Annotated in this window: 63 protein-coding genes, 1 riboswitch and 1 other annotated feature (2 of these 65 cut by a window edge); of the genes, 19 read left to right on the plus strand and 44 right to left on the minus strand. The window is 38.3% G+C overall.

Features of this window, described 5'->3' with window-relative positions; translation table 11 throughout:
* Nucleotides 1–324 carry the 5' portion of a DUF948 domain-containing protein gene (locus ACIQAA_RS04170; protein WP_402615351.1) on the minus strand. It extends 138 nt beyond the left edge of the window, so the window shows 324 of its 462 coding nt (coding positions 1–324); it begins with the start codon at nucleotides 322–324; its stop codon lies off the left edge, out of view.
* A 213-nt stretch (nucleotides 325–537) separates the two neighbouring features.
* Here ACIQAA_RS04170 and ACIQAA_RS04175 point away from each other — a divergent pair, with 213 nt between their 5' ends.
* Nucleotides 538–1653: an aminopeptidase gene (locus tag ACIQAA_RS04175; RefSeq protein WP_402615354.1), complete on the plus strand. Its 1116-nt coding sequence runs from the start codon at nucleotides 538–540 to the stop codon at nucleotides 1651–1653.
* A gap of 39 nt (nucleotides 1654–1692) precedes the next feature.
* Here ACIQAA_RS04175 and murC read toward each other — a convergent pair whose 3' ends face one another.
* The 7 genes from murC to ACIQAA_RS04210 form a co-directional block, all read right to left on the minus strand.
* Nucleotides 1693–2994 carry a UDP-N-acetylmuramate--L-alanine ligase gene (gene murC / locus ACIQAA_RS04180; protein WP_402615357.1) on the minus strand — a complete coding sequence of 434 codons (1302 nt, stop codon included), beginning with the start codon at nucleotides 2992–2994 and terminating at the stop codon, nucleotides 1693–1695.
* 223 nt (nucleotides 2995–3217) lie between these two features.
* Nucleotides 3218–5608 carry a DNA translocase FtsK gene (locus ACIQAA_RS04185; RefSeq protein ID WP_402615359.1) on the minus strand — a complete coding sequence of 797 codons (2391 nt, stop codon included), beginning with the start codon at nucleotides 5606–5608 and terminating at the stop codon, nucleotides 3218–3220.
* 93 nt (nucleotides 5609–5701) lie between these two features.
* Complete coding sequence (locus ACIQAA_RS04190) at nucleotides 5702–6520, minus strand: DUF1444 domain-containing protein (protein ID WP_402615361.1); 819 nt, start codon at nucleotides 6518–6520, stop codon at nucleotides 5702–5704.
* Between the two features lie 78 nt (nucleotides 6521–6598).
* Nucleotides 6599–6913: a thioredoxin family protein gene (locus ACIQAA_RS04195; protein ID WP_402615364.1), complete on the minus strand. Its 315-nt coding sequence runs from the start codon at nucleotides 6911–6913 to the stop codon at nucleotides 6599–6601.
* 18 nt (nucleotides 6914–6931) lie between these two features.
* Nucleotides 6932–7447 carry a hypothetical protein gene (locus tag ACIQAA_RS04200; RefSeq protein WP_402615366.1) on the minus strand — a complete coding sequence of 172 codons (516 nt, stop codon included), beginning with the start codon at nucleotides 7445–7447 and terminating at the stop codon, nucleotides 6932–6934.
* Nucleotides 7448–7566: 119 nt separating this feature from the next.
* The gene (locus ACIQAA_RS04205; protein ID WP_402615368.1) at nucleotides 7567–8091 is read right to left on the minus strand and encodes a DUF84 family protein; all 525 of its coding nucleotides are present in this window, start codon (nucleotides 8089–8091) and stop codon (nucleotides 7567–7569) included.
* Between the two features lie 57 nt (nucleotides 8092–8148).
* On the minus strand, nucleotides 8149–9222 hold the full coding sequence (locus tag ACIQAA_RS04210; protein ID WP_402615371.1) for a M42 family metallopeptidase: 1074 nt from the start codon (nucleotides 9220–9222) through the stop codon (nucleotides 8149–8151).
* A 146-nt stretch (nucleotides 9223–9368) separates the two neighbouring features.
* On the opposite strand from ACIQAA_RS04210, the gene ACIQAA_RS04215 reads away from it, so the two are divergent.
* Entirely contained in the window at nucleotides 9369–9695 is a 327-nt protein-coding gene (locus ACIQAA_RS04215; protein WP_402615373.1) for a PepSY domain-containing protein, read from the plus strand.
* Nucleotides 9696–9744: 49 nt separating this feature from the next.
* On the opposite strand, the gene ACIQAA_RS04220 is transcribed toward ACIQAA_RS04215, so the two are convergent.
* Together ACIQAA_RS04220 and trmB are read right to left on the minus strand one after the other, a co-directional pair.
* The gene (locus tag ACIQAA_RS04220) at nucleotides 9745–10584 is read right to left on the minus strand and encodes a YtnP family quorum-quenching lactonase (RefSeq protein WP_402615375.1); all 840 of its coding nucleotides are present in this window, start codon (nucleotides 10582–10584) and stop codon (nucleotides 9745–9747) included.
* A 77-nt stretch (nucleotides 10585–10661) separates the two neighbouring features.
* Nucleotides 10662–11303, minus strand: coding sequence for a tRNA (guanosine(46)-N7)-methyltransferase TrmB (gene trmB / locus ACIQAA_RS04225; RefSeq protein ID WP_402615378.1), 642 nt, complete (start codon nucleotides 11301–11303; stop codon nucleotides 10662–10664).
* A 133-nt stretch (nucleotides 11304–11436) separates the two neighbouring features.
* Here trmB and ACIQAA_RS04230 point away from each other — a divergent pair, with 133 nt between their 5' ends.
* Entirely contained in the window at nucleotides 11437–11715 is a 279-nt protein-coding gene (locus ACIQAA_RS04230; RefSeq protein ID WP_402615381.1) for a YtzH-like family protein, read from the plus strand.
* Here ACIQAA_RS04230 and ACIQAA_RS04235 read toward each other — a convergent pair whose 3' ends face one another.
* The 6 genes from ACIQAA_RS04235 to pepV all read right to left on the minus strand — a co-directional run bounded on the left by ACIQAA_RS04235 (nucleotide 11716) and on the right by pepV (nucleotide 18793).
* Nucleotides 11716–12489, minus strand: coding sequence for a phosphotransferase (locus tag ACIQAA_RS04235; RefSeq protein WP_402615384.1), 774 nt, complete (start codon nucleotides 12487–12489; stop codon nucleotides 11716–11718).
* A 174-nt stretch (nucleotides 12490–12663) separates the two neighbouring features.
* A complete protein-coding gene (gene pulA / locus ACIQAA_RS04240) occupies nucleotides 12664–14811 on the minus strand; it encodes a type I pullulanase (RefSeq protein WP_402615386.1) in 2148 nt (715 codons plus the stop codon).
* On the minus strand, nucleotides 14798–15781 hold the full coding sequence (locus ACIQAA_RS04245; RefSeq protein WP_402615389.1) for a diacylglycerol/lipid kinase family protein: 984 nt from the start codon (nucleotides 15779–15781) through the stop codon (nucleotides 14798–14800). The genes pulA and ACIQAA_RS04245 overlap by 14 nt, the downstream gene beginning before the upstream one ends.
* Before the next feature lie 29 nt (nucleotides 15782–15810).
* Nucleotides 15811–16377: an RNA 2',3'-cyclic phosphodiesterase gene (gene thpR / locus ACIQAA_RS04250; protein ID WP_402615392.1), complete on the minus strand. Its 567-nt coding sequence runs from the start codon at nucleotides 16375–16377 to the stop codon at nucleotides 15811–15813.
* A gap of 111 nt (nucleotides 16378–16488) precedes the next feature.
* Nucleotides 16489–17358 (minus strand): D-amino-acid transaminase, encoded by an 870-nt coding sequence (gene dat, locus ACIQAA_RS04255; RefSeq protein WP_402615395.1) that lies wholly within the window; start codon nucleotides 17356–17358, stop codon nucleotides 16489–16491.
* Between the two features lie 25 nt (nucleotides 17359–17383).
* Nucleotides 17384–18793 (minus strand): dipeptidase PepV, encoded by a 1410-nt coding sequence (gene pepV, locus ACIQAA_RS04260; protein ID WP_402615397.1) that lies wholly within the window; start codon nucleotides 18791–18793, stop codon nucleotides 17384–17386.
* Between the two features lie 422 nt (nucleotides 18794–19215).
* Between pepV and ACIQAA_RS04265 the strand changes: the two genes are divergently transcribed.
* Together ACIQAA_RS04265 and ACIQAA_RS04270 are read left to right on the plus strand one after the other, a co-directional pair.
* Nucleotides 19216–19437, plus strand: coding sequence for a DeoR family transcriptional regulator (locus ACIQAA_RS04265; RefSeq protein WP_402615399.1), 222 nt, complete (start codon nucleotides 19216–19218; stop codon nucleotides 19435–19437).
* 174 nt (nucleotides 19438–19611) lie between these two features.
* A complete protein-coding gene (locus tag ACIQAA_RS04270; protein ID WP_402615402.1) occupies nucleotides 19612–20946 on the plus strand; it encodes an amino acid permease in 1335 nt (444 codons plus the stop codon).
* Between the two features lie 34 nt (nucleotides 20947–20980).
* Here ACIQAA_RS04270 and ACIQAA_RS04275 read toward each other — a convergent pair whose 3' ends face one another.
* Genes ACIQAA_RS04275 through speD form a run of 3 tightly spaced genes read right to left on the minus strand, consistent with a single transcriptional unit; the run spans nucleotide 20981 to nucleotide 22658 of the window.
* Nucleotides 20981–21706: an AAA family ATPase gene (locus tag ACIQAA_RS04275; RefSeq protein ID WP_402615404.1), complete on the minus strand. Its 726-nt coding sequence runs from the start codon at nucleotides 21704–21706 to the stop codon at nucleotides 20981–20983.
* 9 nt (nucleotides 21707–21715) lie between these two features.
* Nucleotides 21716–21871: a hypothetical protein gene (locus ACIQAA_RS04280; RefSeq protein ID WP_402615407.1), complete on the minus strand. Its 156-nt coding sequence runs from the start codon at nucleotides 21869–21871 to the stop codon at nucleotides 21716–21718.
* Nucleotides 21849–22658, minus strand: coding sequence for an adenosylmethionine decarboxylase (speD, locus tag ACIQAA_RS04285; RefSeq protein WP_402615410.1), 810 nt, complete (start codon nucleotides 22656–22658; stop codon nucleotides 21849–21851). Before speD ends, ACIQAA_RS04280 begins: the two co-directional genes overlap by 23 nt.
* Nucleotides 22659–22847: 189 nt before the next feature.
* On the opposite strand from speD, the gene ACIQAA_RS04290 reads away from it, so the two are divergent.
* Nucleotides 22848–23294 (plus strand): Dps family protein, encoded by a 447-nt coding sequence (locus tag ACIQAA_RS04290; protein ID WP_402615412.1) that lies wholly within the window; start codon nucleotides 22848–22850, stop codon nucleotides 23292–23294.
* A gap of 29 nt (nucleotides 23295–23323) precedes the next feature.
* Here ACIQAA_RS04290 and ACIQAA_RS04295 read toward each other — a convergent pair whose 3' ends face one another.
* Both ACIQAA_RS04295 and ACIQAA_RS04300 read right to left on the minus strand, forming a co-directional pair.
* A complete protein-coding gene (locus tag ACIQAA_RS04295; RefSeq protein ID WP_402615415.1) occupies nucleotides 23324–24043 on the minus strand; it encodes a pseudouridine synthase in 720 nt (239 codons plus the stop codon).
* A 27-nt stretch (nucleotides 24044–24070) separates the two neighbouring features.
* Complete coding sequence (locus ACIQAA_RS04300) at nucleotides 24071–25693, minus strand: putative polysaccharide biosynthesis protein (RefSeq protein WP_402615418.1); 1623 nt, start codon at nucleotides 25691–25693, stop codon at nucleotides 24071–24073.
* Between the two features lie 197 nt (nucleotides 25694–25890).
* Here ACIQAA_RS04300 and ACIQAA_RS04305 point away from each other — a divergent pair, with 197 nt between their 5' ends.
* Nucleotides 25891–27168, plus strand: a complete 1278-nt coding sequence (locus tag ACIQAA_RS04305) for a BaiN/RdsA family NAD(P)/FAD-dependent oxidoreductase (protein WP_402615615.1) — start codon at nucleotides 25891–25893, stop codon at nucleotides 27166–27168.
* A gap of 9 nt (nucleotides 27169–27177) precedes the next feature.
* Here ACIQAA_RS04305 and ACIQAA_RS04310 read toward each other — a convergent pair whose 3' ends face one another.
* From ACIQAA_RS04310 to ACIQAA_RS04355, 10 genes are all read right to left on the minus strand, one after another.
* A complete protein-coding gene (locus ACIQAA_RS04310; protein WP_402615421.1) occupies nucleotides 27178–27363 on the minus strand; it encodes a sporulation protein Cse60 in 186 nt (61 codons plus the stop codon).
* 97 nt (nucleotides 27364–27460) lie between these two features.
* Nucleotides 27461–27766, minus strand: a complete 306-nt coding sequence (locus tag ACIQAA_RS04315; RefSeq protein WP_307194155.1) for a rhodanese-like domain-containing protein — start codon at nucleotides 27764–27766, stop codon at nucleotides 27461–27463.
* A 51-nt stretch (nucleotides 27767–27817) separates the two neighbouring features.
* The gene (leuS, locus tag ACIQAA_RS04320) at nucleotides 27818–30235 is read right to left on the minus strand and encodes a leucine--tRNA ligase (protein WP_402615423.1); all 2418 of its coding nucleotides are present in this window, start codon (nucleotides 30233–30235) and stop codon (nucleotides 27818–27820) included.
* Nucleotides 30236–30281: 46 nt separating this feature from the next.
* Nucleotides 30282–30507: a binding site (T-box leader), on the minus strand.
* 135 nt (nucleotides 30508–30642) lie between these two features.
* Entirely contained in the window at nucleotides 30643–31830 is a 1188-nt protein-coding gene (locus tag ACIQAA_RS04325) for an MDR family MFS transporter (protein ID WP_402615425.1), read from the minus strand.
* A 208-nt stretch (nucleotides 31831–32038) separates the two neighbouring features.
* Nucleotides 32039–32263 (minus strand): hypothetical protein, encoded by a 225-nt coding sequence (locus tag ACIQAA_RS04330; protein WP_402615428.1) that lies wholly within the window; start codon nucleotides 32261–32263, stop codon nucleotides 32039–32041.
* 230 nt (nucleotides 32264–32493) lie between these two features.
* The gene (locus ACIQAA_RS04335; protein WP_402615430.1) at nucleotides 32494–33954 is read right to left on the minus strand and encodes an ammonia-forming cytochrome c nitrite reductase subunit c552; all 1461 of its coding nucleotides are present in this window, start codon (nucleotides 33952–33954) and stop codon (nucleotides 32494–32496) included.
* Nucleotides 33955–33956: 2 nt separating this feature from the next.
* Entirely contained in the window at nucleotides 33957–34481 is a 525-nt protein-coding gene (locus ACIQAA_RS04340) for a NapC/NirT family cytochrome c (RefSeq protein WP_402615432.1), read from the minus strand.
* Nucleotides 34482–34574: 93 nt separating this feature from the next.
* Nucleotides 34575–35405: a hypothetical protein gene (locus tag ACIQAA_RS04345; protein ID WP_402615434.1), complete on the minus strand. Its 831-nt coding sequence runs from the start codon at nucleotides 35403–35405 to the stop codon at nucleotides 34575–34577.
* Between the two features lie 255 nt (nucleotides 35406–35660).
* Nucleotides 35661–35840 carry a hypothetical protein gene (locus ACIQAA_RS04350; RefSeq protein WP_063252150.1) on the minus strand — a complete coding sequence of 60 codons (180 nt, stop codon included), beginning with the start codon at nucleotides 35838–35840 and terminating at the stop codon, nucleotides 35661–35663.
* On the minus strand, nucleotides 35837–36124 hold the full coding sequence (locus ACIQAA_RS04355; RefSeq protein ID WP_402615438.1) for a YtzC family protein: 288 nt from the start codon (nucleotides 36122–36124) through the stop codon (nucleotides 35837–35839). The genes ACIQAA_RS04350 and ACIQAA_RS04355 overlap by 4 nt, the downstream gene beginning before the upstream one ends.
* Before the next feature lie 184 nt (nucleotides 36125–36308).
* On the opposite strand from ACIQAA_RS04355, the gene mnmL reads away from it, so the two are divergent.
* Together mnmL and mnmM are read left to right on the plus strand one after the other, a co-directional pair.
* Nucleotides 36309–37271, plus strand: a complete 963-nt coding sequence (mnmL, locus tag ACIQAA_RS04360; RefSeq protein WP_402615441.1) for a tRNA modification radical SAM protein MnmL/YtqA — start codon at nucleotides 36309–36311, stop codon at nucleotides 37269–37271.
* A gap of 2 nt (nucleotides 37272–37273) precedes the next feature.
* Nucleotides 37274–37846: a tRNA 5-(aminomethyl)-2-thiouridylate-methyltransferase MnmM gene (gene mnmM / locus ACIQAA_RS04365; RefSeq protein WP_402615443.1), complete on the plus strand. Its 573-nt coding sequence runs from the start codon at nucleotides 37274–37276 to the stop codon at nucleotides 37844–37846.
* Nucleotides 37847–37877: 31 nt separating this feature from the next.
* Here the strand turns inward: mnmM and ACIQAA_RS04370 are convergent, their stop codons facing one another.
* Both ACIQAA_RS04370 and ACIQAA_RS04375 read right to left on the minus strand, forming a co-directional pair.
* Nucleotides 37878–38954, minus strand: a complete 1077-nt coding sequence (locus ACIQAA_RS04370; RefSeq protein WP_402615446.1) for a tetraprenyl-beta-curcumene synthase family protein — start codon at nucleotides 38952–38954, stop codon at nucleotides 37878–37880.
* 18 nt (nucleotides 38955–38972) lie between these two features.
* Nucleotides 38973–39776 (minus strand): alpha/beta hydrolase, encoded by an 804-nt coding sequence (locus tag ACIQAA_RS04375; RefSeq protein ID WP_402615449.1) that lies wholly within the window; start codon nucleotides 39774–39776, stop codon nucleotides 38973–38975.
* Between the two features lie 80 nt (nucleotides 39777–39856).
* Between ACIQAA_RS04375 and ACIQAA_RS04380 the strand changes: the two genes are divergently transcribed.
* Nucleotides 39857–40369 (plus strand): gamma carbonic anhydrase, encoded by a 513-nt coding sequence (locus tag ACIQAA_RS04380; protein WP_402615452.1) that lies wholly within the window; start codon nucleotides 39857–39859, stop codon nucleotides 40367–40369.
* A 205-nt stretch (nucleotides 40370–40574) separates the two neighbouring features.
* Here the strand turns inward: ACIQAA_RS04380 and asnB are convergent, their stop codons facing one another.
* Nucleotides 40575–42467 (minus strand): asparagine synthase (glutamine-hydrolyzing), encoded by a 1893-nt coding sequence (asnB, locus tag ACIQAA_RS04385; RefSeq protein WP_402615455.1) that lies wholly within the window; start codon nucleotides 42465–42467, stop codon nucleotides 40575–40577.
* 208 nt (nucleotides 42468–42675) lie between these two features.
* Complete coding sequence (gene metK / locus ACIQAA_RS04390; RefSeq protein WP_402615458.1) at nucleotides 42676–43875, minus strand: methionine adenosyltransferase; 1200 nt, start codon at nucleotides 43873–43875, stop codon at nucleotides 42676–42678.
* 202 nt (nucleotides 43876–44077) lie between these two features.
* A riboswitch (SAM riboswitch) is annotated at nucleotides 44078–44216 on the minus strand.
* A gap of 217 nt (nucleotides 44217–44433) precedes the next feature.
* Here metK and pckA point away from each other — a divergent pair.
* A complete protein-coding gene (pckA, locus tag ACIQAA_RS04395; RefSeq protein ID WP_402615461.1) occupies nucleotides 44434–46020 on the plus strand; it encodes a phosphoenolpyruvate carboxykinase (ATP) in 1587 nt (528 codons plus the stop codon).
* Between the two features lie 39 nt (nucleotides 46021–46059).
* On the opposite strand, the gene ACIQAA_RS04400 is transcribed toward pckA, so the two are convergent.
* Nucleotides 46060–46302: a DUF2584 domain-containing protein gene (locus tag ACIQAA_RS04400; RefSeq protein WP_402615464.1), complete on the minus strand. Its 243-nt coding sequence runs from the start codon at nucleotides 46300–46302 to the stop codon at nucleotides 46060–46062.
* Nucleotides 46303–46343: 41 nt separating this feature from the next.
* Nucleotides 46344–47135, minus strand: coding sequence for an alpha/beta hydrolase family protein (locus tag ACIQAA_RS04405; protein WP_402615467.1), 792 nt, complete (start codon nucleotides 47133–47135; stop codon nucleotides 46344–46346).
* Nucleotides 47136–47259: 124 nt separating this feature from the next.
* Between ACIQAA_RS04405 and ACIQAA_RS04410 the strand changes: the two genes are divergently transcribed.
* From ACIQAA_RS04410 to ACIQAA_RS04420, 3 genes are read left to right on the plus strand one after another with little or no spacing between them, the layout of a single operon-like run.
* A complete protein-coding gene (locus ACIQAA_RS04410; protein WP_402615470.1) occupies nucleotides 47260–48276 on the plus strand; it encodes an ABC transporter substrate-binding protein in 1017 nt (338 codons plus the stop codon).
* A gap of 21 nt (nucleotides 48277–48297) precedes the next feature.
* Entirely contained in the window at nucleotides 48298–49074 is a 777-nt protein-coding gene (locus ACIQAA_RS04415; RefSeq protein ID WP_402615473.1) for an ABC transporter ATP-binding protein, read from the plus strand.
* Nucleotides 49055–49861, plus strand: a complete 807-nt coding sequence (locus ACIQAA_RS04420) for an ABC transporter permease (RefSeq protein ID WP_402615476.1) — start codon at nucleotides 49055–49057, stop codon at nucleotides 49859–49861. Before ACIQAA_RS04415 ends, ACIQAA_RS04420 begins: the two co-directional genes overlap by 20 nt.
* 20 nt (nucleotides 49862–49881) lie before the next feature.
* On the opposite strand, the gene ytkD is transcribed toward ACIQAA_RS04420, so the two are convergent.
* Together ytkD and ACIQAA_RS04430 are read right to left on the minus strand one after the other, a co-directional pair.
* Nucleotides 49882–50361 carry an RNA deprotection pyrophosphohydrolase gene (ytkD, locus tag ACIQAA_RS04425; protein ID WP_402615479.1) on the minus strand — a complete coding sequence of 160 codons (480 nt, stop codon included), beginning with the start codon at nucleotides 50359–50361 and terminating at the stop codon, nucleotides 49882–49884.
* A gap of 84 nt (nucleotides 50362–50445) precedes the next feature.
* The gene (locus tag ACIQAA_RS04430; RefSeq protein WP_402615482.1) at nucleotides 50446–50769 is read right to left on the minus strand and encodes a hydrolase; all 324 of its coding nucleotides are present in this window, start codon (nucleotides 50767–50769) and stop codon (nucleotides 50446–50448) included.
* Between the two features lie 236 nt (nucleotides 50770–51005).
* On the opposite strand from ACIQAA_RS04430, the gene ACIQAA_RS04435 reads away from it, so the two are divergent.
* Entirely contained in the window at nucleotides 51006–51263 is a 258-nt protein-coding gene (locus ACIQAA_RS04435) for a DUF6154 family protein (protein WP_179160128.1), read from the plus strand.
* Nucleotides 51264–51370: 107 nt separating this feature from the next.
* A complete protein-coding gene (ytzI, locus tag ACIQAA_RS04440; protein WP_402615485.1) occupies nucleotides 51371–51535 on the plus strand; it encodes a YtzI protein in 165 nt (54 codons plus the stop codon).
* Nucleotides 51536–51641: 106 nt separating this feature from the next.
* Here the strand turns inward: ytzI and ACIQAA_RS04445 are convergent, their stop codons facing one another.
* Entirely contained in the window at nucleotides 51642–52115 is a 474-nt protein-coding gene (locus ACIQAA_RS04445) for an S-ribosylhomocysteine lyase (protein WP_402615488.1), read from the minus strand.
* 319 nt (nucleotides 52116–52434) lie between these two features.
* Between ACIQAA_RS04445 and yidD the strand changes: the two genes are divergently transcribed.
* On the plus strand, nucleotides 52435–52662 hold the full coding sequence (gene yidD, locus ACIQAA_RS04450; RefSeq protein ID WP_402615491.1) for a membrane protein insertion efficiency factor YidD: 228 nt from the start codon (nucleotides 52435–52437) through the stop codon (nucleotides 52660–52662).
* On the opposite strand, the gene ACIQAA_RS04455 is transcribed toward yidD, so the two are convergent.
* A complete protein-coding gene (locus tag ACIQAA_RS04455) occupies nucleotides 52659–53231 on the minus strand; it encodes a beta-class carbonic anhydrase (protein ID WP_402615494.1) in 573 nt (190 codons plus the stop codon). The two genes, yidD and ACIQAA_RS04455, sit on opposite strands and share 4 nt — an antisense overlap.
* 212 nt (nucleotides 53232–53443) lie before the next feature.
* Here ACIQAA_RS04455 and ACIQAA_RS04460 point away from each other — a divergent pair, with 212 nt between their 5' ends.
* The gene (locus ACIQAA_RS04460; RefSeq protein WP_402615497.1) at nucleotides 53444–54382 is read left to right on the plus strand and encodes a metal ABC transporter solute-binding protein, Zn/Mn family; all 939 of its coding nucleotides are present in this window, start codon (nucleotides 53444–53446) and stop codon (nucleotides 54380–54382) included.
* A gap of 91 nt (nucleotides 54383–54473) precedes the next feature.
* The gene (locus ACIQAA_RS04465) at nucleotides 54474–54632 is read left to right on the plus strand and encodes a DUF1540 domain-containing protein (protein WP_307194128.1); all 159 of its coding nucleotides are present in this window, start codon (nucleotides 54474–54476) and stop codon (nucleotides 54630–54632) included.
* A 32-nt stretch (nucleotides 54633–54664) separates the two neighbouring features.
* Here the strand turns inward: ACIQAA_RS04465 and menC are convergent, their stop codons facing one another.
* The 3 genes from menC to menB form a co-directional block, all read right to left on the minus strand.
* A complete protein-coding gene (gene menC, locus ACIQAA_RS04470) occupies nucleotides 54665–55780 on the minus strand; it encodes an o-succinylbenzoate synthase (RefSeq protein WP_402615501.1) in 1116 nt (371 codons plus the stop codon).
* A complete protein-coding gene (locus tag ACIQAA_RS04475) occupies nucleotides 55777–57261 on the minus strand; it encodes an o-succinylbenzoate--CoA ligase (protein ID WP_402615504.1) in 1485 nt (494 codons plus the stop codon). Before ACIQAA_RS04475 ends, menC begins: the two co-directional genes overlap by 4 nt.
* A gap of 118 nt (nucleotides 57262–57379) precedes the next feature.
* A protein-coding gene (gene menB / locus ACIQAA_RS04480) for a 1,4-dihydroxy-2-naphthoyl-CoA synthase (protein WP_221824617.1) crosses the window boundary here: on the minus strand, nucleotides 57380–57671 show its 3' portion. Its footprint extends 527 nt past the window's final position; only the last 292 of its 819 coding nucleotides appear in the window; its start codon lies off the right edge, out of view; it ends in the stop codon at nucleotides 57380–57382.

Here is a 57671-nt window from a genome sequence, read left to right on the forward strand (position 1 = left end):
TACTTGTATATCGAAAGATTCAGTTAACGTTTTTAAGGTGCCATTGAATTTATTTACCGTCGTCCCAACATTTTTTACCGCAGAGACAACACTATTTAAATTCTGTGATTTCTCTTGAATATCATCGGCCAGTGCATTGGTTTTATGTAAGAGTTCAGTCGTTTCTTTTGTGACTCCATCTAATTGTCTTTCTAATCCCGTTAAAGTGGTGGAAACGCTTGAAAGAGTCTCTTGAAGAGATTTAAGCGTTTTGGCAACGTAGATGACTAGTACTAAAAATGCAATCGCAATTAAAGCGACACTTAAGTATAAAATAATTTCCATTTGTTTTTACCTCCGGTTTTATATCCTTATGTATTACCTATCTTAGGCAGTGTTAAACGTAAATAGGTATCTTATACTACTTCAATATGATTGTCTCATTTTCCTGCAATGGATTACAATACGTTTTGCTCTAATGTTGAATATTTCTCAATCTATGAAGAAATCGGTTACAATAGAGTATGTATTTACATACTTTTTTTTGGAGGGTTAACCATGAAGGATCCACGTATTGAAAAACTAGCAAAAAATCTAATCAACTACTCGGTAGAATTGCAAAAAGGTGAAAAGGTATTAATCGAAAACTTTGGCCTGCAGCGCGAGCTTGTTACGGCACTTGTTAAGGAAGCTTATTTAGCTGGCGGATATCCATTTGTACTTTTAAAGGACCAACAAGTAGACCGTGCGTTATTACTTGGTGCCCAGGAAGAGCAATTTAATATGATTGCAGACTTTGAGGCAAATGTTATGAGCAAAATGGATGCATACATAGGACTGCGCTCTGGTGATAACATCAACGAGCAGGCAGATGTGCCAGACGATAAGATTAAAATTCATGGCAGTACGATCGGTAAAAAGGTTCATCGCGATATCCGTGTACCGAAAACAAAATGGGTTGTCCTCCGCTACCCGACATCAAATATGGCTCAGCTGGCAAGTATGAGCACAGAGGCATTTGAGGACTTCTATTTCGATGTTTGTAATTTGGATTATGGAAAAATGGATAAAGCCATGGATAGTCTTGTGGAATTGATGAACCAGACAGATAAAGTTCGTCTCACAGGACCTGGAACAGACCTTACCTTCTCTATAAAAGATATCCCTGCCATAAAGTGTGCAGGTCACGCAAATATTCCTGATGGAGAGGTATATAGTGCACCCGTACGTGATTCAGTAAATGGAGTAATCACCTATAATACCCCATCTCCTTACCAAGGTTTCACCTTTGAAAATGTTAAGTTAACATTTAAAGATGGCAAAATCGTAGAGGCTGTTGCCAACGATACTGAGCGAATCAACAAAATATTTGATACAGATGAAGGTGCACGTTATGTCGGAGAATTTGCTATTGGCGTTAACCCATATATCTTAAACCCAATGCAGGATATTTTATTCGATGAGAAAATCGCAGGCAGCTTCCACTTTACACCAGGTCAATGCTATGATGAAGCCTTTAACGGAAACCATTCAAATATTCACTGGGATATGGTTAACATTCAGCGTCCTGAATATGGCGGTGGCGAAATCTATTTTGATGATGTGTTAATCCGTAAAGACGGTCTTTTCGTTATTCCGGAACTAGAAGGTCTTAATCCCGAGAATTTAAAATAAAAACAAAGGATGTCAGCTGGACTGACATCCTTTCTCTTTTTATAAGGTTAACTGGTTTTCGTAGGATTCTTGGAATTTTTGGATATCTCCTGCACCCATAAAGATTATAACGCTATTTTTATGTTTTTCAAGCAGGGAGGTAGTTTCTTCCGATAAAATTTCTGCACCTTCAATTTTTGTTTGAAGATCCTTTATCGTAAGCTTTCCATGATTTTCTCTGGCAGAACCAAAAATTTCACACAAATACGTTTTATCTGCAAGTCTCAGGCTTTTTGCAAAATCCTCTAGAAAAGCCTGCGTCCTCGAAAACGTATGAGGCTGAAATACGGCTACTATTTCTCGATCTGGATATTTTTGATTAGCAGCATCGATGGTAGCTTTAATTTCCGTTGGGTGATGGGCATAATCGTCAATCAGTATTTGTGAGCCAATTCTTTTTTCAGAAAATCTTCTTTTCACACCCTGGAAGGTCTCCAATTGTTCCTTAACAATCGAAACATCAATTTCCTCGTAGTGGCATACCCCAATAACGGAAAGCGCATTTAATACACTATGCTCACCGAACGTTGGAATCGTGAATGTATCATAAAATGTATTCCGAATAAAAACATCAAATGTTGTACCAGTAGTACTTTTTACAAGATTTTTGGCTTGGTAGTCATTTTCCTCACCAAATCCATAAAACAATACAGGTACTTTTGCCTGAATTTTTTGAAGTTGTTCATCATCCCCGTATGCGAATATCCCCTTCTTAACTTGGACGGCCATTTCTTGAAATGCTGAAAAAACATCATCAATATTGGCAAAATAGTCTGGATGATCAAAATCTATATTTGTCATGATCGCATAATCTGGAAAATAGGACAAAAAGTGTCTTCGGTATTCACATGCTTCAAAAACAAAATATTTCGAGCCTTCTTCGCCCTTACCAGTACCGTCACCAATTAAAAACGAAGTCGGCTTTGCACCCTTGATAACATGGGCAAGCAGACCTGTTGTGGACGTTTTACCGTGTGCACCGGTTACAGCCACACTAGTGAAATTTTGCATAAAGTCGCCTAAAAATCGGTGGTAACGAATAATCGGCAGCCCGAGCTTCATAGCCTCTTGAATTTCCTCATGAGTATCAGGAAATGCATTTCCAGCAATAATAGTCATCCCCGGTTTAATGTTTTCCTTTTGAAAGGGGAGAATCTTTATTCCTGATTTTTCAAGGGCCAGTTGAGTAAAAAAGTGCTTTTCGACATCGGAGCCTTGTACATCGAAATTCATATCATGGAGAACTTGCGCTAATGCACTCATTCCTGACCCCTTTATACCTACAAAATGGTAAATAGTCATATAAAGAACCTCCAACCAACGTCTATCTGTAAAACAGTATATGACATCTATCTTGAAATGCTAATTTTTAGTACTAAAGCGCATTGGCGCTTTAACTTGCTAATATACGAAAATAAATGAATGATTCACATTTAAGTATTATATCATTGTTCATCAATAAAAACTATTTGATACTTCATTAACAGTATATTTTTTGTTTTTTCTTAACAAAGAATACTTAAGATTAGTTCATTGTACCAGTATCTTGCAAGGACTCCAAGTCTGCCAGCGTAATCAAGACTTCGCGTGGCTTACTGCCGTTAGCACTGGTAATAAACCCATTAGATTCAAGCATATCCATTAATCTTGCTGCACGGTTATAGCCGATTTTAAATCTTCTTTGCAGGCTGGATGTAGATGCCAGCCCTTGTTCGATAATAAATTCACATGATTCGTAAAAGAGTTCATCCTCTTCTTCGGTTACCTGTGCCTTTTTTAACAGTTCCTCTTGTTCAAACAAGTATTCAGGCTCACGCTGATCTCTCACGTGCCCGACCACAAGATCAATTTCTTCATCTGAAACAAAGGTTCCTTGCAGACGTACAGGCTTTGATGAACCATTCTCTAAGAATAGCATATCTCCACGGCCGAGTAATTTTTCGGCACCGCTTATATCAATAATGGTGCGGGAATCCACCTGTGAAGATACGGAAAAGGCAATCCGTGTTGGAATGTTGGCTTTAATTAATCCCGTTATTACATCCACAGACGGTCTTTGAGTAGCCACAATTAAATGAATTCCACAAGCTCTTGCTTTTTGAGCAATCCTGCAAATTGCTTCTTCTACATCTGCAGGTGACATCATCATTAAATCTGCTAGCTCATCGATAATGATCACAATAAACGGCAATTTATCAGAGTATTGTTTATGCTGGATAGCAAGCTCATTAAATCGATTTATGTCGCGGACTCCTGAATGCGCAAATAACTCATAACGTCTCTCCATTTCCTCTACAGCCCATTTCAAAGAAGCGGTAGCTGCCTTTACATCCGTTATGACTGGACTTACTAAATGTGGAATTCGATTATAAGGAGCAAGCTCTACCATTTTAGGGTCAATCAATAAAAGCTTTAAATCTTCTGGACTTGCTTTAAATAATAAACTTACCAGGATTGTATTTATACACACACTCTTACCAGAACCTGTTGCACCAGCTATTAACCCATGAGGCATTTTCTTTAAATCTGTAACAATCGGTTTTCCGGAAATATCGAGACCTAGTATTGCTGTTAACGGAGATGCTGATTCACGAAATACTGAACTCTGAACAATTTCATTAATGAACACGGGACGTGATTTTTGGTTTGGCACCTCAATGCCTATCGTATGTTTACCTGGAATAGGTGCTTCAATTCGTATATCTCTGGCAGCAAGACTTAATTTAATATCATCACTTAAATTGGTAATTTTGTTTACCTTTACACCTGGCTCAGGCTGGACTTCAAAACGAGTCACAGCTGGTCCTTGTGTTACATTTACAACACTCGCACCTACATTAAAATTCTGCAGTGTTTGGTTTAATAGTTCTTCTTGGTACAGTAACCATTCTGTATCATCTTCTACAATAACAGGAGGTTTTAACAAGTTCATCTTAGGAAACTCATAGGAACTTGAATCTAATTTTACTATCGATTCCGCATTTTCGATGTTACTGGCAGTCACCGATTCAACTTTGAGCTCAGGTTGAATGGCTGCCGGTTTATTAGCGATCACTTCCTCTTTTGGAAGGTCTGCTTGAATTTCTTCTTTTGATTCGAGATTGTCTGTCTTTATCTTTGCTTCAGTTGTTTCATCCTTACCCGTTTCTTTTTCCTCAGGCATAGTTCTTCTGCTTTTTCTTTCTTCCCATTTTAACTTATCCTGCTTTAGCATCATCACATTGAAAGGAAGATGAGACCGTTTTCGAGTTGGTAACTCTCTAGAATCCTGTATTGGTTCTTTTACCATAGGCTCATTTACTGCAAGCTCTTCATTTACTTCAAGCTCTTCATTTACTTCAAGCTTTTCATTTACCTCAATTGCTTCAGATATTGCAGCAGCTGTCTCAGAAGCAGCTATTTCCAATTCTGGCATGGGCTTTTGCTCTATGGCCGTGATTGAAACAAGTAGTTTATCAGAATCCTCATCTAGAAAATGGCATAACTCATGCTCGACAACGTTATCCGAGGGTTTAGCAGGCCTGCTAAAGCCATAAATAGGTGAAGGAACTTCTGTCAGCTGGAACGGTTTTTTCTTAAATTGAGGTGTACTTTTGTCATTATCCTTTCTAGTCTTTGTATCTGAGCTTCTACTATCAGAACTTGTTATTTCTGAACTTTTTACTTCAGAACGCAGGTCTACTCTCTTTTGACGATTGGTTTTTTCAGATTTTACTTCCTGTGTTTCTGGCTGCACATACAAAAGCCGGCTGCTTTTAGGATACTGATAGGAAATTTTTGTATCAAGATGATGACCACCCTCATTTATCTTATGAGACATTGACCTTTCCTGCTGCTTGTTATGTATGTCATATTCAGCATATTCATCCCGATTGTCCTTTATAAACTTTTGAAAAAAGTTTTGGATCCAGCTCAAAACTATCACTCTTTCTACTATTTCTATCACTCTATTTTAACAGGTATTATAATTTTTTCGACAAAAAATCTAAGAATAAGCAAAAAAGACCACTTACCGTGATCCTTTTCCGTCTTGATTTCGTGTCTTACCTAAGATAAAAATTGGTTCTAATTCTCCATCCTCATACAAAAAGGATAACGCCGTTATCGGTACACGTCCATTTGCAAAGAAGCTCATGGCCATTTGTGCTAAAACATCATAACCCGTATTGTTTTGAATATCCGCAATGATTAAAACATCCTGATGTGGAACAGCAAGGACCATTGTCCCTGAAATTTTTTTCTGTATATCATTTAAAAAGCCTTTATTTAATATCCTGCTTGCATCGTAACCATCGTTTGAATTAAGAAAATAAAAGGTATTACCTGCGACCTGATCTTCTTTCAAGGATGTCTTTAGTGACCTCACATTAAACAAGGCAATTTCTTTAATTCGGCTAGGCTTCCATCCCTCTTTTTCCATGATTCGCGAATCAATTAATCGATAAGTTGTCCCCATGTCGTAGGCATAATAGATTTTTGTTTCAGCCGTGTGCTCCTCCGTTAAAAAAGCAACACCTTCTTCTGATTCGATAGGAAAAGATGTTGAGCGAATAACCGGAAATATCTTTTTCTCATGATCTGTTAACTGGACTGTGTCCGTCATGGCCCTAAGTCCCTCTTCCACATAATAAACCACTTCATCAATGGCCTTTTCCTTCTCGGAATGCCACTTTGCAACAATACCGCCCAGCGTGATGGTGATTCCTTTGCCAAGGGTTTTATTTTCAATACGTAATTGATCCTTCTCACGGTCATACGTGATTTGCCGATCATCCGCAGCTAACCGTGTTTCTAATTCTCTTTTCATTTTAATACTATCCATCTTCATCTTTATCCCTCCAGCCTACCCACCAATTGTACATTAAAAAATCCCCCATCTCAAAAAAGATGGAGGAGTATACCTGTATTATTTTAGACCATTAATAAATCCTTCTATTTCCTCTTGTGTTTTCCGGTCTTTACTTACAAAGCGGCCCAGCTCTTTCCCATTTTCAAATGCAATAAAACTGGGAATACCGTATACGTCTAACTGTTGGCATAACTCAATAAATTGGTCTCGATCAACATGAATAAAAGTAAATTCACTAAACTTTTCTTCTATTTCTGGAAGTATAGGTTCGATAACCCGACAATCTGGACACCAGTTTGCTGAGAACATAAATATTGTTTTTCCTCCATCACGGAGTTGTTCAAATTGCTCCATAGACGCTAAATTTTTCAAACGTAATACCCTCCTTGATTATTTTTCAACATTTACAACTGATTTTACCATTTGTGTCATCACTGCAGCTTCATTTTTCATACTGCTTGTTTTAATTAATGTTGTAATCTTTGTTCCGCCAATCCCAATCGTCATTTCATTCATATCGTCGTCTAGTTTCTTAACGATTAGGTATCCAAACTGGTCACTTTTCTTAAATTGTTCATTTATATCTAGGTCCTTATTTTGTGCAACGGTTGATTTATAAACTACATCGCTTACTTTATTTTCTTGCGGATTATTAAAAAGAATATATTGTTTAGACCCATTTTTTAAAATTATATTATTTGGAGATTCATCTTCAATTTCATATCCAAATGGCAAATAAAAGTTAATATCTCCACTTTTTTTGTTTGTTTTTTTTGCCTTTTCATTAAGCGCTTCTTTCACTGCACCAATGGTTTCTTTACTTTCGGCTTTAAAATTTGATTTGCCACAGGCACTAAGTATGAGCATAGATAAGATTACGATCAAAATGGCATTAAAGAATTTCATCTTTCTTCGCCTCCTAATACGACTATCGTCCTATCTATATCATACCTTCCATAATATTCATAAGACAAGTCTTTTGTCGATATTCGTTGTCGAAAAAGGAAGAATTCTATTAATAACAGCTAATTTGGCTTCCTAGTGGCTTTTTGATAGTGATATTGACCAACCAGAAGGTTCATGATATGTGAAAACATCTCTGAACGGTTGATTAATCCATTGGTAAAAATACCAACTGCACCTTCATTTTTTCGAACATTTTCTTTTTTTGCAAAGTCGTCCATGATTGGTCCAAGTTCTTCTCCCGCTCTTAATCGTTCTGCAATCTCAACAGGAAGGAGAAACCTTGCTCCTCCAGCAATCATTGGTTCCGTATTTTTCGAGGCTAAGGCGCCCCAATTACATAGCAGCAAACCGTGAGAAGTCTCTTGGACACCGCCTTCTAATCCGATACCGATGTCTCCATTTCCCTGTTCCAAAGCACCGATGGCACGATTGATTGCACCCTTAATCGTCTCTTCGTCTGAGAATGGTTGTTCACTGACACCCGAGGGGATATCTAATGAAAGAAACTCCGTTTGTTGATAATGAAAGGCATTTTTTACTGCAGCCACTTTAGCAGGGTTATTTGATCCAATAATTATTTTCATTACTTCCCTCCTTCTCTACATAAAAAGAAGGCATATTATTCCTCCTCATTGTGAAATTTAGCTGTTGGCTTTGATCGTATCTACTGTTGATTGGTCACATGCTTTTACGAGTTTTACGATTAGTTCTTTGGCAGCTGCGTAGTCATCGATATGGATGATGGAAGCATGTGTATGAATGTAGCGAGAACAAATCCCGATTACGCCGCTTGGGACACCTTCATTGGATTGGTGAACGCGTCCTGCGTCCGTTCCGCCCTGTGAAACAAAATATTGATAAGGAATTTTATTTGTTTCAGCGGTATCAAGAATAAACTCTCTCATTCCGCGGTGCGTCACCATTGATTTATCAAGAATCCGGAGGAGTGCTCCCTTTCCTAATTGACCAAATTCTGATTTACTTCCTGACATATCGTTAGCTGGGCTCGCGTCTAACGCAAAAAAGATGTCTGGATTAATCATATTGGCAGCTGTTTGTGCCCCGCGCAGACCTACTTCCTCTTGGACTGTTGCGCCTGAATACAGAGTATTAGGCAGGGTTTCATCTTTTAGCTCTTGAAGCAATTCAATCGCAAGCCCACAGCCATAGCGGTTATCCCAAGCCTTCGCGAGTATTTTCTTTTCGTTCGCCATTGGTGTAAATGGACAAATCGGCAGGATTGCCTGGCCTGGTCTAATTCCGATTCGTTCTGCGTCCTCACGATCATCTGCCCCAATATCAATTAGCATATTTTTCATTTCCATTGGTTTGTTTCGTTTAGCCTCATCCAATAGATGAGGAGGAATTGAGCCTACGACACCAATAATTGGTCCATTATTGGTCATGACCTGAACGCGCTGCGCCAATAGGACCTGACTCCACCATCCACCAAGCGGTTGAAACCTAAGCATTCCATTATCGGTAATCGCCGTTACCATAAAACCAACTTCGTCCATATGACCAGCAACCATAATTCTTGGTCCATTTTGATTACCTTTTTTGACTCCGAAAATACTGCCTAATTTGTCTTGGATTATTTCATCTGCATATTGAGATAATTGCTCTTTCATGAAATTTCTAACTAAATGCTCATTTCCAGGTGCCCCTGGAAGCTCTGTTAAAGTTTTGAATAAATTTAATGTCTGCTCATTCAAAGTATTTCCCCCCTTAATGGTATGTAATGTATATGTATATTTTTATATTACTGAAATTTATGTTCTCTTACCAAGGATTTATTATGTTCTTGCTAATAAATGAGATATACTGGAAATAACAGCAATTGAAATTTTGGAGGTGCCTTATGAACTGGAAATCATTTTTCCTTGGTGCAGCAGTTGGAGTAATCAGCGGCTATGCAGTAAAGGAGATCATTTCACAAAAAACATATGTTTCACCAGAAAAAGTTTTGGAAAACGTAAAAAAACATTTTAACCAAAACGGACCGATTAGCGGCTCTTGGATACATATGGTAAAAGAGCCTTTTGAGAAGCACCAAATCAAATATCAAGTTTATAAGGGCGGAATTTCTAAAAGTCAAAATGGAGTTAATGAACAGTTCGAATTCATTGCTGACGCGTCGACCGGAACCCTTTTAGATGTAAAGTCCACTACAGAGCCAGCCCTTTAAAAGAGCAGAAGCCGTATCCCAAGAGGTACGGCTTTTTTATAGCGTGACCTTATTTAAACCTCTTTATACTGTTTAGAATTTGACCATCTGTTCCCCATTTTACGGCGCGATAGAAGGCATCATGGTAAAAAGTAAACCAGACATCTTTATCGTTAGCATAGGTACCCCATTTCTCTTTCGCAGCAATAGAGTCCATTGGATAATCGTCATAGGCCATGACCCATAATGGATTTTTATGAGCATGCGTAGGCATTAAGTCTGCCATATGGATAGCCATCTCGCCTTCATCCTCAATAATAAGGATAGAATGTCCATTACTGTGACCGCCAGTATGGAACATGCTGATAGCCCCTAAACTCCATTTTTCATCAAAAGGGATGACTTGCGACTGGATTGGCTCCCAATTTTCTTTCCAGTATGTACTTTTTGAACGAATATTTGGATTCCGCATTTCATCCCACTCTATAGTTGAGGTAATAACCTTGGCTCTTGGAAAGGTTGATTTATATGTTCCATCTTCCAACTTTGTCAGTCCGCCAACGTGATCATTGTGCATATGAGTCATTAATACATAATCAATATCCTCTGGAGTTAACCCTAACTGCTGTAATGATCCCTCTACGTCCGATTCTGCTGTAACACCAAAATTCCGAAGTTGTTTTTCCGATAATTTTCCCTTTCCAAGTCCTGCTTCTACTAAAATATTCTTGCCGTCCATTTGGATTAAGATTGGATCTGTAGGAAGTTCAATCAGGTTATTGTCATTAGGTGGATACCTTTTCGACCATAATGCCTTCGGAACAACGCCAAACATTGCGCCGCCATCTAGGTTTGTAACACCACCTGATAACCACGTAAGCTTAACTCTGCCAATTTTTAATGTCTCCATACCCTGCCCCCTTTGATTGATTATTCATATTTTACCATATTCAAAAAGGACAGTCTTTTGAATAGACTGTCCGGTGATTAGTTTTGATATTTTACTTCACAACGGTAAATTCGATTACCCGCTTCGGAGAACTTTTGTTCATACTCTGTCATGATATTTCCTTCATAATCACTTTTATGAAGGTCAAGGCTAAGGAAAGTTAATAATAATCCATATTCGGAAAAACTTTTCAATGAATATTCAAATAAACCTTGATTATCGGTTTTAAAATGGATTTCACCTTTATCAACCAATATGTTTTCGTAAAGCTTCAAGAAGTCCTTATAGGTCAGCCTTCTTTTTTCATGGCGTGTCTTTGGCCATGGGTCGGAAAAATTCAAATAGACTCTGTCGACATCATTTTTTGAAAAATAATTACTCAAATCGCTGGCATCGACATTGAGTAATCTTAAATTTGGTAAATCGGCTTCAATTAAACGATCTAAAGCAGCAACAATAACGGAATCGTAAAGTTCTATACCTATATAATTAATATCCGGATGTGCCTTTGCCATTTCTGTAATAAAGCGGCCTTTTCCTGTTCCAACTTCAATGTGAAGAGGCTGTTCATTATGAAAAACCTCATGCCACTTTCCTTTATAATTTTCGGGATTCGCGACAATATACTGCGGATGGTTCTCTATCATTTCCTTTGCCCAAGGTTTGTGCCTAAGTCTCATTATGCCACTCCTAAATAAAATATTGTTTTTATTATTGGTAATAATGGGGTTATCCATTAATGTATAAACAAAAAAAGAATTCACAACCTAACTGTGAATTCTTTTTTATTTTCACTTGAAAGGGTGTACCAACATGCCATTAAATCATCAGGACCAAGTTTCATTAATAAAAGATATATTAAATAATCATCAAACCGATTGCTGTGGGTCTGTTTCAGAATGTGAACAATTGGAACGATTAGTAAAATCTTTAATGGTGAACACACAGATTGATCAAAATGTTAAAAGCATTTTGCAGGAGGTATACAATTACAGTCAGTATGGTGCTCAAACCGCAGACCTAGATGAGCATATTTTATCTAATCAAGATAATTTATCACAATGGGTGTCAAATATAGACACGTACTCCTGATTACAAAAGCTCATCTAAAAATGCAATCCACTTATCCATTTCCTGTAGACGGTCTTTGTTTTTGTAAAATTGAATCGAAGACAGTGTTTGAAGTGCCACATACCATTTCATTCTAAGCTTTAGGTTTTCAGTTAACGGTTTTCCATACATGGCTAACCAGCTATTCCAATTATCTTCCGGAATATACAAATAAAGCAGCATACCAAGATCAATGGCAGGGTCTGCAATCATCGCACCATCCCAGTCAATTAAATACAACTGGTTGTCTTCCGTTAGCAGCCAGTTGTTATGGTTGACATCACCATGACAAACGACTTTTTCATTACTGAAGACATTAGATACCTCGTCTAATAGAAAATTCAGCGTTTTTTTTACAACAGGTAATGATAACACTTCTTCATCCAAGAGCTCGACAACAGATTGAAAAATCATATCTGGCTGTAAAGGTTGCTTTTCAAGCCTGCTTAACATCCCAACCATTGGTTCAGAGCGGTGAATCTTCCTAAGCATCCTAGCAACACGTTCATGATTCATATCATGTGGCTTTAATTCACGTCCAGGGAGCCATTGCTGTGCTGTAATCACATCTCCGTTTTCCAAGCGTTTTGTCCAAACAAGCTTTGGGACGATTCCTTCTGCAGATAAAACTGCTAGAAAAGGAGAGGAATTGCGTTTTAGAAAAAGCCTTTGGTCTTCGTAGCTAGCATAAAAGGCTTCTCCCGTTGCGCCCCCCGCAGGGACAATCTCCCATTCTTGTCCTAATATATGTTCCAAAATTGTTCACCTTCAATTTATGCCGTTCTCAAATGGTTCAAAAACACCATTTAGTAGTTTAATTAAGTAAATATTTTAGAAAAATAAAAAAAGCTATTGGACAATTACACACAATAGCCATCTTACTAAATTTTATCTCCAATTAGCTTTAGTAGTCAAGTACATCTGAACAAACTATTTTTTTACTAAAATGGTTAAGCATACTGGTTCCAGCACTATTTCTTTTCCTTGCACCTTTTGCTTGGAATAAATTCCCGCTCTTTTATCATTGGCGATTACTGTCCAGCTGCCATCCGGAATTTCGATTAATTGGTTTGTCCTTAGGGGGTTAATGAGTAAAAGCACCTGGCCGATATCATTACTTTGATTCTGAAATGTTAATCCAATTAGAGGTGCCAGGAGTGGTAAAATATGAGTATTTGCTCTGATTTGATCTGCACTTTTCATTCGAAAACAAGGTAACTCTTTACGAATTTCAATCAATCCCTTTATATAATTGACATTGTCCTGATAAAGGTGCTTTCGATCCCAATCTAGCTGGTTAATATGATCTGGTGATTTGTAACTATTTCCATCGCCTCGTTTTGTACGGAAGAATTCCTGACCGCTGTGCAGAAAAGGAATTCCCTGAGATAGTACGACAAGACCTGTTGCAAGCCGGTGATATCTCAGATGAAGTGCATGGTCTAAATCCGGAAGGCAAGAAACAAGTTTATCCCATATGGTATGATTATCATGGCATTCAGCGTAATTTACCGACTGAAAAGGTTCAGTTAAGAGCCCGCCAGCTTCTTGATTTAATCCAATGCTTCCAGTAATGACATCGATAGCGCCCTCATAATAATGCTCATTCCCTAAAACGTACCCTTTATCATACAAATTAAAAGTACTTCCCTTTATCGTATCACGAAATTTATCATTAAATTGACCGATGTCAGGAAACTTTGAGTGATTGCGGATGATTGCTTTTTTATCAATGGGAAGAGGCGTATTGAGGTTCCATCCCTCGCCAATAATCAGGCTTCCCTCTTCAATACTATCACAAGTCTTCCTAACTTCTTTCATGGTTTCAACATCCAAAATCCCCATTAGGTCGAAACGAAAGCCATCAATATGATATTCTTCCATCCAAAAACGAATAGAATCAAGGATGAACTTTCTCACCATTTTTCTCTCCGAGGCAATATCATTACCAACTCCTGTTCCATTCGATGGGAAACCAAGCTCATTATGGCGAAAATAATATCCCGGAACGACTTTTTCAAATGAAGAAGTTTCTCGAATGTAGACATGATTGTATACTACATCCATGATGACTCTTATTCCTTGTCCATGAATCGCATCAATCAATTGCTTCAATTCAATGATTCGTGCGTATGGATCGGATGGATTTGAAGAATAGGATCCTTCAGGGACATTAAAGTGTATTGGGTTATACCCCCAATTATAGTCTTTATGTGGTTCTAATTCGTTTACTCCTGCGAAATCATTAAATGGCAGAAATTCAATATGAGTAATTCCTAAATCTTTTACATAGGATAGACCTGTAAGCCCACTGTCTTTACCTTTTGTATTTAACTCACTTGCACCTAAATACAGTCCCTTATGTTTCACACCGCTATTTGGATGGATTGTGAAATCCCTGATATGCGTTTCATAAATAATCGCATCGACTGGATTTTCAAAGAGAGGTAATAAAGGCTTTTTCCTCCTCGTTTTCTCCAGTTTTACAATAACACCGAGTTCCCCATTTGCTGTGACCGCAACAGCATAAGGATCTACCGATTCTCTCCATACCTGGTTGACAAGGATTAAGAACGTATATTGATAAAGTTCTAGATCATCGTGAATGATTACTGACCAAACACCTTTATCATCACGTTTCATCTTGACTATTTCCGAAAAAGAACTATTTGGATTTCGTAATTTCAATTTTACTTGTGTTGCCGTTGGTGCCCAAAGTTTAAAGCTCGTTTGATTGTCGCTGCTTTTTACCCCAAGGTCGTTACCCTCATAGAAAAAGCGATCATCAAATGCAGGTGTTCGAATCACTGCACCTATTTGCAGGTCAGTTCTTTCGCCATGTTCATCCACAATCCAATAAACATGACCAAAAGAAATTTGCTCAGCAATCCGACAAGTATATTTATAATGATTTTCAATCTCCTGCTTTTTGATTATTTGTAAAGTTTTAACATATTGTGATTCATCGGTAATCGAGAAAGTGGAAGACAATCCTTGATGATAGGAAAGTGGAAGAAGAATCGTAATGATATCCATCTCATCTAAATAAGCTAGGAAAATTCGTTCATTGGAGTTCATTCGAGTCCCTCTCTTTCAGAACAGTTTCTCGCATACTTCGCACCCTCGTTAATACTTTTAGAGTTTTTGTTTGAACATCAATATTTAAGGGAGTGAATCCGATATCCTCGCCATCAGCATGGACATATAAGGAAGATGAGGATTGAATGGAAATCATTCGTCCTTTAAAGGTTTTCACCTCTTTAAATTGAACGTGCTTCCCCCAAAATACGCTGATAAAAACCAATAATAGCTTCAACTTTGATAATCTATGGACCACTGTAATGTCTAAGAGACCATCATCTGGGAGCGCCTCAGGAGCAATCATCATTCCTCCCCCATAGTAGGGTTGATTGGAAACAGTTACAAACCATGTTTGTTCAAGTATATGCCTTCTGCCGTCAATTGATAAATCAATTGTTGAGCATTTATAAGAAAATAGTTTTTTTAGTAAAAAATATACATACACCAGCCGGCCCAAAGACAGTTTATTAAGCCAAGCTTTGACTTTAGAATGGTTAACTTCGAAAGAGATTAATGCATCGAACCCAGCACCCATATTATTAATAAAATAATGCTGAGAATCATCCTTCATCGTGATCCTTCCAATATCTATTATGGCTTCTTCCTCTTTTATCAGACGAAGAATAGCCTTTAGTGCTTCTTCTGGATCTGCGGGTATTTGGAACCCTCTTGAAAAGTCATTTCCAGATCCTCCGGGAACAAAACCAAGAGTAATATGGTTATATTCTACAATTCCATTCACGACTTCGTGCATGGTTCCGTCCCCGCCAACAGCAATAATGACTTTTTGCTGATGATTCCTTGACGCAATTTGTGCCGCTAGTTTGATTGCATGACCATGGTATTCTGTGAAGAATGCCATGTAAGGGATTTTATTTTCGATTAACTTTGTTTCTACTTTTTTCCAGACTTTTATACAGTAACCATTTCTCGCTTTTGGATTGATAATAAAATAGATTTGTTTCATACAACCAACCCTTTATTGTTAAATTTATCTTATTCCAATTTGTATATTGTTTTTTCCTCATATGTCGGTGTTTTATCAAGATGTGTTTGGTATAAAACTACCTCATTCACTTTAAATAAAAGCGACTCTGACTGAAGTTCATCCCATACATTAAGGAGATTTTTCTGAAAAGGTTTGTCCCCTGCCCATTTACGTGCAAGGGTGATATGAGGTTTAAAGGGTCTTGTTTCTAACTGAAAACCAGCATCTTCGCATGCTGTAAATACGTTCTTCCTAACCGTCTGCAGTTCATTACTTTCCTTTGTATCTGCCCAAAAAATACGCGGAGAATCTAGTTTTCCAAAGATTCCAAGCTTATTTATTTCCAATATAAATCCTTTTGACCCGCTTAATGTTCCCTGAACTTTCTCCATTGCGTTCGAAAGTTTTTCCGAAGGGGCATTGCCTAGAAAAGCTAGTGTAATATGTAAATCTTCATGGTGAACCCAGCGGCTGAAGGGGAGAATTTCTTTTATCCTCTCACTATTCTCTTTCATGATTAGCTTTGTTTCTTGTGGAATTTTTACTGCAAAGAAAAAATGTGTTTGCTTGTTCATACTTATCATTCCTTTTCTTATTTTAGACTATTTTTTCCCACATGTATGTATTTTACTGCAAACACAAAAAGAAACGTGCACCAGACTTTTTATCTGTTGCACGCTCTTATGCTACATTACGTTATCAACAAGTGCTCCACATTGTTTTTCAATTTCTTTTTCGAATAAATCTTGCAATTTTTGAGTGAGCGGTCCAGGAATACCGGACCTGATTTTCTTACCGTCTATTTCAATTACCGGCATTACTTCTGCTGTTGTGCTTGATAAGAATACTTCTTCTGCTTCCTCGAGTTCAGCTAATGAAAATGTCCGTTCCTGCACAGGAATATTATTTTTGTTACAGACATTTAAAATAACATCTTTTGTGATTCCTTTTAATATTAAGTGGTTCGATTCATGGGTTATGACTGTCCCATTTTTCACCATAAAGATATTAGAGGAACTTCCTTCTGTGACATCCTGACCGCGATGCTGAATCGCTTCAAAACAGCCTTGCTCGCTTGCTTTTTGTTTCGCTAACAGATTACCAAGTAAGTTTAAACTTTTTATATCACAGCGAAGCCAGCGAATATCCTCTGTTAGGATTGCCTTTACTCCCGACTTAAGGTTTTCCAGCGGTCTTACTCCCTTAATTGTATAAGCTGTAAGGGTTGGTGTAACATTTCCAGTGGGAAATAAATGATTTCGCGGCGCAGTACCTCTTGTAACCTGCATATAAATATTTCCTGTTTGCAGGTTGTTTTTCAATAATAGTTCTTCTAACATTTCCGCTAATCTTAAGCTCGTAAATGGTAACGAGATCCCTATACTTTTGGCACTATCAGCGAATCTTTTTAAATGTTCTGTGAGTGTAAACATTTTTCCATTATAAACACGGATGACTTCGTAAACGCCATCGCCAAATTGATAACCACGGTCTTCCACATCCACCTTAGCTTGTGAGCGGTCAATAATTTCCCCATTTAATAAGGCATATTCCATTCTCTATTCCCCTTTTTACTTATTCTTATTGTGCTAATTCATAAATTGCTTGTGCATAAATGGCGGTTGCTTTTAATAGGTCATCAATTAAGATGTATTCATCTTTTTGGTGAGCAATATCTGGTCTGCCTGGAAATAATGGACCAAACGCGACTCCGCTTTTTAATGAGCGTGCGTACGTTCCTCCGCCAATTGCTATTAAATATGCCTTTTCTCCCGTATGTTCTTCATATACATTTTTCAAGGTTTGAATTAAGAATTCATTTTCATCAACATAATGCGGCTTAGTATCTTTAAACTTTTCAATAGCAAAACCTTTTGCCTCTAATAGCTGATCAAGCTTCTCTTTTGTTTCCTCCATATTGTTTGTCACTGGATATCTGCAGGTTAACCCTATACTTCCACCGGATTGGCGGGTGTATGATAGTTTCCCAGGATTGATGGTTAATTCTCCTGAAACATCATCTGAATAATCTACACCAAGGTTTATACCTCTGGAATCATTATGAAAATAGTGGGAAACAAATTTGAAATAATCCGAAGCAGCAGCATTTAGTTCTAACTTTGAAAGAAAATCTGCTAGAAATAAACCTGCATTAATTCCCTTTTTAGGCTCCATTCCATGTGCAGATATTCCTTTCACTTCGAGAATTAACTCACCATTTTTCACATGTGAATGGTGTTCCAATTGATGTCGCTTCATATAATCGGTGAACCTTTGTACTACATCCATTTGGTTTTCAATGCTGTTTAATGTTACGGTTGCATGGTCAGGAACCATATTATACCGTTTACCTGATATAAAGCTTATTACCTCAACTTTTCCTGTTTCTTCACCTGTTGGTTTCTGAACAAAATCCATATCGGCAACCCCTTTTTCGGCATTTATGATAGGGAAGTCAGCATCAGGCGCAAAACCTAGAGCAGGCATTTCTTCATGTTCAAAGTAATGCTCTACACATCTCCAGTCACTTTCTTCATCGGTACCGATAATCATCCTGACTCGCTTCTTTAGAGGAAGACCGAGTTCCTTTACTATTTTCATTGCATAGTAAGCTGCCATTGTTGGACCTTTGTCATCAATGGCGCCGCGAGCAAATATTTTACCGTCACGAATGTCAGCAGCAAATGGATCGCTCGACCAGCCATCTCCTTCTGGAACGACATCAACATGACAGAGTATCCCTAATAGCTCCTCTCCTTCTCCAAATTCCAGATGTCCAGCTAAATTTCCTACATTCTTCGGTATAAAACCATCCTTTTCACCGAGGTTAAGCATGAAATCTAATGCTTCTTTTACACCTTTTCCAAGCGGTGCGTCTGGAAATGTATTTTCTTCGTCTAACAGACTCTTAATATGTAATAAATTTTGAGTATCTTTTAATAAATTTTCTTTTCTTTTTTCAACTTCATCCATCCAATTAATCTTTGTCAATTGAGCATTCCTCCTATTTCCTAGCCATATTTATATCCACGAAATTATCTTATCAATATTCTGTTTAAAAACGAAATATTTTCCTTTTGTATGCCTCAAAAGGTTATATTAATTTACAAAAAATTCAATTAATTTGTCATAAACTTAACATTTACACCCATAGACTATAGTAAGATTCCTGAAAGGGAGGGGAAAAACCGAACAATTATTGTTACGAAGTGATGTTTTTTATGTAAATATTTCGCTAATGGTGGAAATTTTCAGAAATTGTGGGTACAATAAATGTAAGTCAGCGGGGTATCCACTGCAACTATCTATTAATAAAAGGAGTTGTCTGCGGGAAGAAAATTACATACTAATCAAAGAGGCTGTCGGTAGAGGGATAGACACTAGGTTTTTATAAAAGGATAGGGAGTGGTTTTTTGAAACCTTCGACTAACCGGATGTTAAACCGCATCAAATGCATCTACATGTTTATTCGTAATAAAGGCATCGTCACGACGCAAGAACTTGTAGAGGAATTTGGTATCACTCCTCGCACCATACAACGAGATTTAAATGTCTTAGCCTATAATGACTTGGTAATTAGCCCAAGCCGCGGAAAATGGACGACAACACAAAAAAAAGTAAAAATGTCTTCGTAATATATGGATAAACAATAAAAGCAAGCAAGCACGCGATTGTCTCGCGTGCTTGCTTGCTTTTATTTTGAAAATAAGGTTGAATATCTATTATAATATGATATATTAATATAATGCTTTAGCACTTAAAAGCGTTTAAGTGAGTTAGTGAAAACTTTTAAATAAAGGTAGGACAACATGGAAAATAATCATCATGAACTAAAAAAAGGATTACTGCCAAGGCATGTCCAGTTTATTGCCTTAGCTGGCATGATTGGTACAGGAATTTTTAAAGGCAGCTCTGATACGTTAAATATAGCGGGGCCAAGTGTTATCTTTACCTATCTTATTGGCGGGCTGTTATTATTTATCGTAATGGCTGCTTTAGGTGAGATGGCTATTGCTTTTCCCAATCACAATGTACAGCTGCTTCTTTATCGAGCATTTGGTTTTAAGCTGTCGTTTATTACGGGCTGGTTATATTGGATTAACTGGACCATTGTCATCACAGTTGAATTATTAGCTGCAGGAAGTTTTCTGCAATTTTGGTATCCATCTATGCCGCTTTGGCTTCTTAGTTTGTTATGTGCTGCCGTTATAATCGGAATCAATTTATTCCCTGTAAAATATTATGGAGAGCTCGAGTTTTGGTTTGCCGGGATAAAAATAATCGCATTAGTGGCATTTATCATATTAGGTGCTTTCATCATTTTTGGAATTTTGCCGAGCGATATTGAGGAACCTCTAGCAAATTACACAGCGCATGGCGGGTTTTTCCCCCATGGAATGAGCGGAATGCTAAGTGCATTTTTAGTTGTTATGTTTTCATATGGCGGAGCTGAGTTAATTGGGGTGGCCGTCACAGAAACTAAAGATGCAGAGCGTGTCATGCCAAGTATCATTAAAGGTGCAGTATGGCGGGTTATTATTTTTTATATTTTCCCTATCTTAATTATTTGCGGTATTATGCCTTGGAATCAGGTTACTGGTCAAGACAGTCCATTCGTTCAAGTGTTTACTATTACCGGACTGCCAGGAGCTGCACATGTAATGAATTTTATCCTATTAACGGCTGTACTTTCAGCTGCAAATTCGGGGATATATGCGACATCAAGAACGCTATTTTCAATGGCCAAAAGTGGAGTGGCCCCTAAAAGATTAATGAGAACCTCTAGAAACGGAATTCCCATTATCGGACTTATGATTACTACTCTCTGTCTATTAGTTGGTGTATTCCTAGCATATATTAGTCCTAGTAATATTATTAGTTACCTTATGACCATTCCTGGTTTTACCATTATGTTAGTTTGGATTGGGATTTGTTCCGCACATTTAAAGCTGAGACCGCAGTATAAGGTTATACCCTCTTTTCGGGTTAAATGGTTTCCATTTACAACAATCATCGCTGTAGTAGCGTTAAGTCTAATCTTTATTGGGTTTATTTTAACACCCAACAATTTAATTGGCTCGACCGTCTCATTAATAATAGTGGGAATGCTGATAGTTCTATCATTTATAGCAAAAAAGAAGTGATACCATTCATGGGTATCACTTCTTTTTTTGATAGCTATTCGTCTACTTTAAAAAGCTCATGAAGAAATCTCTTTCTATTTTCTAAAAAATATTTTGTTATGCTGTAATGGTCTGTATCTTCATAGTTTATCTTTGATATTTCACCATTGTCGAAGCTATAGATGTCTGCATCTGGAAAGCCCAATAGAATAGGAGAATGTGTGGCAATGATAAACTGCGCATCCCCTTGAGTTTCAAGGTCATGAATGATTTTCAAAAGGGTTAATTGCCTTGCAGGTGATAATGCAGCCTCCGGTTCGTCTAACAGATAAATGGCTTCCCCATTAAATCGATTTAAAAATAGTGACAAAAAGGATTCCCCATGCGATTGTTGTAACAACGATTTTCCACCGTAATCTTTAAATCCATTCTCATCCACTTCATCAATATGGGTAGCAAAATGATAAAATGATTCTGCACGCAAAAAGAAACCATTTGTTACTTTTGGCATCCAGGAGAGTCTAATGTATTCACTTAGTTCTGAATCTGCTTCATAAACATCATAAGAATTATTTCTTCCGCCGCCTGCTGTATTGAAATCACATTTGTCTGCAATCGCTTCTAATAAAGTAGATTTACCCGAGCCATTTTCTCCTACAAAAAAGGTGACGTTCTTTTCTAATTTAATTTCATCAAGACCCTCTATTGCTGGTATGGAAAAGGGGTAGTGAATAAAGGTTGGAATCTTTTCTTTTAATAATGTCACTTTTTTTAAAAACATAATACTCTCCTACTTAATAAATTCGTATGAATCCCATTTTACACCATCTACACAAAAAAGCAGCCTTACTTTTTCGTAAAGCTGCTGCGCACTTTCCTTTTGGCTATCATTCGACATATATAAGCGATCAGTAAGATCGTCATTATTGGATGATGTTCTTGCCATAAAAAATTTCATCCATCTCAACCTTTATTCTCTCGGTAATTTCAATTAACTCTTCTGGTTGTAATGTTTCTTTTTTATAGCCAAATAAATAGTTGTTTAAATCAAATTTCCGAAGTTTACACTTTGTATGGAAAATATTTTCTTGATAGACATTTACATCAATCATGTCGAATAGTTCGCCAACATCCTCGGGAATATAATTCTGAATCGAGCTGATTTCATGATCAATAAATAATTTATATCCATCCTTATCTCTTGTAAATCCACGGACACGATAATCTATCGTCATCACGTCTGTTTCAAACGAACGAATAAGATAATGCAGTGCCTTAAGCGGAGATATTTCTCCGCAAGTTGATACATCAATATCTGCCCTAAAGGTGCTGATTCCTTCATCTGGATGATATTCAGGGTATGTATGAACCGTGATATGGCTCTTATCTAACTGCATAACGACCGATTCTGGCAGCGGTCCTGGTGATTCCTCAAAATGCTCTGACGGCGCATTTTCGACTGGTCCCTCAGATACAAGCAGCGTTACACTTGCACCAGCCGGTTCAAAATCCTGACTCGCTACGTTTAATACATGTGCACCAATGATTTCAGATACATGCGTTAATATCTTTTGTAATCTTTCGGCACTATATTGTTCATCAATATACTTTAAGTACGCCTCACGCTCTTCTCTTGTTCTTGTATAACAAATGTCGTACATATTAAAGCTTAATGATTTGGTCAAGTTATTAAAGCCATGTAGTTCAATGGTCTCTTTGTGTGAAAGTTTCATGCTGCTTCCCCCTTTTGATTTTCGAAACGCGGGACAGTGTAGTAAATATTTTTAGATTACCCATTTTTTAAATTGTTACTTATAAAAAAATCCCCTTGAAGCTTATTTATAATTATTATAATTTAATATTTACTTTTAACTGATATATGTTATAATTAATTCAGATAAGAAATTAGGAGGAATGAACATATGATACAAACAATGACACTCGAACAAGTGATGAACCAACAACTTGCAAACTGGAATCTGTTATACACAAAATTACATCGTTTCCACTGGTATGTGAAAGGACCACACTTTTTCACTTTACATGCCAAATTCGAGGAACTATATGAAGAGGCTGCAGCAACGATCGATGAATTAGCTGAACGGTTATTAATCGCAGGCGGAAAGCCAATTTCAACATTAAAAGAATACATCCAATATGCTTCAATTGAAGAAACTACGAAGAACCTATCAGCAGAAGAAATGGTACAAAATATTGTGAATGATTTCTCCCAGCTTATCGCTGAATTGAAGGAAGGTAAAGTAGTTGCCGAACACGGGAATGATGAGGTAACAAGTGATATGTTCACGGAATTAATTGAAAAACTAAGCAAACATAATTGGATGTTAACATCCTTTCTTCAAGCGTAAAAAGGACAAGGCATGCAGCCTTGTCCTTTTTACTTTACTTGGTAATTTCTTAGAAGCTCTATTTCTTCATCGGTTAGTTCTCTGTACTCCCCTAATTCAAGAGTCTCATCAAGAGGTAATGGGCCCATTGAAATCCGTTTTAAATACACGACTTTCTTTCCAACTGCTTCAAACATTCTTTTCACTTGATGGAACTTGCCCTCGGTTATGGTCAGCTCGATGTCCGATCGTATACCAGACTTCAATATTTTCAGCTCACCTGGTTTTGTTTCATATCCATCATCAAGTGTGACACCATCTGCAAATGCTTTTACGTCTTCATCGGTTACTTCCCTGTCTATCACAGCAAAATAAGTCTTGGGTACATGCTTTTTGGGTGAAAGCAGGCGATGAGCCAATTGACCATCATTGGTAATCAATAATAAGCCTTCGGTATCCTTGTCCAATCTTCCGACTGGAAACGGTTCATATACTTGGTCCTCTAGTTCCAATAAATCGATAACGGTTTCCCCAACGCTGTCCTCTGTTGCTGACAGTACTCCTTGAGGTTTGTTCATCATTAAATAAATAAATTCTTTATATTCTATTACTTCACCATTTAAGGTAACACTTTGTTTATTTGTATCGACATGCTGTTTTGGATCTTTCACTAAACAATCGTCAACCTTAACAGCGCCGCTTTTTAAAAGCTGTTTTACTTCTTTTCGGCTGCCATAACCTAAATTGGCGAGCATTTTATCAATTCTCAAGGTAATCCTCCTTCATTTTTTAGGAGTTTAATTGGTCATTCTTAATTTCCGCTTTATTCGGTCAACCCTGTCACCAAATAGTTTGTTTACAAGTCCAGATTTTAATCCTAGGTAAAAATAGATAACAGCTCCTACACCTGCACAAGCCATGATCATTACTAGTGATTGAAACTTTGATTCCGGAGTTAGAACCAACAATAGCAGCTGATAAACGATTTCAGTCCCGGCCCACATGATTCCAGCAAAGATGACAATTAACAAACTCCTTCTCCAAACAAATAAGAACGGGTACTTTGCATAATTTTTAATAACGATTAATTGAATCAGTATAGCTCCAATGTATCCAAGTGCCGTTGCAAAAACCGCACCTTTTGTTTCAAACATAGTAATTAAAGGAATATTTAGCGACAATTTGATGAGTAATCCAACTAATAAGCTTAATACTGTCCAGCGTTGTTCATTAATTCCTTGTAGTATCGAACTAGTAACTAAAAATAAAGAAAAAAGAATTCCAACTGGGGCATAGGCTCTTAGTACTTCAAATCCAAGCTCCTTATACTCATAAAATACTGTATAGATAGGCTCTGCTAATAGAGAAAGCCCGATTGCAGCCGGCAATGTTAAGAACAATAACACTTGAAAGGTTTGATTTAATTGCTGTTTTAACGCTTTCCGGTCACTTTCCACAAATGCCTTTGTGATACTTGGAACAAGAGCTAACGAGAACCCCGTGGCAAGAGATACAGGGATGATAACGATTTTATGTGATTCAAAGTTAAGGATGGAAAATGCTGCTTCGGCCGCTTTATAACTGTGACCAATTTCCTGCATTGCCCGTGAAAAGGTAACTTGATCAATCGCTTGAAATAATGGATTAGCAATCCCAACAAATACAAAGGGAGCAGCATAGACAAGGATTTCCTTATAAATTTCTCTTAAAGATACCTGTACTGTCCCTTTATCATGTTGAAGCAGCTCGTCTAAATGCGGTTTCCGTTTATACCAATACCAAAATAAAACCACCAGACTCCCGATCGCTCCTACAAACGCGGCAAAGGTCGCAACACTAACGGCAGTTACAATACTTCCATTTAAAAAGTTTATGACGATAAAGGCTCCAGCAAGTGTGAAGGCAATCCGGACAATCTGTTCCACCACTTGGGAAACAGCGGAAGGTCCCATCGACTGATGCCCTTGAAAAAATCCTCTAATTAAACTCATGAACGGAATAACAATCAGAGCAAAACTTACAGCACGGATAACCGTAATAATATCCTTTGCTCTTGACCCGACATCCTCTTTTTTTGTGATAATCATATCTGCAATAAGTGGTGCCGAAAAATATAATATTAAGAATGAAACAATACCAGTCATTAGCATCATGACTAGTCCAGATTTAAACAATTTACGGCCAACCGCATATTCTTCGAGTGCATTATACTTTGAAATAAATTTTGAAACAGCAAGCGGCACCCCAGCTGTAGCAACACTAATAAAGATTGTATAGGGTATGTAAGAATATTGGTACAACGCTGTTCCTTCTGAATCTACAATTTGATAAAAGGGTATGACATATAATAAGCCAAGTACCTTGGAAATAATGGTACCCAATGTTAAAATAAACGTTCCTCTTATAAGCTTTGACGACATAAAATTAGGATCCCTTCCCAGTGAAGAAAAAGTTTGTGTGCATATGAGCAAACTTTTGGTAAACACATTTTTGCACACTATTAGTAGTTTACATCTCTTTTTGCTGCGATGCCACTAACAGCTGTGCTAAATTTCGTAAAATGTGTTTATAATGGAAGAATGTGCAAGAAATGAATTTACATAAAGTTGGTGGAAATATGCAATACGATGTTGTTGTAATTGGCGGTGGACCATCAGGCTTAATGGCTGCGATTGCCGCTGGGGAAAAGGGGTTAAACGTCCTATTAATTGATAAAGGAGACAAGCTTGGAAGGAAGCTGGCCATTTCTGGAGGTGGCCGCTGTAATGTCACCAATCGTCTCCCTGTTGAGGAAATCATTAAACATTTACCTGGCAACGGGAAATTTTTATACAGTGCTTTTTCAATTTTTAGTAATGAAGATATTATCAAGTTCTTTGAAAAATTAGGTATTGCCCTAAAGGAAGAGGACCATGGGCGGATGTTTCCTGTTTCAAATAAAGCGCAGTCAGTGGTCGATGCCCTTTTAGACCAATTAGAAAAGCTTAAGGTGAAGATTTACACCAATAGCCCGGTTGCAGATGTTGTTTATAAAGATGGTCATGTTTCATCTGTCAAATTAAAAAACGGTACTGAAATAGAAGCAAAATCTGTTGTCATAGCAGTCGGCGGTAAATCGGTTCCTCATACTGGCTCAACTGGAGACGGTTATGCATGGGCTGAAAAAGCCGGACACACCATTACGGAACTGTTTCCTACTGAGGTGCCTGTCACCTCAAATGAACCCTTTATTAAAAATAAATCACTCCAGGGTCTGTCATTACGGGATATTGAATTAAGTGTACTGAATCCAAAAGGGAAAGCGATTATCACTCACAGGATGGATATGATTTTTACCCATTTTGGGCTTAGCGGTCCAGCAGTCCTTCGCTGCAGTCAATTTGTGGTGAAAGCGATGAAAAAATGGAAGTTAAACGAAGTTACCATGAGTCTAGATGTGATACCCGATAAAAAAGAAGAGGAGTTTTTTCAAGAAATTGTGAAACTCGTAAAAAGCGAGCCGAAAAAAAGCATTAAAAACACATTAAAAGGGCTGGTCCCTGAACGATATCTTTTGTTTCTGCTAGAGCGGAATGAAATTGATCCCTCAGAACAAGGGGCAACAATTTCAAATGAAAAAATTCGTACTTTTGTGAAAAGCTGCAAACAATTCTTAATTAAGGTAAATGGCACCTTACCGTTGGAAAAAGCATTTGTAACGGGCGGCGGCGTTTCCGTGAAAGAAATTGAACCGCAAACAATGGCTTCTAAAATGATGGGAGGTCTCTACTTTTGCGGTGAGATTCTTGATGTCCATGGCTATACCGGCGGCTATAATATCACTTCAGCCTTAGTTACTGGAAGACTCGCTGGAACCAATGCTGCTCTGTCTGCTAAAAAACAATATCAGGCATGATGTTTATCATCATGCCCGATAGATAATCATCGCCGAGAAACAATAGATTTGTTCTTCCTCTTCATCCTCCGTTATGGCAGCAACATTGTATTTAATATCTAGTAATTTCTTTTCATCTAGTCCTTTTAAAAAGCCATTCATTTCTTTTTCTAAATCCTTTTCATGCTCACGGTCGAACAATTTTACCTGTATCAAAGAAATCTCCCTTTCTGTTTTTATTTTCATTATTTCCATTTTTCCTGAAAATTAGAAATAATAGGTACAAAAAAAAACGATTCCGCTTTGGAATCGTTTATTTCGTTTCACCTGTCCACTCAAGCATTCCGCCAATCATATTACGAACCTTGTATCCTTGGTCCTTAAGATAGTAGCAGACATTTTCGCTTCTTCGGCTGGAACGGCATATAAAGATATATTCTTTATCTTTGTCAAAATAGTCAAGGTTAGCTGGAATTTCACCCATACGGATATGCTTTGCCCCAGGTATCATGCCTTGTGCTACTTCTTCATCTTCCCTAACATCAACAAGCTCAAGTTTTTCCCCTTGCTCGAGCTTTTTCTTTAATTCTTCTGGCGTAATAATCTGAATTTCTTCCATAATTCCACCCCTATTTAAGGTTTTCCCCCTGTCTGACAGGGGGAATTTCAATTAATTAGCTACGATATTAACAAGTTTACCAGGAACAGTGATCACTTTGCGAATGGTTTTACCTTCGATTTGTTCCTTTACTCTTTCATCGTCCATTGCAATTCCTTCTAGTGCTTCTTTGCTGACATCTGTTGGAACTAGTAATTTAGTCTTTACCTTCCCGTTCACTTGGATCACAATTTCAACTTCATCATCCACTAATTTAGCTTCATCATATGCTGGCCAAGTTTCATATGCAATTGTACCGCGAGACCCAAGCTTTTCCCAAAGTTCTTCAGCCACATGCGGGGCTACTGGGGCAAGCATTTTTACAAAGCCTTCCATATAGTGCTTTGGAAGAACAGTTGCTTTATATGCTTCGTTTATAAATACCATCATTTGTGAAATTGCCGTATTAAATCTCAAGCCCTCATAATCCTCGGTTACCTTTTTCACTGTTTGGTGGTATACCTTTTCTAAATTAGAGGCTTCTTCATTCTCTTGAATTTTTGGATTTAATTCTCCGTTTTCCTCCACCATCAAACGCCAAATACGGTCTAAGAAACGACGAGAACCGTCAAGACCATTTGTTGACCAAGCAATGGAAGCATCAAGCGGTCCCATGAACATTTCATATAAACGAAGTGTATCGGCGCCATGACTGTCAACGATATCATCAGGATTTACAACATTTCCTTTTGATTTACTCATCTTTTCATTGTTTTCGCCTAAAATCATACCTTGGTTGAATAGCTTTTGGAATGGTTCTTTTGTTGATACAACCCCGATATCATAAAGGACTTTGTGCCAGAAACGAGCGTATAATAAGTGAAGAACAGCATGTTCTGCGCCGCCAATGTAAACATCTACAGGAAGCCAGTGTTCTAATTTTTCTTTTGAAGCAAGTGCTTGATCATTTTTTGGATCAATATAGCGTAAATAATACCAGCAGCTGCCTGCCCATTGTGGCATTGTATTCGTTTCACGACGCCCTTTCTTACCTGTTTCTGGGTCCACGACATTTACCCAATCCTCAATCACAGCAAGCGGTGATTCTCCCGTTCCAGAAGGCTTAATATTAGTTGTTTTCGGTAAAGTTAATGGCAGCTGGTCTTCAGGAACTGCAGTCATTGTGCCATCTTCCCAATGGATAATTGGAATCGGTTCACCCCAATAACGCTGGCGGCTGAACAGCCAATCGCGTAAACGGAAAGTTACCTTCTTCGTTCCAATCCCCTTTTCTTCCAACCATGCAATCATCTTCGTAATCGCTTCTTCTTTATTTAGACCGTTTAAGAAATCAGAGTTAATATGTTCACCATCACCCGTATAAGCTTCCGTTTCAATATTTCCCCCTGCAACCACCGGCTTAATCGGAAGGTCAAATTGCTTTGCAAACTCATAGTCTCGTTCGTCATGCGCAGGTACCGCCATGATAGCGCCAGTACCGTAGCTTACTAACACATAATCGGCAATCCAAATTGGCATTTTCTCACCATTAGCTGGATTAATTGCATATGCACCGGTAAATACTCCTGTCTTCTCTTTTGCTAAGTCCGTACGCTCCAGATCACTCTTTGTTTTAACTTGGTCTAAATAAGCGTCTACCGCTGACCGCTGCTCGGCTGTTGTAATTTTATCGACAAAAGAATGTTCAGGAGCAAGCACCGCATAGGTTGCACCAAAAAGAGTATCAGGACGAGTGGTAAACACAGTAAATGTTTCATCATGTCCATCGATGGCAAAGGTTACTTCAGCCCCTTCCGAACGACCGATCCAGTTGCGCTGCATTTCTTTAAGGCTTTCTGGCCAGTCAAGCTCTTCTAAGTCTTCAAGTAAACGATCACCATAAGCCGTAATTTTTAACATCCACTGCTTCATTGGTCTGCGTTCAACCGGATGTCCCCCACGCTCACTCTTGCCATCAATAACTTCTTCATTCGCTAATACGGTACCAAGTGCAGGGCACCAGTTTACTGCTACTTCATCAATATAAGCAAGGCCCTTTTCCCATAGTTTTAAGAAAATCCACTGGGTCCATTTATAATACTCAGGGTCAGTTGTATTCACTTCACGATCCCAGTCGTAGGAGAAACCTAATGATTTAATTTGTCTGCGGAACGTGTTAATATTCTTTTCTGTGAACTCTGCAGGGTCGTTTCCGGTATCCAATGCATATTGCTCTGCAGGTAAACCGAATGCATCCCAGCCCATTGGATGTAAAACATTATACCCTTGCATTCTCTTTAGGCGTGCAAGAATATCTGTAGCGGTGTAGCCTTCAGGGTGTCCCACATGTAGTCCTGCTCCAGATGGATAAGGAAACATATCTAATGCGTAGAATTTTGGTTTATCAAATTCTTCACTTGTTTTAAACGTCATTTCTTCTTCCCATTTTCTTTGCCACTTTTTCTCGATATGCTGATGATTGAAACTCATTGTCAGTTCCTTCTTTCCTTAAAAAAATAAAAAACCCCTCATCCCAAAAAGGGACGAGAGGATTGTCTATGTATCTTCCCGCGGTACCACCCACATTAGTGTTGTAAAACACTCGCTTCATTCATCCTTAACGCGGAATACGGCAAACATTACTGAACATTCATGTTTGCAACTCATAGGCGAGTTCATGATGTACCCGATTGACTTGCACCAGCCGTCAACTCTCTAAAAAACGGATATGATTCACTACTACTCCTAATCACTGTCATTCATTATAAAAAGTATTACGGTAATTGTAATAAATTTCTTCGCAGTATGCAAGTAACATTCTTCTAAAACAGTTTGACCAAAAAAAAAATTTTTAAACATAAAAAACCGGCCTCACAGGAGAAGCCGGGAATTTAAGGTTAAGAAAGTTTTACGTTTAATTTCTTTTCTGTTTTTAAAATGCGGTCATAGGCTAGAGTTGTTACGGCTGCTATGATGAATAATCCAATTAAAACGTAGAATAATGCAGACATACTATATAGGTCAACCAGCAGGCCGCCTAATAATGGGCCGATCATTCTTCCTCCAGTCGCGGTGCTATTAACAATTCCTTGATAAAAACCTTCGCGCCCTTTTGGTGCTAGGCCAAATGCAATTGTAGGAACTGCTGGCCAAATAAACATTTCCCCAATGGTTAAAATAATCATCGCTACTAGAAATCCTGAAAATGCGCTTGCATGTCCTGCTATAAGGAAAGAAACAATAAAAATAGCAATTCCGATGAGGATTTGTACCTTTAGGGTGGCAGCAAGACGCTTAAGCAAGCTGTTTAATAATGGCTGACCAAGAACAATTAATGCACCGTTTATCGTCCATAGAAGGCTGTATTGCGCTAATGATATATTAATTTCCTGAGTATAAGAAGCAATTGTTGTCATCCATTGAACGTAGCCAACCCAGCATAGCAAATAACCTGAACATAAAATCAATAAAGCATAGAGATTCTTTCGACCTTTTACTAGTGCTGCCTCCTGAAGGCTACTCGCTTGTTTAGCCGAACCAGTTGAAATCCCTTTATAGCCAAAAACAGCGATTAGTAAAAAGATAATATACATAACGGCGTTAGCAAGGAAGATTAATTCAAACGAGTAATCGGCAACAATGCCTCCAAGTGCGGCTCCGACCGCTACCCCAAGATTTTGCGCAATATAAACGGCGTTAAAGGCTTTACGTCCGCCTTCCCTCCAAACCATTCCCGCCATCGCATACATGGCTGGGAAAGTGATTCCACTGCCAAATCCAATAATAGTAAGGAAAACAATATATTCCGGCCAGCCATGCCAGAACGTTAACCCAACCAGGGCTGACAGGGAGATACATATTCCTAGAAGAATAGATTTGTAGCCGCCAATTTTATCAAAAAGACTGCCGCCATAAAGATTTCCAATAACGCTCGCTGCGGAGTTTAACATTAAAACAACCCCGGCCATCGATAACGACTTTCCTAAATGATCGTGAATATAGATTGTATTTAATGGCCATAAAAAAGAGTTGCCCGTTACATTCACTGCCATCCCAATAATTAATAGCCATAAGGCACGTGGCATAAAAAACGCTCCTTTACAATAACAATAACAAGTTCCAAAAATTTATTTTAGACCCATTCAAGATTCCTGACAATCTTTTTCTTTAGCTGTTTACATAATAATCTTGTATTATTGAATAATATTACATAAGCGAAAATATAGTTTTTTAAAATAACAATCTTCACAAAAAAGAAAAACCCTTCAATAAAAAGGGCTTTGGATTTGGCTCTTACCTCTTTTTCTTTTTCGCTAGGTCAGCAGCTGTAGGTTTATTTTTAACTGCTGCTTTTTCTACCGTAATCTGTACATGGACATGTTTGTCATCAACCTGATTAACTCCAGTAACCTTCCCCTTACGACCTTTAATGGCAATCGGATCACCAACGGCTGGAACACTTCCAAGAAACTGATTTACTATCTCTACTTTGTTTTCGAAAAAGTGGACAACATACATGAGCCTCACCTATTTCATATTGGTTTTTCTTATAAAATATTTAAATTCCCTCCATTTTAGACCAATACGGAATAAGTTTTATTGACAGCGAGACGCAAATTATTCACAATAATTACAGAAAACACTGTTCCTCAAATAGAAACAGTGTTTTCACAACATCAATGATGGACTCTTTCCAAACATCTCTTAATCCTTCTTGGCGGGACGATTAGGAAAATGGTTGAAGGGGTCTATTTTTTTACTGCTGGCACTACTGGCTGCTGAGCAGGGAAGTAGCTGTTTACGGCATGATCCTTTTTCTTCTCATTAACCGTTTCAGCTTGAACGGCTGCTTTCACTTTTTCAATTTCAGTCTTAACTTCTTCTATGCTTACACCTTTTTTCACTAACTCTTCTGTTGCAAGGGAAATTGCATTGTTTGATTGTACAACTGATTCTCTTAATGAATCCATTGAACCTTGTGGATTGTGGAAGCCTGAAGAGTTTTCAGCTGCAATAATATCCCAAAACCATTGACCTTTACGTACAAATTCTTGAGCTTGCTTGATCTTGTCTTGGCTGACTCCAGAAGTAATCATCTTATTAATATAATAGTGAGCTGTCGTTGAGATATCCTGTGCTTCATGTAAGGCACTAACGTTTGCATCTTGGATTTCAATAACACGATCTTTTAGCTTATCTAAATCTCTATCACCATGACATTGGCCGCAAGATGTATCCATTGTTTTAAGTGGTGAAGTCCAATAATGAGAAGTGATTTTTCTTTTTCCATCAACACGTTCATAAGGCATATGACAGTCTGCACAGGACACATTTGCTTTACCATGTGTACCAGAAGCATGAGTTTCATATTCAGGGTGCTGTGATTTTAACATCGGTGCTCCTGAGATATTGTGAACCCAGTCTTTTTCAAAGCCATTTTCTTTTGCAATGGTGTTATAGTATTCATACATATCTTCAGGCTTAAAACCATTATCCCATGGGAAAGTCACTTCACTGTTGTCTGCCGCAAAGTGATACTCCACATGGCATTGGCCGCAAACATAGCTGCGCATTTCGTTTTTGGTTGGATTGGAAGTATCAATTCCTTGAGCTTCTAATGCTTTATAGAAGCTTGGACGTGTAACACGTAAGTCCATTGTTTCGGGATCATGGCAATCAGAACATCCAATTGGGGAGTGTCCCATTGCTTCCCCTTTAGGCCAAATCTCTTGATTAAAATTGGCACCCCAATAATCGTCGCCCATTTCTTCAATCATTTGTGGTACTGCTGTTGACTTACAGGTATAACAAGAACCAACTGATTTATCGGTAATACGCTTTACATCGCGAATATCTTCCAAAGCATATACGTGCCCGCGGTCTTCATTATATTCAGTAGCAAATCCATAACCATTAAATAGTACTGGAAGTAATGGTTCTTTATCAGGGTCGTACTTACTGCGCTTTACGGAACCATTGTATTTTGTATCTTCCATTTTTTCATTTTTCATATAGCTATTATATTGAAGTGGAAATAACTCTTTAAAAGCTTCATTGCTTATTTCATCCTTAGAAAGGCCTGTTTTCCCCGTCGCTTCCTTAGCACTTGCCGTCTTTTCACCTGCATTCTCACTGGAACTGCTGCAGCCAGTAATGATGAGAACAAATACTAGTAGAAGGAGGTATGCCCCATAACGGAACCTATTCATTCTTAAAATCCTCCCTTATTTTTTAATAGTTCACCGGACTTAGGCGGCTGATCATAACTATCATCTTTGAAGTCGCTGCCATGTGGTACAGTCTGGTGACATGACATACAGTTTTCTTTCGCGTCATGTGAAACATTATCAACAGTGCTCTTATGACACTCTGCACAGTTTTTATTAATAACTCTCAATGTCCGTGTGGTCGCATAAATTCTATCTGGTATATCTTCAGTACCCAGGGTGTTATAAAAAATATGTGTCATCCCTGCGCGGCCCTTAAAAAATAATTTCCCTGCCTCACTCTCATGTGGTAAATGGCAGTCGTTACACTGCAATTCAGCATGAGTAGAATCTACAAATGACGTATAAACCGATTTCATGGTATGACAGTTTTGACAAAAACCAGGTGAATCCAGGTAAGCCATTGTTTTAACCGTCCCAAAGGAAAAGAGTACGCCAGCTAAAAGAGCACCTAATAGTAAGACTCTTTTATCAATTGCCAGTAATTTTTTAAACGATTTTTTTAACATCCTTTCACCTCCCATAATATAGATCTCTTTCTCTCTTTAATTTATTGAATAAAGTACTCAGTACTTTATTGCCAAAGGAATGGTACTGCAAAGCTAACTCTTCCTGCGTTTACTTTTAACGAAATAAGTAAACGCACCGGTGATTAGTAAACCTGCTCCGCTAAAAGCTGCGATTGAATGGATAGCAGGATTTTTTTCATTGTTGACAGTTTCAATTGGTTGTTGGTCTTGTTTCTCCATCACCTCGATAGCAGGCTTCGTTTCATTTCGCTCATACGTAAGTGTGAAACTCTTCTCCTCCCCAGCCTTTATTCCTTGAAAGAAATAGGAGTAAACTCCTTCCTCATCAGCGTGAGTCTTTTTCTCTTCAGGTGCCGGATTTAGCACTGTCTTTTTTGCCTGCAGGGGCTGTATGAATGATATATTGAATAAACCTATATCCGTAAAGCTTTTAAATTGGTATGAAAGTGTTTTCTTTTCTTTTTCAACCATTATGGTATCTGTGTAAAATTCAACAACGAATTTATAAACATCTTTTGGCAGAATCTCTTCGCTTGTTGTCCAAGAAATGGTCCCTTTTTCTTGGTCGATTATGTACTCAATTTCATACACCTTCGATAAATCACTGGAATAATCAGCTGCAAAGCCAATCCGGAAATTCTTTTCTTCCATAGGCAGCGGCAGTTCAATTTGCCCTTTTTGCGGCTGTTCTGAAAGATTTCGCATGGTTCCCTGATAGCCAATCAATAATGGGGGATGTTCTTTCTTTACATCATTGGGATGGTAAGCAAATTCTGGCATTACCTTGATTGAAAGTTCCTCCATAGTCAAGATATTTTGATTCTCTTCTCCGGCAATAATCGACGGGTTAAATACCAGAAAAAAGCATAGGAGTATATTTATGTTAAGCAGTAATTTTTTCATTGTATCTACTTCCTTTCAAAGTGTGAACTTTTTGTGAATGCATTCACAAGAATCATCAAGATTAATCACCAGGAATCCAAATTTATATCTTATTTATCCCATGAAGCCCAAACCCATTCTGTGACCAAAATCACAAAAAGATATTGAGTTATTTCTAATTTGTGAACGGTGATTTTACCTTATATTCACGGTGTTTTTAGGGGTTTTCATCATAAAAAGGACCTTCAACATATGTTGAAGGTCTGAAGCGATTTATTAAGATGATTGGTCCTTTTCTTGATGAAACTTCGACTTTACCGGCTGGCCGCCAGATTTTTCATATTTCTTTTTTGATTGTTTAACAAGATCAACATCCTGACCAAGCTCAAGATCCTGATTGTTATTCCCATTTCGGGTTTTTTGTTCAGGGTTTTGTTGTTTAGATCGCTTTTTCAAGAAAGATCTCCTCCTCTAAATGCCTGCCCCTCTAAAATCATATTATTTTGAAGCTGTTGAATTTGAAGTCTCATCCGATGGAGTTGATCCCGCTGCTGCCCATTCGCACTATGAGCCATTTTAGCAATATCCTGATAGGTTTGCTCAAGCTGTTGTAAGGCGTTCGTATAATCATCATTGTTATAATGCTCTTGAAGGCTGCTTTCTTTTAATTGATCCTGTGCATAGCGAATAACATCCTCACATTGCTGGATTAAAGTATCCATTGAAGCACGAGTAGCCATCTAAGGACCCCCTTCTATTTGGTAAAACACTTCCCTCAATGAGTCAAAGTGCTTCATACTTATTTTGTTCTCTCTCGCTTTTCCTATTACGTGATAATTACTGGTAAACAATTCAGTTGGATAAGCGTTTATTTTCGTGATAAAATTGACTTTATGCTTAAAAAACTTAAAGGAGGTTTCTGAATTGACTCAGACCAACCCTTTTCCATATGCTACTGACGATAAACGTTACCATACCTGGAATTATCACTTACGCCAGCAATTTGGCCATAAAGTTTTTAAGGTCGCTTTAGATGGCGGCTTTGACTGCCCAAACCGTGACGGTACGGTTGCACACGGCGGCTGTACTTTTTGCAGTGCCGCTGGATCAGGCGATTTTGCAGGAGACCGAGCGGATGATTTAGAGACCCAATTCCTTGAAATTAAGGAAAAAATGCATACCAAATGGAAAGATGGCAAATATATGGCCTACTTTCAAGCTTATACAAATACACATGCACCTGTTGAGGTTCTCCGCGAAAAATTCGAAAAGGTTCTCAATCAGGAGGGAGTGGTCGGTTTATCGATTGCAACTCGCCCAGACTGCCTTCCGGATGAAGTGGTTGAATATCTAGCCGAATTAAACCAAAGAACATATCTATGGGTTGAGCTTGGCTTGCAAACGGTACATGAACGTACTGCATTACTAATCAATCGCGCCCATGATTTTCAGTGTTATGTTGAAGGTGTAAATAAACTTAGAAAACACGGCATCCGAATTTGTTCCCACATTATCAATGGATTACCGCTTGAATCATATGAAATGATGATGGAAACAGCAAGAGAAGTTGCTAAGCTTGATGTTCAGGGGATAAAAATCCATCTGCTTCATTTACTCAAAGGCACACCGATGGTGAAACAATATGAAAAAGGCATGCTTGAATTTCTTTCTCAAGAGGATTATGTAAATTTAGTATGTGACCAATTAGAAATTTTACCGCCAGAAATGATTGTTCATCGGATTACCGGGGACGGACCGATTGATTTAATGGTAGGACCAATGTGGAGTGTAAACAAGTGGGAAGTACTAAATTCCATTGACGCTGAGCTAAAAAGAAGAGACAGTTATCAAGGGAAATATCACCAAAATAGTATTGTGAGGAACTAACCGTGAAGCTGGACCGCATACTTCCTTATGCAAAGAAATTACTTGAAATGACGATTTCTAATGGTGATGTGGTTGTTGACGCAACACTTGGAAATGGTCATGACACTCTTTTTATGGCAAATCTTGCAGGTGAAAATGGCACTGTTTATGGATTTGATGTACAAGAGGATGCCGTTCGAACAAGTATGGAAAGGCTGAACCAACATGGTTTGGCTGACCGCGTTACTATTTTTCAAAATGGTCATGAACACCTTTCCAAATTAATACCCGCGGAACATCATGGTAAGGTCAAAGCTGCGATTTTTAACTTAGGTTATTTGCCTGGCAGTGATAAATCAGTTGTTACTAAACCAGAAACCACCATATCGGCAATCGAACAGCTACTTGAGATAATGGTTCCAGAAGGATTAATAATCCTTGTGATTTACCATGGCCACGCTGAAGGTGCAGTTGAGCGGGACGCTTTATTGACGTATTGTCAGGATATCGATCAGAAGAAGGCTCATGTCCTTCAGTATCGATTTATCAACCAACAAAATAATCCACCTTTCATCGTTGCAATTGAGAAAAGATAAACCAGGCTGCTTTGGCCTGGTTTTTTCTTTTTTACGATAGTCTTGTAAATAATGAGGGAATCCATTTCTGAAAGGAACGATATGCTAGTCCATTGATATAGAAGAAATAGCTAATAATTCCGCCTGTTTTAATAATTCCCTTTGCTAATTTACGGATATTTTTTTGTTTACGAACCTTCCCATCCGATAAATAAATTCCCAACAAGCCTCTGTTAATAAGCTGGTGGAATTTCTTATGTGGCAGAAATTCTGTATGTTTGTCTGCTTCCGTGACAAAGTGCTTTAAACGTTTGAAAAGTGTTTCTGGATTTTCATAATAGAAACAGAAATTCAAGTCGCCGCCCTCTCGATCTTCTTCTTGGTCAATAAAATAATCTAATAATATATGCAGTCCCTGTATGTAAGGAAAATACCCTTTACGAATATTTTCAGCATCCACTGCAGAAAAGTCCTCTCTCATCGCATACGAAATGAGGCAGAATATCCCCAATGTGGAGCCAGAGCAAGCAGAAAACTCATACCATTCCATCTCTGGCAGGTTACTTTGATGATCTTCAAACCATTTTTCAAGACGGGGTACACGTTCTTCATGAATAACATGCTTGTGTATTTGTAAGCTGCAGTAATATTCGCAAAGCTCCAACAAGTAATCTTTTATTATTGGATAATGTTTCACTTCTTGTAAAACAGATCTGCAAGTTTGAGCTAAATCATTTAAATAGCCGCCATCGTTCTGATCCTCACGAAATCGGTAATAATCTCCAGGTTTACTTCCAAGTGTCAAGGCATCGTGCATGGATTCGTGAAGGGCTGCAAAATCCTTCGGATCGAGCGAAGTACTCCGATCACAAAGATTATCTAAGTAATCACTAATGGTTTGATAAGCAACGATAAACTTCACTGCTTTTTTATACTCACCATTCGCGGAAAGAGCAAGAATACCTCCGCCTTCACAGTGAAACGTTTTATGTTCAATACTAGCCAGAGCTTGCTTTCTAAGCTCCTCGTTAGGGATACTTTCTGCTCGGGACCTCCAAAACCTTAGCTCTTGATGGACTGCTGGAATAATGCGACGGTATACTTTCGACATGAGTCTGATTGGCATCATGGAGTGATCTTCCCTTTCTTAAACAATGTAACCTATTGCTTTTAATTGGCTGATAACAAAATCCTTCGCGTACTCAAATATATCATCCCGTTCTGGTTCATTAAAAATTTCATGATACAGCTTTGGCCATTCCTTATATCTTTTTTCTGATAATGGTGCATGATTAAACCAATCCTTAGCGGGAATCTTATTAACAATCTTATCATCACCTGCTTGCATCACAAGCATTGGGACATCCTTTGTGCCTTCGATTGATAGGAAAGCCTCTTTCATAGCCTCAACTAATTCACGGTACCACCTAACAGAGACTTTTGTGATATAGAGGGTATCATCTCTATCCGCCTCAATTACATCTTGATTTCTGGTAGCCATATCAACGGTTATGCCTGAATTCATTTTTAATGATGGAAACACAACATTAATTCCGTGTGATAGTATATCTAAAATTTTGGGAGGAGTATGAACTAAACCTAAGCATGGTGATGAGAGAATGACCCCGGCCAAGTCAAAGTTTTCTTCCTGCAGCAGACGAATCGCAATTAAGCCCCCCATACTATGGCCGAATAAAAATACAGGTATTTCATAACGAAAGGCTGCTTTAATCCATTCTTTCACTTCACTTATGTACTCTTCAAATGAATCTATATGGCCCCTGCGGGATCTTGTTGTCATGCCTTGCCCAGGAAGATCACCCATAATGACATGAAAACCAGACCCGCGCCACATTTCAATGAGCCAGCCATATCTTCGATGATGTTCCATGGCACCATGAACCATCACGATTACAGCCTTCGCTTCCCCTTCTGCTTCCCACTTCCACATAGTTTTTCCTCCTAGAAAAAAATTCTATTTAGTATTATATTAGAATGAATATGTATTTCAGTCAAAAAGGAGCGACCTAAATGATTTATCCATACAAAGGTAAATACCCAAAAATTGCTGACTCTGCCTTCCTTGCAGATTTTACCACTATTACAGGTGATGTTGAAATAGGTGAAGAATCGAGCGTTTGGTTTAATTCTGTCATTAGAGGAGATGTGGCACCTACGATCATCGGGAAAAAAGTGAATATTCAGGACAACTCTGTTCTGCATCAAAGCCCCAATAACCCGTTGATCATAGAGGATGAAGTAACCGTTGGTCATCAGGTGATTCTCCACAGCTGTATTATTCGAAAAAAGGCTTTGATCGGCATGGGCTCCATTATTCTAGACCAAGCAGAAATCGGAGAAGGCGCTTTTATCGGCGCAGGCAGTCTTGTACCACAAGGTAAAAAAATACCACCTAATACCTTAGCATTTGGCAGACCGGCAAAAGTTATTAGAGAATTAAATGCACATGACATTAGCGAAATGAACAGGATTTATACAGAATATGCGGAGAAAGCTCAGTATTATAAGTCCTTACAGAAATAATTTAACTAACTAGGAGCGCACTACTTGTTCCGTTATCAGAATGCGCGGCCAATATGGACTGACTTTCTTGATTGGGCATTGCTATGTCTGAATGCCTGCTCTATTCGGACTCCCACCAATAAAAAGAATGGCCCGAAGAGAACTTCGAGCCATTCTTTAACGTTTGTATCTGTTTTTTAAGTTCTGTTCCTCACAACACCGTTTATTAATATTTCATCGTCTGTAGTTCTTTTTGTCCTGAAAAGGAATACTTACCCTCCACATAAACCTGATGCCATACCATAAAGATTAGCACAGTCCATATTTTACGGCTGTTATCCGCCTTCCCTTGACAGTGATCTTCAAGAAGATTCAATACGTAAGATTTATTTAGTAAATGATCCGTATTGCTTTCTCTGATAATCGTCTTTGCCCACTCATTCATTTCATTCTTCAGCCAATGGCGAATAGGCACTGGGAACCCAAGTTTCTTACGATTCAATACATGCTCCGGAACAATACCTTCCGCTGCTTTTCGTAAAATATACTTCGTTGTGCCGTTAGCTGTTTTCAAGCTAGTCGGAATTTTGGATGCTGTTTCAAAAACCGCTTTATCCAAGAATGGAACTCGTAGCTCTAATGAATGAGCCATCGTCATTTTATCCGCTTTTAATAAAATATCACCGCGCATCCATGTATGAATATCAATAAATTGCATGCGGTCAACTGGATCATAGCCTTTTGATTCAGCGTAGAGTGGTTTTGTGATATCGGTGTAATTTAAACCTTCACGGTAAACAGATAGCAAATCTCTTTTTTCTTCCTCCGTGAACATTTTAGCATTACCAATATAACGTTCTTCCATAGGAGTTACTCCACGTTCAATAAAGCTCTTCCCTTTCATTCCTTCAGGCATCATGTTCGCAATCCCTTTAAGCAATACTTTTCCTACTCTTGGGATTTTATTAAACACTTCTAAATCCTGTGGTTCACGATAAATATTGTAACCGCCAAACAATTCATCCGCGCCTTCACCAGAAAGAACAACCGTAACATGCTTTCTTGCTTCACGGGCCACAAAGTACAACGGGATGGCAGCTGGGTCTGCAAGTGGATCATCCATATGCCAAATGATTTTTGGCAGTTCATTCATGTATTCCTGTGGTGTAATCACATAACTAATATTTTCTACCCCAAGTTTATCGGCAGTTTCTTTTGCAACATCTATTTCACTAAAACCATTTTGCTCGAAACCGACTGAAAACGTCTTTATGGCTGGATGAAATTGTTTTGCAATCGAAGCAATAATGGAAGAGTCGATTCCGCCTGAAAGGAATGAACCAACAGGAACATCACTTCTCATATGCATTTTAACTGAATCGATTAACACGTCTTGAATTTCTTTAATAAATGCTGATTCTGCTTTCTGTACCGGGTTAAAACTTGCCTTCCAATATCTTTTAATTTCCATTGGAGAGCCAATCTTCTTGGTAAAATAATGTCCCGGTTCTAACTTATGAATGCCTTTTGACATCGTGTTTGGCTCAGGTACAAACTGATACGTTAAATAGTGCTGTAGGGAATCATAATCTAAAACATCGTTCTCTAGAGCTAGAAGGATACTCTTCTTCTCGGATGCAAAGAATGTTCTTTCTCCATCCTCAAAATAGAAGTACGGTTTAATCCCGAAAGGATCTCTTGCACCAAATACAATTTGTTCTTGTTTATCCCATATCGTAAAGGCGAACATCCCGCGCAGTTTTTCAACAGCCTTCTCTTTCAATTGGCTATATAGAGCAATAATAACTTCTGTATCAGAGTTTGTTGCAAACTGTAAGCCTTCTTTGAGCAATTCTTCACGAAGTTCTAGGTAGTTATATACCTCACCATTAAAGATAATCCAATAGCGCTCATTTTCATACGTTAATGGCTGATGCCCGCATTCAATATCAATAATGCTTAAGCGGCGAAAACCGAATTGAATATGGTCATCATAATAAAAGCCATCATCATCTGGTCCACGATGGGTTATAATATCGTTCATATTTTTGAATTGTTGTTTTTGATCATCACGATAGTTTTGTGCCTTGTCGTGTACACAACCAATAAAACCACACATTATGTACGTCACCTACTCCAATCTAAATATCCAAACTTAAAAAACATACTCTCCTATCCTACCACTATTCATATAAAAATGTCAGTGTGAAAGGTAGGAAAATTCAGGTACAAATAGTTTTCACCTAAACACATTGCCCTAAACTTAGACGACGAAATCAAAAAGAGAGTTACATTAAAAATGCAACTCCCCTGTACATTGGGTTTAATTAAATATTTGCTTGTTGACGTAATGTGTCTGCTTTATCTGTACGCTCCCAAGGAAGGTCAACATCTGTACGGCCGAAATGACCATATGCTGCAGTTTGTTTATAGATTGGGCGACGAAGATTTAACATGTTAATGATTCCAGCTGGGCGAAGGTCAAAGTTTTTACTAACTAGATTGACTAAAACTTCTTCGCTTACTTTTCCAGTCCCAAATGTGTCAATGGAAATGGAAACAGGTCTTGCAACACCAATTGCATAGGCAAGCTGCACTTCAACCTTATCTGCAAGTCCTGCTGCTACAATATTCTTCGCAACATAACGAGCTGCATAGGCTGCAGAACGGTCAACTTTTGTAGGATCTTTACCAGAGAATGCGCCGCCGCCGTGACGAGCATATCCGCCATACGTATCAACAATAATTTTACGTCCAGTTAGACCAGCATCCCCTTGAGGTCCACCGATAACAAAACGACCTGTAGGATTAATGAAATACTTTGTATTTTCATCAATTAGTTCTTTCGGAACAACTGGATTAATAACATACTCTTTTACATTACGTTGGATTTGCTCTAACGTAATTTCGGGATGGTGCTGTGTTGAAATAACAATCGTATCAATACGGACAGGTTTGTCGTTCTCATCGTATTCTACCGTTACTTGTGTCTTTCCATCCGGACGCAGGTAAGGAAGAATTTCCTCTTTACGAACCTCAGTTAAACGACGTGCAAGCTTGTGAGCTAATGAAATTGGTAGAGGCATTAGTTCTTTCGTTTCGTTACATGCAAACCCAAACATTAAACCTTGGTCTCCTGCCCCAATAGCTTCAATTTCTTCATCAGACATTTGCCCTTCACGTGCTTCAAGTGCCTGATCGACCCCCATCGCAATGTCTGGAGACTGCTCACCTATAGAGGTAATAACACCACATGTTTCGGAATCAAAGCCATACTTAGCACGATTGTACCCAATTCCTTTAATTGTTTCACGAACGATCTTTGGAATATCAACGTAAGTAGATGTAGTGATTTCACCTGCCACTAAGACTAATCCAGTTGTAACGGACGTTTCAGCAGCAACCCGAGCATTTGCATCCTTTGCTAAAATCGCATCTAGAATCGAATCAGAAATTTGGTCACAGATTTTATCTGGATGACCTTCCGTAACTGACTCAGAAGTGAACAAACGACGTTTTGTTGACATCTGATTTCCTCCTATATTATGAGATAAATCAAGGTTCATATGAAGGTTACAGGTATACTTCTAGAACCACTGAAATTGATACGGTACTCATTCCCTTAGTATGAAATAAACAAAGGATTTTTATTAGCAGCTCTTTTGATAAAAGGTCTTATACAAAACAAAAAACCTTACCACATGAGGAAAGGTTGTTCCGGTCCTTTCACTCTTATCGTTCAAGGTCAAAACCTTGCGTCAGATTAGCACCTTCGCACTTGAGAAAATGATAACTACGTAATCATCTTCTCATAAAGCAGGTTGCTGGGTTTCATAGGGCCTGTCCCTCCACCAGCTCAGGATAAGAGAGTATCCGTTCAAATTAGTATCATACTTGAACCTCTCGAACATTGTCAATGAATTTGCTAGCAAATTAAGGATAATTATATGAAATTTTTCCATTTTAAATTTATACTTAATAATACAACCCAAATTCACCAATTAGTATAGACTATTCGATTAAATGTGTTATACTTTTTATGAATATATCGAATATTAAAAACTTGAAAAGGAAGGTTCGTTCTGATGAATTCAGTACATGTCCCAAATGAATTAAACCAATTGCTGGAAGACAGTCATGTGCATATTCAAATGTCTGTTCCTCAATTAGTGGAAAAAATACTATCTAGAAATGAAGGAAAACTAACCTCAACTGGTGCGATCAGTGTATCAACAGGTAAATATACTGGAAGATCTCCTCAAGACAAATTTATTGTAATGGAAGAATCCATTAAGGATAAAATTGATTGGGGTAATTTAAATCAGCCCATTTCAGAAGAAGTTTTTAATAACCTCTATCAAAAAGTTTTAGAATACTTAAAAGAAAAAAATGAAATCTTTGTTTTTAAAGGATTTGCAGGGGCTGATAAAAAGACCCAATTGCCGATTCAAATTGTGAATGAATTTGCTTGGCATAATCTATTCGCCCATCAACTATTTATTCGTCCTAGTGAAGAAGAATTGCTGACACATAAACCTGGTTTCACGGTCATTTCTGCTCCAAACTTTAAAGCAAATCCTGTAGTAGATGGAACAAAGTCTGAAACCTTTATTATTATCTCATTCGAAAAACGAACGATATTAATCGGCGGAACAGAATATGCTGGCGAAATGAAAAAGTCGATTTTTTCAATCATGAACTACCTATTACCTGAAAATAATATTTTCTCTATGCACTGCTCTGCTAATATAGGTGTGGAAGGTGATGTTGCTCTGTTCTTCGGTCTTTCTGGGACAGGTAAAACCACTTTATCAGCAGACCCCAAACGCCGTTTAATTGGTGATGATGAACATGGCTGGTCTTCTAATGGCGTTTTTAATATTGAAGGCGGATGCTATGCAAAAACAATTAATCTTTCCAGGGAAAAAGAACCGCAAATTTTTGATGCCATCCATTTTGGTTCTGTATTAGAAAATGTTGTTCTCAATCCCGATACAAGAATTGCAGATTATGACGATGCAACTCTAACTGAAAATACAAGGGCTGCTTATCCGATGCACGCCATTGAAAATATAGTTGAACCGAGCATTGCGGGTCACCCGAATACCATTGTCTTTTTAACCGCCGATGCATTTGGGGTATTGCCTCCAATCTCGAAGTTAACAAAAGAGCAGGCAATGTATCATTTCTTGAGTGGTTATACATCCAAGTTAGCCGGAACCGAGCGTGGTGTTACATCTCCAGAAGCGACCTTCTCCACCTGCTTTGGCGCACCATTCCTGCCTTTACCTGCAACACGTTATGCAGAAATGCTTGGTGAAAAGATTCTTGAGCATAATGCAAATGTCTTTCTTGTTAATACTGGCTGGACTGGCGGAGAATACGGAGTGGGGAGCCGCATGAAGTTATCCTATACACGAGCAATGATTCAGGCTGCACTTGAAGGGGAACTAAACAATGTCGAAACAGTAAAAGACGATATTTTTGGACTAAATATTCCACTCCATATTGCAGGTGTACCTGATGAGGTTCTTCAACCAAGCAAAACTTGGGATGACCCACAAGCCTATGAGAAGAAAGCAAAAGATTTAGCGGCTAAATTCCGTGAAAACTTTAAAAAATTCACCAGAGTTGATTCAGAAATTGAAGAAAAAGGCGGACCAATTGCCTAAATAGAGAAAGCCCTTATCGTATTTCGATAAGGGCCTTTACTAATTTGTAGAATTTAGTGAAATTAATTGGTAAGTTAACCAAGTGCGGTTTTCTTGCCATTCTACTTTTTTAATGACAGCTGTCCCGTTCGTGTCGCTTTCAATGGTTTTTCTCACGTCAATGGGAATATCAATCGGATAAAGTCGATAGCCTTCTTTTTCTAAAACAAAACGATTTTCTTCGATTCTTGTTTCTCTGCCTTTTGTTACGATCATCGTATTTAACTCAAGAGGCATACCCATATGTACCCAACTCCTCTGTGATTGGACTTACTTTTATTTTATCATCTTTTGATTTGACATTTCATCCACTTCGTTAAATCTTTCACGATTTTTCTGTTTACTACGGGAGGAAAGTAATGGGTAAACTCATCAAAGTACCAGCACTCCACCGGCTTATTTAACATCTTGAGTCTTCTTTCTAGTCTGTAGGCATGCTCTACCGATACATTCTGATCATTTACTCCATGAATGATTAAAACAGGTGCTAAAAGCTTTTCGAGCTCATAAAGGGGAGTTCGCTCTTTATATCGTTCAGGATATTTTCCAGGTGTACCGCCAATCACCCTTTTCATCATTTTCCGCAAATCTTTTCTTTCTTCGTAGGTTAAAAACATATCACTTACCCCGCCCCAAGTAACAATGGAAGCTGCCTCTTGGTATTGGAGTGCGGTCATCAATGCCATTACACCACCTCGCGAAAAACCAAAAACATGGATAAACCCTACATTAGGAAACGACTTTAAAAGCTCAAATCCGGCAAAAGCATCCTCCCTGTCCTCTCCAGCAAAATCCTCATTCCCCTCCCCGCCTTGATTTCCCCGATAGTAGGGGGCAAATACAATAAATCCTTCAGAGGCAAATTGAGCAATTCTTGCAGGTCTTACCTTACCAACATTCTTAATACCGCCCCGTAAATATAAAAAGCCGTCATAGTTTCCTTTTATTTTCGGTTCCGCAAGTAATCCTTTTACTCTCAATCCATTTGAAAGATACGTAATCTCCCTTAATTCCACATTGGGATTGGGTGAAGGAAAACGATAAACTTCAATGATTTTTCCATTCTGTTTGTTCACTACATTTCACCTTTCCATTAATCCGTAAAAATTTATGTAAGTAGGCATTCACACATTTACTTCTCTTTCATACGATATGTTAGGTCAACAGCCCAGATTTTTATTGTAATAAGGAGGGTTTGGTATGAAAAAATGGTTAAAAATTAGCTTTTCTTCACTTCTTATTTTAATTCTCATGTTCTCACTAGCCGCTTGTAACAATACAGACAAAACCGATTCAGAGAAAATAGAAAAGGTTCGGTTGGTTGAAGTGACTCGTTCTATCTTCTATGCACCTGAATATGTTGCCATCGCAAAAGGATTTTTCGAAGAAGAGGGCCTGGAAGTTGAATTGTCTACAGCCTTTGGCGGCGATAAAACCATGACAACACTGTTATCTAATGGTGCTGATATTGCATTGGTAGGCTCTGAGACATCTATTTATGTTTACGCTCAAGGCTCCAATGATCCGGTTATTAATTTTGCACAACTCACACAGACCGATGGCACCTTCCTAGTCTCACGAGAGAAAATTGATAATTTCTCATGGGATATGTTAAAAGGATCAACATTTTTAGGTCAGCGTACTGGCGGTATGCCGCAAATGGTTGGGGAGTTCGTTCTTAAGAAACATGGTATTAATCCTCATCAAGATTTAAATCTCATTCAAAACATTGATTTTGCAAATATTCCAAGTGCCTTTGCGTCCGGAACAGGCGATTTTGTTCAATTATTTGAACCACAGGCGAGCATTTTCGAACAAGAAGGAAAAGGACATATTATTGCTTCCTTTGGAACAGAATCTGGCCATGTCCCTTATACAACCTTCATGGCAAAGGATAGTTACATGAAAGAAAACAAGGACATTATAGAAAAATTTACGAGAGCCGTTTACAAGGCACAGCAATGGGTAGAAACACATAGCTCAGACGAAATCGCTGAGGCTATTCAATCCTATTTCCCTGATACAGACATCGAACTCATCAGCAAGGTTGTGGACCGTTATAAAGAGCAAGGTTCGTTTGCAACTGATCCAATTCTTGATGTTGAAGAGTGGAACAATCTCCAGGACATCATGGACGAAGCAGGTGAGCTTCCGCAAGAAGTTGATCATTCTACACTTGTTAACACAGAAATAGCTGAAAAAGTGAAAGAAGAATAAATAAAATGGGAGGCCGTCCAAATGAGTTTCTTAGCTATTAAAGATATCCATCACACTTATTTCACAAAAGCCTCTGCAACAACGGCCCTCTCGGAAATAAGTTTGCAAGTAGAGGAAGGTGAATTTGTTTCCTTCCTCGGCCCTAGCGGCTGTGGAAAAACAACCTTACTTTCCATCATTGCGGGGCTTATAAAGCCCACACAAGGAACCATTTTGCTTGAAAATAAACCCATCACGGGGCTAAAAAACCAAATCGGCTACATGCTCCAACAGGATTATCTATTCCCATGGAAAACAATTGAGGAAAATATCCTTATTGGTCTAAAATTATCCAAACAATTGAATGAGCAAACAAAAAAAGCAGCGATCGACCTTTTAAACAAAATGGGATTAAGCGGTATTGAGAATCAGCTGCCTAATCAGCTATCGGGTGGTATGAGGCAGCGTGCTGCGCTCGTAAGAACGCTGGCAACGGAGCCCAAGCTGCTCATGCTGGATGAACCATTTTCGGCATTAGATTACCAAACTAAGTTAAAGCTGGAAGACTTAGTATCAAACACGCTCGACTCCTTTGGTAAAACAGCCATTCTTGTCACACATGATATTGGTGAAGCCATAGCGATGAGTGATCGGGTTGTGCTTTTTTCACCAAGTCCGGGCAGAATTCATAAAGTATTTGAAATGCCAGATGAACTAAGAAACTTGTCCCCTTTTAACGCTAGAAACCATGAAGCATTTTCAAGTATCTTTCAGAAAATATGGAAGGAGCTGGATTCACTTGAAACAGGGAAAAAATAACGTGAGCCTCCTCCATAAAAATTATTTACAATCCCTGACAATTGAAAAAAGATGGGTACGTTTTTATCAAATCGTCATTTTCCTGCTCTTTTTTTCCAGTTGGGAAATTTCGAGTCAAAAACGTTGGATCGATCCTTTACTCTTCAGTTCTCCATCAAAAATTTGGGATTTATTTCTTGAAAAATTACGAGATGGTTCTTTGATGTCCAATCTCGGTGTAACCTTAACTGAAACTATTTTTGGATTTATTTTGGGTACGTTACTAGGAACCGTACTAGCGGCATTGCTCTGGTGGTCACCGATGCTCTCAAAAATTGTCGACCCCTATCTCGTCATTCTAAACGCGATGCCGAAGGTGGCATTGGGTCCGATATTAATTGTCGCCCTTGGGCCGGGATATCCTTCCATTATAGCAATGGGGGCCATTATCTCAGTTATTATTACAACGATTGTTGTTTATACTTCTTTTAAAGAAGTAGACCCTAACTATTTAAAAGTACTGCAAACATTTGGAGCAACACGTCTTCAATGCTTTAAGGAAGCTATCCTTCCGGCAAGTTTTCCAACAATCATTTCAACCTTGAAGGTAAATGTTGGTTTATCCTGGGTCGGTGTCATCGTTGGTGAATTTTTAGTTTCATCCAGAGGACTGGGTTACTTTATCATTTATGGCTTTCAAGTCTTTAATTTTACCCTGGTCTTTTTATCCCTGCTGGTCATCGCGGTCGTTGCTACCATCATGTATCAGCTTGTAGAGTTATTGGAAAAAAAACTTATCAAGGAATAGCGGCTTATCTAAATTTGCCGCTATTCTTTTTCATGTTGCAGCTTATAGATATACTTCATACATTCTGCCACCACTTCATCCTTCATAATAAAGCTGTACTCTTCACCAAAACGCAAATCTAACAGATCACCTTTTACTAATACAGGTCCTTCTGTCTCGTAGTATTGATTCAGTTTATGTACGGTTTTTATTTTCCCCCAAAATACAGCCTTTACAAAAGTATTTTTTTCGTCTGCAACTCTATATTCAGCTATCTGTGAAAGTTCCTCCAGTTTCGCACCCGTCTCCTCATAAACCTCACGGATGGCAGCCTCTTTGAGGGACTCTCCAGGCTCGACCTTACCTCCTGGAAATTCCAGTCCTCGAACGCTATGCTTTGTTAATAACCAATCATCTAAATATTTGCATATGACAAACACATGTTTCGCTTCCTGCTCAAAGGCATTGCTTGAAAATGATAGCTCAACCTTGTTCCCTAATTGATCTAAAAAATTTTTCACCTAACCTCACCCCTGGGTACCTCTTGTTAATTCATTATAATCGAAAAAAGCGGAAAATCCTTTTTATAGGATTTTCCGCTTTTTTTAACCTTGTTTTGGCAGGATGTTCATTGATTCAATATGATTTTTCGCTTCCTCATCTCCCAATTTGTAAATCATCTCATACACTTGATTAATTGTATTGTCATATGCGTCGTTTTCACGGTCATAATGATATTGTACATATGGAACATGGGCTCTAAAGAAGTTTTGCCATTCGGTTGAATAATTTTGGTCAAACAGCTCACGAAGCTGGGTAATTTCCTCATCATTCGCCTGAATTTTAAAGTTCCAAGCAGAAGCTGTTGCACTTTGAGATATTTGTCCATGCCCAACGTCTATATAATAGGTCTTTTTTTGCTCATCCATTATGTCATCCCCTTACTAATATTATTTAAAATTTCCCACAATCAAATAAAATTTATTCTATTTCAAATTTCGACTCATTTTTTAGAAATGAATGGTGTATAATTGTCATAATATTAAGAAAATGGATTTTCACCATTTTTACAAACTTTTGCTTTAGCCATAGAGGATATTTTTCATCATTAAGGGAATTGAATAAGTAAGGAAAAAATTTTAAAAATTCTTTGGAGGTGAACGGAATGAGGTTAGTCGATGAATTATTTCAGATGTATCGAGACAAGCTGACGGGTGATGAAGAAGATATTGATATGTTAGCATTCGCCTTCTTAGAAGAAATGTCACATGAGGATCTGCTGCACTTAATTAAAGAGATGGATAAACAAGAATTATACGATTTAATGGGGCTTTATTTAATCGAGAGCTTAAAAGGTAAATTCGCCCAGGAAGAATACGGCCAGCAGCGCACCCATACTTATTATCCAAGAAATATCCACTAAATATTACATACCACTCAAATTTGGAACTGCTATTGTCAGTTCCTTTTTTTTTGTTAAAAAAGGATCAAACCATGCTAAAATATAGTAGGGGAATGGGAGGATAAAAAATGTATACGATATTTGCAGTAAGCATTATTATCATTATCGTTGTTCTTTTGCTGGCAGTTATTACTACGTCAAAGGCATATAAATTTAAACATACAGTAGATCCACTCGACGATAATCCTTATTTAAAGAACGATACTAATGCTGATAACGAAAAAAAGCAATAAAAAAATTCCTATTCAACACGAATAGGAATTTTTTTATTAATCTAGCTCCAGCGCCTAGGGGCTCGGGGTCATAAGCCCTGAGCAAGGCACTTCCGCTTTATTGGTTTTATGCAAAAACTTGTTTTAAGTCTTCTTTACTTTGCTCAAGCCAAAAACGCATTAGACGTTTTGCTCCCTCTAAATCATGAAGCTTCGCTTGTCCGCATTGTCTTTCGTTTGCAGCTGGAATCTCAGTTATTTCCACTGCTGTCTTCATCGTGTCTTCAAGAAGGTCAATGATTTCTTCAACAGTCGGCTCACCGCTCACAACCAAATAGTAGCCTGTTTGGCAGCCCATAGGCGAGATATCAATAATATCGAAGTGATTATATTTTTCAACATGTGCACGGAGATTAAAAGCGAGCAGATGTTCTAATGTGTGAATAACATCAGGCTTCATTGCCTGTTTATTTGGCTGGCAAAAACGAATATCGTATTTATTGACTATACCGTCGGTTCCTACCTTATGAACACCACAATGTCTCACGTAAGGTGCTTTAACCGCATTATGATCTAAATCAAAGCTTTCTACTGAAGGCATTCTTCCCCACTCCTTTTATACATTAGGCTGTATTAGACTGGTCTGTTGATTTCCTCTCCAGGCACTTCGCGCACCTTAGGGCGGTCCGGGGAGCCTCCTCGGCGCTTAAGCGCCTGCGGGGTCTCCCCTGCCCCGTCCTCCCGCAGGAGTCTTCGTGCCTTCCGTTCCAATCAACAGAGTGCCGTAATACGTGATACGTATAGATAGTATCATACTATAAATTCCGAGTTTTTTCATCAACTTAGGTATACTTAACAATTTAGACGTTTTTTTCTATTTGTGATATCTTTTAAGTAATTTGTTGAAGGGAGTTTCCCTAATGTTTAAAAAAATTTTACTATCTGTTATTCGATTTTATCAAGTTGTCATCTCACCTATTAAACCGCCAAGTTGTCGTTTTTATCCCACGTGTTCACATTATGGGTTAGAAGCGGTTCAACGGTTTGGAGCTTTAAAAGGAGGCTGGCTTACATTAAAGAGAATCCTAAAATGTCATCCATTTCATCCGGGCGGCATAGATCCTGTGCCAGAAAAAAAAGAGAATTAACTTTGGTAGCCATCGACAACAAGGTCAAGTTTACCTGTCTTTGGGTCAATGACTAACCCGTGCACCGGAACACCTTCTGGCATTAACGGATGGTTTCTTATTACATCCACGCTATGCTCCACGCTTTCTGTAACATTATCAAATCCATGGAGCCATTTTTTAATGTCTATTCCAGAATATGTTAGGGTATCAATCGTTTCCTCTGTTACCCCCCGGCTCATCATACTTTCTATTACTGGTTCAGCCTTCAATCCACTCATCCCACAATCGTGGTGAGCAATGACTAGCACTTCCTCTGCTTTCAACTGGTAAACAGCAATAAGAATACTTCTCATAATACTTCCAAATGGATGAGATACAAGTGCCCCAGCATTTTTAATCGTCTTTACATCACCGTTATTTAAGTTCAAAGCTTTAGGCAATAACTCCAATAATCTTGTATCCATACATGTTAGTATGACCATCCGTTTATTTGGAAATTTTGTTGTTTCATATTTCTCATATTCGCGGCTTTCAACAAATTTTTGGTTATAATCCAAGATTTCATTTAATAATGTAGTGTCATTCACAATAATCCCACCTTAACTTTGTTTATACTAAGCATACCTAAATTCTAACGGATGCTACAATATTATGCTTGCATTTAACTCATTTTTTTTGTAAGATACATAAGGAAATCGGAATCGTTCCGTATTATGCATTTTTTTATAATCTTAATACTAAAAATTTTTCGAATATAAATCGTAATAACTCCGGTTTATTAATTTTTAAAGGAGCATATATGAAAAAAATTATTCTTTTACCATTTATTTTACTTATTAGCTTGGTTATAACTGCCTGCAGTACTGAGGATGAACAATCAGAAAAAAAGAAAGAGCAGTTAACCGTTTATTCCACAGTATTCCCACTTCAATATTTTACGGAGCGTATCGGTGGAAAATACGTTAATGTTAATACAATCTATCCTCCAGGAGCAGATGAGCATACATTTGAACCATCTCAAAAAGATATGATTAAATTGGCTGATTCAGATTTATTTTTCTACATCGGCCTAGGGTTAGAAGGCTTTGTAGAGAGTGCTAAGGAATCATTAAAAAATGAAAACGTCACGCTGATTCCAACTGCTGAGGATCTGATTTTGGATCCTGTTGAAGAGCATGACGACCATGACGACCATGAGGATCACGGTGAGGGAGATTTTAACCCACATGTATGGCTTGACCCAGTCTATTCCAAGGAAATGGCCGCTGTCATTAGGGATTCTTTAATTGAAAAAATGCCTCAAAATAAAGAGACGTTTGATCAAAATTATCAGAAGCTTGCAGATGAATTAGATCAATTAAATTCGGAATTCGAAAGCACCATTCAAAACGCAAAACACAAAGATATCCTTGTGACTCATGCTGCATTTAGTTACTGGGAGCAAAGATACGGTCTTGAAGAAATTAGTATTTCTGGCCTTTCTACAACGAATGAACCTACACAGCGAGAACTAGAAAAAATCATCTCAATGGCGGATGAACAAGGACTGCATTACATCCTTTTTGAACAAAATGTCAAATCCAAATTAGCGGAAATTGTTCAGAAGGAAATTGGAGCTAAGGCTTTGCCAGTTCATAATTTAGGTATTTTAACAAAAGAAAACATTAAAGATAAAGAAACATATTTTACTCTAATGGAGCAGAACTTAGCATCACTAAAAACTGCTTTAAACAATTAGTTGGTTAGTTCCCTTTATCTTACAGGGATGAGAAGATGTCAAAAATCACAAGCTATTTTTGTATTACGAATGATGATAAGGAGTGATACTAATGGCACAAGATGTATTATGTGAGGTTAACAACTGCTCATTCTGGGCAAAAGGAAATAAATGCAGTGCGGATCGCATATATGTTGTCAGCCACAAAGGAAAAACAGCTGACAACAGTAAAGAAACCGATTGTAAAACATTCGAACCTTCGGATCTATAGATGATAGAAATAAACCAGACTTTTTGTCTGGTTTATTTGTTTTCGAATTTAAATGCCTTTTTGAACCTTGTGGTTTCCTGCAGCCTTTTTTCATTAATGCTGAACCCTATGCCAGGTGTACTTGGGACGCTTACAAAACCGTTTTTAACACATACCTCAGGGGTAATGATATCTTCCTCCCAAAATCGATTAGAGGCAGAAATATCACCTGGAATTGTAAAGCCAGGAAGTGAAGCAAGTGCGATGTTATGCGCACGGGATATTCCAAATTCGATCATCCCGCCGCACCAAACCTCGATACCCCTATCAAGACAATAATCATGAATTCTTTTGGCTTCGTAAAGTCCTCCCACCCTGCCTGCTTTAATATTAATAATCTTACAGCTCCCCAGTTCAATAGCATTTTTTGCATCATTAAAGCCGACAATGCTTTCGTCTAGACAGATTGGTGTATTTATTTCGTTTTGAAGTAGTGCGTGTTCAATAATATCGTCACTGGCCAGCGGTTGTTCGATCATTAAAAGATTAAAGTCATCCAGCGCTTTCAATCTGTCCATATCATTTAAGGTATAAGCTGAATTGGCGTCTGCCATAATAGGAAGTTCTGGATAATACCGGCGTATTTCCGCTAGAACAGCATAATCCTGATTAGGGTTAATCTTAATCTTAAATCTCCGGTATCCTTCTTCCAAATATTTTTCAATTTGATTGAGAGAACTGATGAGTGAATCAGCAGCAACCACCACACCAGAAGCAATTTCACTCCTCGTTCCCCCAATGACGTTAGAAAGCGATGTTGAATTCCTTTTTGCGTATAAATCCCAAATGGCCATTTCCAATCCTGCCTTGGCCATATGGTTTCTCCTTATTGACTGGAATAAAATAGCTGCGTCCTCAGGATGTTTTATTGGCCTTTTTTTGAGCAAAGGGATTAATACATCACTCATGATATGTAAACTAGTCGCCACAGTCTCTTCTGTGTACCACGGTGTGGAAAAAGCGACACCCTCTCCATATCCAGAAATCCCATTTGAATCAATTACTTCTACAATAATCCCTTCACGCTCTGTAACACTCCCTAAATGAGTGTGAAAGGGGGACTTCAATGGCATACTTATCACTCTTAGTATAATTTGAGCTATTCTCATCTATGAATCCTGTCCTCATGAATCAATTCAGATAGCTTTCTGCGCAGAAGCTTTTTAGAGGCGTTCCTCGGAAGTTTTTCCGTAAAAAAGAATGATTTTGGTACTTTGTATTTAGCCAAGTTTTCTAAACAAAACCGTTTAAGTTCATCCTTCGTAACCTGTGCATTTTTTTGGCGAACAATAAAAGCCGTGGGAACCTGTCCCCATGTTTCATCAGCGATACCAGTAACACCTGCATCAGCGACATCTGGATGAGATAATAAAACCGATTCAATTTCGGCAGGATAAATGTTTTCCCCTCCTGAGATAACGAGATCAGAACGCCGGTCAAGCACATATAAAAAACCTTCTTCATCCAAATAGCCAATGTCTCCCGTATAAAACCACCCATCGTTAAAATTGCCCTGTACGGCATCTGGTCGATACAAATAACCCGAGGTGACGTTTGGTCCTTTGACGACTATTTCACCAGCTTCCCCCGGTGAGGCCATTACACCATTCTCCAAAATAATCCTAATTTGTGATGGAAATAATGGCTTACCTGCAGAACCTAGTTTTGTGATACTGTACTCCGGAGCTAGTGTGACAATCTGTGAAGCAGTTTCCGTCATCCCATAGGATTGGAAAACGGGAACTTCTTTTGCCTTACATGCCTCTAACAATGGTAACGGTGCAGGACCTCCTCCTAATAGCGCACAGCGGAAATGAGTTGGCAGCTTAGAACCTTTAAGCGTTTCAACAATCCTAAAAAGCATCGTTCCTACCACTGACATAATCGTAACATGTTTGTGTTTAATATCATGTATCGCTCTGTCAGCATCAAAGCTTTCATGGAGTATAATAGGCATTCCGTAAATAACACTTTTCATTAAAATGGAATAGCCACTTATATGAAAAAGCGGCAGACTGCAAAGCCAGCGGTCACTATCGGTATATCCTAAATTTAGGGCAGAACCGACCGCACTCCACCAATGGTTTCCATATGTATGAAGGACGCCTTTCGGATTTCCAGTTGTGCCTGATGTATACATAACCGTACAGACATCATCTAAATTAATTTCTTCCTGTATTTCGGGAGTTTCTGAAGTTGCTGCAAACAACTCGTCTTTTGTAATAACTGGCACTTCTACATCCTGTTTTATCTCGTAAAAATCATTTTCGAGAATTAACGCGGCTGCCCTTGAGTCATTTAACTGCCACACTACTTCTTTTTTCGATAATCGATTGTTTAAAATAACAGCCTTGACTCCAATGAGCTGAAGTGCAAATAAAATCACAATGGTATCAAGATGATTTTTAAGTAATACACCAATATATTGATCTTTTTTTACTCCTAAACCTTGAAGCTCTCCAGCAGTTTGATAGGATTTTTCATATAATTCTTTAAAAGATAGTGTCGTATCATTAAAATAAACCGCCGTTCTTTCAGGTGTGAGAAATGCTCTTTTTTTTAGAAAGTTAGGCATGGTTTCATATTGCATAAATTTTTCACCTGCTTCTAGTTAGTTGCCCTATTTGTCTAGCTATTGCGCATTGACGCTTCCACTTTTCTATATAAAAACAGCCTGATGGAGTCCATCAAGCTGCAACATTTTTGAATCAAGGGAAACGTGGGAATTGACCAAAGTCTGGCTTACGTTTTTCTTTAAAGGCGTCACGGCCTTCTTTTGCCTCTTCTGTTGTATAGTAAAGAAGAGTTGCATCGCCAGCAAATTGCTGAAGACCAGCCAAGCCATCTGTATCTGCATTCATTGCTGCCTTTAAGAAGCGAAGGGCAGTTGGACTTTTCTCAAGAATTTCATTACACCACTGAATGGTTTCTTCTTCCACTCTCTCAAGTGGAACAACTGTATTTACTAAGCCCATATCAAGAGCTTCTTGTGCATTATAC

The organism is Neobacillus sp. NPDC093182, assembly GCF_044754045.1.

Bases quoted from the DNA above. Each gene is read 5' to 3' on its own strand.
- ACIQAA_RS04175 (WP_402615354.1), top strand. From the start codon at position 538: ATGAAGGATCCACGTATTGAAAAACTAGCAAAAAATCTAATCAACTAC.
- murC (WP_402615357.1), bottom strand. From the start codon at position 2,994: ATGACTATTTACCATTTTGTAGGTATAAAGGGGTCAGGAATGAGTGCA.
- ACIQAA_RS04190 (WP_402615361.1), bottom strand. From the start codon at position 6,520: ATGAAGATGGATAGTATTAAAATGAAAAGAGAATTAGAAACACGGTTA.
- ACIQAA_RS04200 (WP_402615366.1), bottom strand. From the start codon at position 7,447: ATGAAATTCTTTAATGCCATTTTGATCGTAATCTTATCTATGCTCATA.
- ACIQAA_RS04205 (WP_402615368.1), bottom strand. From the start codon at position 8,091: ATGAAAATAATTATTGGATCAAATAACCCTGCTAAAGTGGCTGCAGTA.
- ACIQAA_RS04215 (WP_402615373.1), top strand. From the start codon at position 9,369: ATGAACTGGAAATCATTTTTCCTTGGTGCAGCAGTTGGAGTAATCAGC.
- ACIQAA_RS04220 (WP_402615375.1), bottom strand. From the start codon at position 10,584: ATGGAGACATTAAAAATTGGCAGAGTTAAGCTTACGTGGTTATCAGGT.
- trmB (WP_402615378.1), bottom strand. From the start codon at position 11,303: ATGAGACTTAGGCACAAACCTTGGGCAAAGGAAATGATAGAGAACCAT.
- ACIQAA_RS04230 (WP_402615381.1), top strand. From the start codon at position 11,437: ATGCCATTAAATCATCAGGACCAAGTTTCATTAATAAAAGATATATTA.
- pulA (WP_402615386.1), bottom strand. From the start codon at position 14,811: ATGAACTCCAATGAACGAATTTTCCTAGCTTATTTAGATGAGATGGAT.
- ACIQAA_RS04245 (WP_402615389.1), bottom strand. From the start codon at position 15,781: ATGAAACAAATCTATTTTATTATCAATCCAAAAGCGAGAAATGGTTAC.
- thpR (WP_402615392.1), bottom strand. From the start codon at position 16,377: ATGAACAAGCAAACACATTTTTTCTTTGCAGTAAAAATTCCACAAGAA.
- dat (WP_402615395.1), bottom strand. From the start codon at position 17,358: ATGGAATATGCCTTATTAAATGGGGAAATTATTGACCGCTCACAAGCT.
- ACIQAA_RS04270 (WP_402615402.1), top strand. From the start codon at position 19,612: ATGGAAAATAATCATCATGAACTAAAAAAAGGATTACTGCCAAGGCAT.
- ACIQAA_RS04275 (WP_402615404.1), bottom strand. From the start codon at position 21,706: ATGTTTTTAAAAAAAGTGACATTATTAAAAGAAAAGATTCCAACCTTT.
- ACIQAA_RS04280 (WP_402615407.1), bottom strand. From the start codon at position 21,871: ATGGCAAGAACATCATCCAATAATGACGATCTTACTGATCGCTTATAT.
- speD (WP_402615410.1), bottom strand. From the start codon at position 22,658: ATGAAACTTTCACACAAAGAGACCATTGAACTACATGGCTTTAATAAC.
- ACIQAA_RS04290 (WP_402615412.1), top strand. From the start codon at position 22,848: ATGATACAAACAATGACACTCGAACAAGTGATGAACCAACAACTTGCA.
- ACIQAA_RS04300 (WP_402615418.1), bottom strand. From the start codon at position 25,693: ATGTCGTCAAAGCTTATAAGAGGAACGTTTATTTTAACATTGGGTACC.
- ACIQAA_RS04305 (WP_402615615.1), top strand. From the start codon at position 25,891: ATGCAATACGATGTTGTTGTAATTGGCGGTGGACCATCAGGCTTAATG.
- ACIQAA_RS04315 (WP_307194155.1), bottom strand. From the start codon at position 27,766: ATGGAAGAAATTCAGATTATTACGCCAGAAGAATTAAAGAAAAAGCTC.
- leuS (WP_402615423.1), bottom strand. From the start codon at position 30,235: ATGAGTTTCAATCATCAGCATATCGAGAAAAAGTGGCAAAGAAAATGG.
- ACIQAA_RS04325 (WP_402615425.1), bottom strand. From the start codon at position 31,830: ATGCCACGTGCCTTATGGCTATTAATTATTGGGATGGCAGTGAATGTA.
- ACIQAA_RS04330 (WP_402615428.1), bottom strand. From the start codon at position 32,263: ATGTATGTTGTCCACTTTTTCGAAAACAAAGTAGAGATAGTAAATCAG.
- ACIQAA_RS04335 (WP_402615430.1), bottom strand. From the start codon at position 33,954: ATGAATAGGTTCCGTTATGGGGCATACCTCCTTCTACTAGTATTTGTT.
- ACIQAA_RS04340 (WP_402615432.1), bottom strand. From the start codon at position 34,481: ATGTTAAAAAAATCGTTTAAAAAATTACTGGCAATTGATAAAAGAGTC.
- ACIQAA_RS04345 (WP_402615434.1), bottom strand. From the start codon at position 35,405: ATGAAAAAATTACTGCTTAACATAAATATACTCCTATGCTTTTTTCTG.
- ACIQAA_RS04355 (WP_402615438.1), bottom strand. From the start codon at position 36,124: ATGGCTACTCGTGCTTCAATGGATACTTTAATCCAGCAATGTGAGGAT.
- ACIQAA_RS04370 (WP_402615446.1), bottom strand. From the start codon at position 38,954: ATGATGCCAATCAGACTCATGTCGAAAGTATACCGTCGCATTATTCCA.
- ACIQAA_RS04375 (WP_402615449.1), bottom strand. From the start codon at position 39,776: ATGTGGAAGTGGGAAGCAGAAGGGGAAGCGAAGGCTGTAATCGTGATG.
- ACIQAA_RS04380 (WP_402615452.1), top strand. From the start codon at position 39,857: ATGATTTATCCATACAAAGGTAAATACCCAAAAATTGCTGACTCTGCC.
- asnB (WP_402615455.1), bottom strand. From the start codon at position 42,467: ATGTGTGGTTTTATTGGTTGTGTACACGACAAGGCACAAAACTATCGT.
- metK (WP_402615458.1), bottom strand. From the start codon at position 43,875: ATGTCAACAAAACGTCGTTTGTTCACTTCTGAGTCAGTTACGGAAGGT.
- pckA (WP_402615461.1), top strand. From the start codon at position 44,434: ATGAATTCAGTACATGTCCCAAATGAATTAAACCAATTGCTGGAAGAC.
- ACIQAA_RS04400 (WP_402615464.1), bottom strand. From the start codon at position 46,302: ATGGGTATGCCTCTTGAGTTAAATACGATGATCGTAACAAAAGGCAGA.
- ACIQAA_RS04410 (WP_402615470.1), top strand. From the start codon at position 47,260: ATGAAAAAATGGTTAAAAATTAGCTTTTCTTCACTTCTTATTTTAATT.
- ACIQAA_RS04415 (WP_402615473.1), top strand. From the start codon at position 48,298: ATGAGTTTCTTAGCTATTAAAGATATCCATCACACTTATTTCACAAAA.
- ACIQAA_RS04430 (WP_402615482.1), bottom strand. From the start codon at position 50,769: ATGGATGAGCAAAAAAAGACCTATTATATAGACGTTGGGCATGGACAA.
- ACIQAA_RS04435 (WP_179160128.1), top strand. From the start codon at position 51,006: ATGAGGTTAGTCGATGAATTATTTCAGATGTATCGAGACAAGCTGACG.
- ytzI (WP_402615485.1), top strand. From the start codon at position 51,371: ATGTATACGATATTTGCAGTAAGCATTATTATCATTATCGTTGTTCTT.
- ACIQAA_RS04445 (WP_402615488.1), bottom strand. From the start codon at position 52,115: ATGCCTTCAGTAGAAAGCTTTGATTTAGATCATAATGCGGTTAAAGCA.
- yidD (WP_402615491.1), top strand. From the start codon at position 52,435: ATGTTTAAAAAAATTTTACTATCTGTTATTCGATTTTATCAAGTTGTC.
- ACIQAA_RS04460 (WP_402615497.1), top strand. From the start codon at position 53,444: ATGAAAAAAATTATTCTTTTACCATTTATTTTACTTATTAGCTTGGTT.
- ACIQAA_RS04465 (WP_307194128.1), top strand. From the start codon at position 54,474: ATGGCACAAGATGTATTATGTGAGGTTAACAACTGCTCATTCTGGGCA.
- menC (WP_402615501.1), bottom strand. From the start codon at position 55,780: ATGAGAATAGCTCAAATTATACTAAGAGTGATAAGTATGCCATTGAAG.
- ACIQAA_RS04475 (WP_402615504.1), bottom strand. From the start codon at position 57,261: ATGCAATATGAAACCATGCCTAACTTTCTAAAAAAAAGAGCATTTCTC.